This is a genomic window from Streptomyces sp. NPDC055962 (assembly GCF_042270185.1).
GTDB lineage: Bacteria > Actinomycetota > Actinomycetes > Streptomycetales > Streptomycetaceae > Streptomyces.
The window spans coordinates 111,213-167,427 of the sequence record NZ_JBHJYN010000003.1 but is presented as its reverse complement, the minus strand read 5'-3'; the positions used below and the strand labels follow the sequence as shown (position 1 = coordinate 167,427).

Sequence of the window (56,215 nt, the reverse complement as noted above, 5' to 3'; positions counted from 1 at the left end):
TGAGGGGCTCGGACGGCGCGACGGGGCGCCGTCCGAGCCCCCTCGCATGCTCATCCGTCCTTCCAAGGAGTATGGGAACAGATGAAGACGATCGACGAACTTCTCGCCGAAGGGGTCGCGGGCAAGCGGGTATTCGTCCGCGCCGACCTCAATGTGCCGCTGGACGGCACCACGATCACCGACGACGGCCGCATCCGCGCCGTACGGCCGACGGTCGCCCGGCTCGCCGACGCCGGCGCCCGGGTCGTCGTCGCCTCGCACCTCGGCCGCCCCAAGGGGGCCCCTGACCCGGCCTTCTCGCTGGCCCCGGCCGCCGCCCGCCTGGGTGAACTGCTCGGCAGCGAGGTCGCCTTCGCGACCGACACCGTCGGCGAGTCCGCCCGCGCCACGGTCGCCGGCCTCACCGACGGCCAGGTCGCCGTCATCGAGAACCTCCGCTTCAACGCCGGTGAGACGTCGAAGGACGACGCCGAGCGCGGCGCCTTCGCCGACCGGCTCGCCGAGCTCGCCGACGTGTACGTGGGCGACGGCTTCGGTGCCGTCCACCGCAAGCACGCCTCGGTCTTCGACCTCCCGGCCCGGCTGCCGCACGCGGCCGGCGGCCTGATCGCCACCGAGGTCGGCGTCCTGAAGAAGCTCACCGAGGACGTCGCGCGCCCGTACGCCGTGGTCCTCGGCGGTGCCAAGGTCTCCGACAAGCTGGGGGTCATCGACCACCTGCTGGAGAAGGCCGACCGCATCCTGATCGGCGGCGGCATGGCGTACACCTTCCTCAAGGCCAAGGGGTACGAGGTCGGCATCTCCCTGCTCCAGGAGGACCAGGTCCCGGCCGTCCAGGGCTACCTCAAGCGGGCCGAGGAGCTCGGCGTGGAGTTCGTGCTCCCCGTCGACGTCCTCGTCGCGGGCGAGTTCCCGGACCTGAAGACCAAGGCCCCGGCCAACCCCACCACGGTTGCCGCCGACGCCATCCCGGCCGACCAGGAGGGCCTGGACATCGGCCCCGAGACCCGCAAGCTGTACGCAGCGAAGCTCGCCGACGCGGCCACCGTCTTCTGGAACGGTCCGATGGGCGTCTTCGAGCACCCCGACTACGCCGAGGGCACCAAGGCGGTCGCCCAGGCCCTCGTCGACTCCCCGGCCTTCAGCGTCGTCGGAGGCGGGGACTCCGCCGCCGCCGTACGCATCCTGGGCTTCGACGAGAACGCATTCGGCCACATCTCGACCGGTGGCGGCGCCAGCCTCGAATACCTCGAGGGCAAGACGCTTCCCGGCCTCGCCGCACTGGAGGACTGACCTTTCATGACCACCCGCACCCCGCTCATGGCGGGCAACTGGAAGATGAACCTCAACCACCTCGAGGCCATCGCGCACGTCCAGAAGCTCGCCTTCGCCCTGGCCGACAAGGACTACGACGCGGTCGAGGTCGCCGTCCTGCCCCCCTTCACGGACCTGCGGTCCGTGCAGACGCTGGTCGACGGCGACAAGCTGAAGATCAAGTACGGCGCCCAGGACATCTCCGCGCAGGACTCCGGCGCGTACACCGGTGAGATCTCCGGCCCGATGCTCGCCAAGCTGAAGTGCACCTTCGTCGCCGTCGGTCACAGCGAGCGCCGCCAGTACCACGGCGAGAACGACGAGATCTGCAACGCCAAGGTGAAGGCCGCCTACAAGCACGGCCTGACCCCGATCCTCTGCGTCGGCGAGGGACTGGACGTCCGCAAGGCCGGTGACCAGGTCTCCTACACGCTGGCGCAGCTCGACGGCGCGCTCAAGGACATCCCGGCCGAGCAGGCCGAGTCCATCGTGATCGCCTACGAGCCGGTCTGGGCCATCGGCACCGGTGAGGTCGCGACCCCCGAGGACGCCCAGGAGGTCTGCGGCGCGATCCGCCGCCGGCTCGCCGAGCTCTACTCGCAGGAGCTCGCCGACGCCGTCCGCATCCAGTACGGCGGTTCGGTCAAGTCCGGCAACGTCGCGGCCATCATGGCGCAGCCCGACGTGGACGGCGCCCTGATCGGCGGCGCCGCGCTGGACGCCGACGAGTTCGTCAAGATCGTCCGCTTCCGCGACCAGTAGGATCGTCCGCTTCCGCGACCGGTGAGTATGCGGTGGCGCCGATCCGTCGTACCCTTGCGGGGGCCAGGGGGGTGTATCCCCCGGGCCCCCGCTGTTCGTACATGCAGTCCTAGGAATTCCGGAAAGTAGGGACCAGCCGTGGTTTTGGCGTTCGAGATCGCCCTGATCGTCTTCAGCCTGCTGCTGATGCTGCTGGTGCTGATGCACAAGGGAAAGGGCGGCGGTCTGTCCGACATGTTCGGTGGCGGGATGCAGTCGTCCGTCGGCGGCTCGTCGGTCGCCGAGCGGAACCTCGACCGCATCACCGTCGTGGTCGGTCTGGCCTGGTTCGCGTGCATCGTCGTCCTGGCTCTGCTCATCAAGCTGGACAGCTGACCCCGCGTCCGCGTATCCCGGTGAGGGTGTAACTCCTTTCACTGGACGCGCGTTGGGCCTTACGTAGACTGGGGCATCTTCGAGCACCATCACGCAGGGAGTTACGACCGTGGCAAGTGGCAACGCGATCCGGGGAAGCCGGGTCGGAGCGGGGCCGATGGGGGAGGCCGAGCGAGGCGAGTCGGCGCCGCGCCTCCGCATCTCCTTCTGGTGCTCGAACGGGCACGAGACGCAGCCGAGCTTCGCCCATGACGCGCAGGTACCGGAGACCTGGGACTGCCCGCGCTGCGGCTTCCCGGCCGGACAGGACAAGGACAGTCCGCCGGCTCCGCCCCGCACCGAGCCGTACAAGACCCACCTCGCGTACGTGCGAGAGCGGCGCAGCGACGCGGACGGCGAGGCGATCCTCGCCGAGGCCCTCGCGAAACTCCGCGGCGAGATCTAGACGTTGTTCACCGGCCGGTCACCCTCTGGGTGCCCGGCCGGAATCCGTATGCCCCCTCGCAGCCCGCCGTTGCCCCGCAGCACCCTCCAGATCAATTAGGTTGGAGGGGCAGCGGGGAAGGTTGCAGGTACGAGAAGAAGTGGGCGATTTCCGGGATGAACGCACAAAGCCGAACCAAGCTGAACCAGACGCCCGAGTGGGCGGCTCTCGGCAAGCACCGTGAGGAGTTCGGCGACACCCATCTGCGCCGGCTGTTCGCCGACGCGCCGGACCGCGGGACGGCGTACACCCTCCGGGTCGGCGACCTCCACATCGACTACTCCAAGCACCTGGTCACCGACGAGACCCTTCGTCTGCTGCGTGACCTCGCGGACGCCACCGGAGTGGCCGGGCTGCGGGACGCGATGTTCCGCGGCGAGAAGATCAACACCACCGAGGACCGCGCCGTCCTGCACACCGCGCTGCGGGCCCCCCGCGACGCGGTGATCGAGGTCGACGGCGAGAACGTCGTGCCGGCCGTGCACGCCGTCCTGGACCGGATGGCGTCCTTCGCCGACCGGGTCAGGGCCGGGGAGTGGACCGGGCACACCGGCAAGCCGGTCAAGAACATCGTGAACATCGGCATCGGCGGCTCCGACCTCGGACCGGCCATGGCCTACGAGGTGCTGCGCTCCTTCACGGACCGCTCGCTCACCGTCCGCTTCGTGTCCAACGTCGACGGCGCCGACCTCCACGAGGCCGTGCACGACCTGGACCCGGCCGAGACGCTCTTCATCGTCGCGTCCAAGACCTTCACGACGATCGAGACCATCACCAACGCCACCTCCGCCCGTGACTGGCTCCTCACCGGCCTGAGGGCGGGTCAGGAGGCCGTCGCCAAGCACTTCGTGGCGCTCTCGACCAACGCCGGCAAGGTCACGGACTTCGGCATCGACACGGCCAACATGTTCGAGTTCTGGGACTGGGTCGGCGGCCGCTACTCCTACGACTCGGCGATCGGCCTCTCGCTGATGATCGCCATCGGACCCGAGCGCTTCCGCGAGATGCTCGACGGCTTCCACCTCGTCGACGAGCACTTCCGCACCGCCCCCGCCGAGGAGAACGCCCCGCTGCTGCTGGGCCTCCTGGGCGTCTGGTACGGCCAGTTCTTCGGCGCCCAGTCCCACGCGGTCCTGCCCTACAGCCACTATCTGTCCAAGTTCACCGCCTACTTGCAGCAGCTGGACATGGAGTCCAACGGCAAGTCCGTGGACCGCGACGGCAATCCGGTCGAGTGGGAGACGGGCCCGGTCGTCTGGGGCACCCCCGGAACCAACGGGCAGCACGCCTACTACCAGCTGATCCACCAGGGCACGAAGGTCATCCCGGCCGACTTCATCGGCTTCGCCTCGCCGGTCCAGGACCTGCTGCCCGGACTGATCGCGCAGCACGACCTGCTGATGGCCAACTTCTTCGCCCAGACCCAGGCCCTCGCCTTCGGCAAGACGCCGGACGAGGTCCGCTCGGAAGGCGTCGCGGAGGAGCTCGTGCCGCACAAGACGTTCCTCGGCAACCACCCGACGACGACGATCCTCGCCGACCGCCTCACCCCGTCGGTGCTCGGTCAGCTCATCGCGCTCTACGAGCACAAGGTCTTCGTCCAGGGCGCCGTCTGGAACATCGATTCCTTCGACCAGTGGGGCGTCGAGCTGGGCAAGGTCCTCGCCAAGAAGATCGAGCCCGTCCTGACCGAGGGCACCGGAGGGGAGCAGCTGGACAGCTCCACCGCCGCGCTCGTCTCGACGTACCGGTCGCTGCGCGGCCGCTGAGCGATGACCGCGGGGGAGGGGACGATACGGCTGCGGCCGCCGCGCGACGCGCCGGCCCGCAGGGCCGTCGGCTGGTGGCGGGCCCGGTGTCTGCTGCTGACGGCGGCACCGGGTGCGGTCCTGGGCCTGCTGGGGGCGCTCATCGCCCCCGCCAGGTTCTGGCTGCTGTCCGCGGCGGCCGTGGTGGCGGCCGCCGGGCTCCTGTGCGCCGTCGTCCTCCCCCCGTGGTGGTTCCGCACCCACCGCTGGGAGGTCACCGAGGAGGCTGTCTACGTCAGCACCGGCCTCCTCCTGCGGGAGTGGCGGATCGCGCCGATGTCCCGCATCCAGACCGTCGACACCGTGCGCGGCCCCCTGGAACAGCTCTTCGGACTGGCCACGGTCACCGTCACCACCGCCTCCGCCAAGGGCGCCCTGCGGATCGAAGGGCTGGCCCACAGGACGGCGGCCGAGCTCGCGGAGCGGCTGACCCGCATCACCCAGGACACCCCCGGGGACGCCACGTGAGCACCGCCGCCGACAGCGGCCCCGGCTGGCGGCGGCTCCACCCCCGCACGGTCCTGGTCACCGCGCTGGTCGTGGCGGGGGTCGCGGCCGGCGCAGCCGTGCCGGTCACCGTGGCCCTCGCCGCCCCGGTCGGGTACGCGCGGGCGGTCGGCTGGGTACTGGCCGGAGCGGCCCTCCTGATCGGCTGCGCGGCCGGCGGCGACTACGTGCGGTGGAAGCGCACCCGCTACCGGATCGGCGCCGAGCGCGTCGATCTGCACAGCGGACTCCTCCTGGTGAAGCGCCGTTCGCTCGCCCGCGAGCGGATCCGCAGCGTCGACCTCACCGCGCACCCCCTGCTGCGGGTCCTGGGGCTGGTCACCGTCCGCATCGGCACCGGCGAGCACACCGGCGGCGACTCCGCCCTGGAGCTCGACCCCGTCTCCCGGGCGGAGGGCGAGAGGCTGCGAAGGGACCTCCTCGACCGCGGTGCCACGACGGCCAGGGGCGCGCACCGTGAGGGCGAGCTGGCCACCCTCGACCCCCGCTGGATCCGCTACGCACCGGTCTCCTTCGTGGCACCCGCGCTCGCCGGCGCGGCGGTCGGCGGGGTGCTGCAGGTCAGCGACTGGGTCGGCGCGCAGGGCGAGGTCGTCGACTGGGTCGCCGACCGCTTCCGGGACACCCCGCTGGTCTGGGCGATCACCGTCCTCGTCCTGGCCGCGCTGGTCGCCGGTGTCGTCGGAGCACTGGGGCTCTGGATCGAGATGTGGTGGAACTACCGCCTGGAACGCGAGCCGGGCGGCACCCTGCGGGTCAGGCGCGGCCTCCTGACCGCGCGCTCCCTCTCCGTCGAGGAGCGGCGCCTGAGAGGCGTGGACCTGGTCGAGCCGCTGGGCGTCCGGCTGCTGGGCGCCGCCCGGGTGGACGCGATCACCACCGGGCTCGCCAAGGACGAGGAGTCGCGGGGTGCCGAGCACGACACCCTGCTGCCGGTCGCCCCCCGGGCACTGGCCGACACGATCGCCGCCGAGGTGCTGCGGGAGACGGCCGCCCCGACCGGCGCACCCCTGAGGGCCCATCCCCGCGCGGCCCGGGGCCGGCGGCTGCGCCGTGCCCTCCTCGTGACGCTGCTGCCCGTGCTGGTCCAGGCCGTCCTGGGCGTCCTGCTCACCCCGGTGCTGTGGTGGACGGCGCTGGCCTGCGGCGTGGTGACCGTGCCCGTCGGGGTGCTCCTGGCCCTCGACGCGTACCGGTCGCTGGGGCACACACTCAGCGGCGGCTACCTCGTGACCCGCTCCGGCAGCGTCCGTCGCTCCACGGCGGCCCTCCAGCGGGCCGGCGTCGTCGGCTGGACGGTGAAGCAGTCCTTCTTCCAGCGGCGGGCCGGGCTGCTGAGCGTCACCGCCACGACGGCCGCGGGAGGCGGTGCCTACACGGCCCACGACACCGGCGCCTCCGAGGGGCTCGCCTTCGCCGCGGAGGCGGTCCCGGGGCTGCTGGAGCCCTTCCTCGAACGCGACTGAGCCCGTGACAACGGGCTGCCGACACGGCAGAGGCCCGGCCCGCTCCGAGGAGCGGGCCGGGCCTCTCGCGTTTCCGCTACGCCGAGGCGGGCGGATAGAGCGCGCGCGGCAGCTTCGACGCCGCCGCCGCGTCCAGCAGCCAGAGCGTGCGGCTGCGGCCGTACGCTCCCGCCGCCGGGGCCTGGATCTCCCCGGCACCCGACAGCGCGATCTCCGCCGCCTGAGCCTTGTCCTCGCCCGCGGCCAGCAGCCACACCTCACGAGCCGCCCGGATGGCCGGCAGCGTGAGCGAGACGCGGGTGGGCGGCGGCTTGGGGGCGCCGTGCACACCGACGACGGTGCGCTCGGTCTCCCGCACCGCGGGCAGTTCGGGGAAGAGCGACGCGACGTGGGTGTCCGGGCCTACGCCCAGCATCAGCACGTCGAACGCCGGTACGGACCCGTGGTCCTCGGGTCCTGCGGCGGCGGCGAGCTCCGTCGCGTACCCCGCTGCGGCTGCGTCGGCGTCGCCGCCGTACGGCCCGTCCGACGCGGGCATCGCGTGGACCCGGGAGGGGTCCAGCGCCACCCTGTCCAGCAGGGCCTCGCGGGCCTGCGTGACGTTGCGCTCGGGGTCGCCCTCGGGGAGGAACCGCTCGTCGCCCCACCAGAGGTCGAGCCGCGACCAGTCGATCGCGTCCCGCGCGGGTGACCCGGCGAGCGCGGCCAGCAGGCCGTTGCCGTTGCGCCCGCCGGTGAGGACCACCGAGGCGGAGCCCCGGGCGGCCTGGGCGTCCACGATCTTCGTGATCAGCCTGGCCGCCGCGGCCTGGGCCATCAGCTCCTTGTCGCGGTGCACGACGAGCTGCGGAGTGCTCACTTCGACGCCGCCTTCTTGGCAGCCGCCTTCTTCGCGGCAGGGGCGGCGGAACCCGTGGGCTCCGCCCGCTTCTGCCCCGAACCGACGGACGACGGCTCGGTGGGACCGCCGAGGCGCTCCACACCGAACTTCACCGTGGCCTCGTAGATGTTGTCCGGATCCAGGCGGCGCAGCTCCTCCGCGAGGAGCTCGGCGGTCTCCCGCCGCTTGAGCGCGACCGCACGGTCCGGCTGGCCCGTCATGCAGAGCGTCGCCAGCGAGCCGTCGGGCCTGTCTAGCACGATCGGGCCGCTCTTGGTCTCCAACCGCACGGCGGTCAGGCCGGGACCGCCGGAGAGCGTGCGCTCCACCGGCACGCCGAGCCGGTCGGCGAGCCACATGGCCAGCAGCTCGCAGCTCGGGTTGTCGGACTCGCCCTCGACCGTCGCCGAGACGACCTGCGCGGGCTGCTGGTCGAGCGCCGCCGCCAGCATGGAGCGCCACGGTGTGATGCGCGTCCACGCCAGGTCGGTGTCGCCGGGCCGGTACGTCGCCGCGCGCACCGACAGCTCGTCGAGCGGGTGCTCGGCCGAGTAGGTGTCGGTGATGCGGCGCTGGGCGAGCGCGCCCAGCGGGTCCTTGGCCGGGTCCGCCGGGGCGTCCTCGGGCCACCACGCCACCACCGGGGCGTCCGGCAGCAGCAGCGGCAGGACGACCGACTGGGCGTGGTTGGCCAGCTCGCCGTGCAGACGCAGTACCACGGTCTCGCCCGAGCCCGCGTCGGAACCGACCCGGATCTCGGCGTCGAGCCGTGCGTCGCGGCGGGCCCGCGGCGAACGGCTGATCCTCTTGATCACCACGATGATCCGCGAGGGGTGCTCGCGCGAGGAGTCGTTCGCCGCCTTGAGGGCGTCGTACGCGTTCTCCTCGTCCGTGACGATCACCAGGGTCAGCACCATGCCGACGGCCGGGGAGCCGATGTCACGGCGGGCCGAGACGAGGGCCTGGTTGATCTTGCTGGACGTGGTTTCCGTGAGATCGATCTTCATGGCCGGCGCCAGCTCCGTCCGTCGCGTGCGAGCATCTCGTCGGCCTCGGCCGGGCCCCACGTGCCGGCCGCGTACTGGGCGGGCTTGCCGTGCTTGTCCCAGTACTCCTCGATCGGGTCGAGGATGTTCCAGGAGAGCTCGACCTCCTGGTGGCGCGGGAAGAGGTTGGCGTCGCCGAGCAGCACGTCGAGGATGAGCCGCTCGTACGCCTCCGGACTGGACTCCGTGAAGGACTCGCCGTAGGCGAAGTCCATCGTGACGTCCCGCACCTCCATGGAGGTGCCGGGCACCTTGGAGCCGAACCGGACCGTGACCCCCTCGTCCGGCTGCACACGGATGACCAGGGCGTTGCCGCCGAGCTCCTCCGTCGCACCGGACTCGAAGGGCAGGTAGGGGGCGCGCTTGAAGACGACCGCGATCTCGGTGACCCGGCGGCCGAGGCGCTTGCCGGTGCGGAGGTAGAACGGCACACCCGCCCAGCGGCGGTTGTTGATCGTCAGCTTGATCGCGGCGAAGGTGTCGGTCTTCGACTTGGGGTCGATGCCGTCCTCCTCCAGATAGCCGAGCGCTTCCTCGCCGCCCTGCCAGGCGTGCGCGTACTGGCCGCGCACCGTGTGCTTGCCCAGGTCCTCGGGCAGTTCCACCGCCGTGAGCACCTTCAGCTTCTCGGCGACCAGGGCCTTGGGGTGGAAGGAGCCGGGCTCCTCCATCGCCGTCAGCGCCAGAAGCTGGAGCAGGTGGTTCTGGATGACGTCACGGGCGGCGCCGATGCCGTCGTAGTAGCCGGCGCGGCCGCCGATGCCGATGTCCTCGGCCATCGTGATCTGGACGTGGTCGACGTACGACCTGTTCCAGATCGGCTCCCACATCGTGTTGGCGAAGCGGAGCGCCAGGATGTTCTGGACGGTCTCCTTGCCGAGGTAGTGGTCGATGCGGAAGACCTCGTTCGGCGGGAAGACGTCGTGCACGAGCTGGTTCAGCTCCTGCGCGCTCTCCAGGTCGTGGCCGAACGGCTTCTCGATGACGGCCCGTCGCCAGCTGCCTTCCTTCTGGTCGGCCAGCCCGTGCTTCTTCAGCTGCTGGACGACCTTGGGGAAGAACTTCGGCGGCACGGACAGGTAGAAGGCGAAGTTGCCGCCCGTGCCCTGCGCCTTGTCGAGCTCCTCGATCGTGGCCCTGAGGGTCTCGAACGCGACGTCGTCGTCGAAGTTGCCCTGGACGAACCGCATGCCCTGGCTGAGCTGCTGCCAGACCTCTTCGCGGAACGGGGTGCGGGAATGCTCTTTGACCGCGTCGTGGACGACCTGGGCGAAGTCCTCGTCCTCCCAGTCGCGGCGTGCGAAGCCGATGAGCGAGAAGCCCGGTGGCAGCAGACCGCGGTTGGCCAGGTCGTAGACGGCGGGCATCAGCTTTTTACGGGACAAATCGCCCGTGACGCCAAAGATCACCAGGCCCGACGGCCCCGCGATACGCGGGAGCCGTCGGTCCTGGGCGTCACGGAGCGGGTTGGCTCCGGGAACACCAGACAAGGTGGTCAGCCCTCCGAAGGAGCGAGGCGCTTGAGCTCGGCCTCGGTCGAGTTGAGCAGGTCGATCCAGGCGGCTTCGAACTTCTCGACGCCCTCGTCCTCCAGAACCTGGACGACGTCGTCGTAGCTGACCCCGAGCTTCTTGACGGCATCGAGGTCGGCACGAGCCTGGTCGTAACGTCCGGCGACGGTGTTGCCGGTGATCTCACCATGGTCGGCCACGGCGTCCAGCGTCGCCTCCGGCATGGTGTTGACCGTGTTGGGGGCGACGAGGTCGTCGACGTACAGGGTGTCCTTGAGGGACGGGTCCTTCACGCCGGTCGAGGCCCACAGCGGGCGCTGCTTGTTGGCCTGCGCCTTGTCCAGGGCGGCCCAGCGGTCGCTCGCGAAGACCTCCTCGTACGCCTCGTAGGCCAGACGGGCGTTGGCGAGGGCGGACTTGCCCTTCGCGGCCTTCGCCTCGTCGGTGCCGACGGCGTCCAGGCGCTTGTCGATCTCGGTGTCCACGCGGGACACGAAGAAGGACGCCACAGAGTGGATCTTGGAGAGGTCGAGGCCCGCGGCCTTCGCCTTCTCCAGGCCCGCCAGGTAGGCGTCCATGACCTCGCGGTACCGCTCCAGCGAGAAGATCAGCGTGACGTTGACGCTGATGCCCCGCCCGATGGTCTCCGTGATCGCCGGGAGGCCCGCCTTGGTCGCCGGGATCTTGATGAGGGTGTTCGGCCGGTCCACCAGCCACGCCAGCTGCTTGGCCTCGGCGACCGTGGCCAGGGTGTTGTGGGCCAGGCGCGGGTCGACCTCGATGGAGACCCGGCCGTCCTGGCCGCCGGTGGCGTCGAAGACCGGACGCAGGATGTCGGCGGCGTCACGGACGTCGGCCGTCGTGATCATGCGGATCGCCTCCTCGACCGTCACCTTGCGGGCGGCGAGGTCGGTGAGCTGCTGGTCGTAACCGTCGCCCTGGGAGATCGCCTTCTGGAAGATCGACGGGTTGGTCGTGACACCCACGACGTGGTTCTGGTCGATCAGCTCGGCGAGGTTGCCGGACGTGATCCGCTTGCGCGACAGGTCGTCCAGCCAGATCGCCACGCCCTCGTCGGAGAGGCGCTTGAGTGCGTCTGTCATGAGAATTGCATCTCCTACTAGTCGTATGTCCGCGTCAGCGCGCGGCGGCGGCGAGAGATTCCCGGGCGGCTTCCGCCACGTGCGCGGCGGTGAAGCCGAACTCACGGAAGAGGACCTTGGCGTCGGCCGACGCACCGAAGTGCTCCAGCGAGACGATCCGGCCGGCGTCACCCACGTACCGGTGCCAGGTGAGTCCGATGCCCGCCTCGACGGCGACCCTGGCCTTCACGGACGGCGGCAGCACGCTGTCCTTGTACGCCTGGTCCTGCTCCTCGAACCACTCGACACACGGCATGGAGACCACACGGGTCGGCACACCGGCCGCCTGGAGCTCGTCGCGGGCCTCGACGGCCAGCTGGACCTCGGAGCCCGTGGCGATCAGGACGGCCTGCGCCTCGCCGCCCTCGGCGTCGAGGAGCACGTAACCGCCCTTGGCGGTGTTCTCGTTCGCCGCGTAGGTGGGCAGGCCCTGGCGGGACAGCGCCAGACCGTGCGGGGCGCTCTTCCCGAAGTCCTTCTTGCCGCGCTTGAGGATCTCGCGCCAGGCGATGACCGTCTCGTTGGCGTCGGCCGGGCGGACGACGTTCAGGCCCGGGATGGCGCGCAGGGAGGCGAGGTGCTCGACGGGCTGGTGCGTCGGGCCGTCCTCGCCGAGGCCGACCGAGTCGTGCGTCCACACGTACGTGACCGGGAGGTGCATCAGCGCGGAGAGGCGCACGGCGTTGCGCATGTAGTCGGAGAACACCAGGAAGGTGCCACCGTAGACGCGGGTGTTGCCGTGCAGCGCGATGCCGTTCATGGCCGCGGCCATGGAGTGCTCGCGGATGCCGAAGTGGATCGTCCGGCCGTACGGGTCGGCCTCGGGCAGCGGGTTGCCGGCCGGGAGGAACGACGACGTCTTGTCGATCGTGGTGTTGTTCGAGCCGGCGAGGTCGGCGGAGCCGCCCCACAGCTCGGGGATGACACCGCCGAGCGCCTGGAGGACCTTGCCGGAGGCGGCACGCGTGGCGACGCCGTGGCCCGCCTCGAAGACGGGGAGCTCGTCCTCCCAGCCCGCCGGCAGCTCGCCCGCGGCGATCCGGTCGAAGTCGGCGGCGCGCTCCGGGTCGGCGGTGCGCCACGCGGCGAAGGCCTTCTCCCACTCGGCCTTGGCCTCACGGCCGCGGTCCAGCGCCTCACGGGTGTGCGCGATGACCTCGTCGGAGACCTCGAAGGTCTTCTCCGGGTCGAAGCCGAGGACCCGCTTGGTGGCCGCGATCTCGTCGTCGCCGAGCGCCGAGCCGTGCGCGGCCTCGGTGTTCTGGGCGTTCGGGGCGGGCCAGGCGATGATCGAGCGGGCCGCGATGAACGAGGGGCGCTCCGTCTCTGCCTTGGCGGCCAGCAGCGCGAGGTGCAGACCCTCGGGGTCCAGGTCGCCGTTGGGCAGCTGGTCCACGCGCTGGACGTGCCAGCCGTAGGACTCGTAGCGCTTCAGGGTGTCCTCGGAGACCGCGGTCTCCGTGTCGCCCTCGATCGAGATGTGGTTGTCGTCCCACAGCAGCACCAGGTTGCCGAGCTTCTGGTGGCCGGCCAGCGAGGACGCCTCGGCCGAGATGCCCTCCTGGAGGCAGCCGTCACCGGCGATGACCCAGACGGTGTGGTCGAACGGGGAGGTCCCGGGGGCCGCCTGCGGGTCGAAGAGACCGCGCTCGTAGCGCGAGGCCATCGCCATGCCCACGGCGTTGGCGACACCCTGGCCCAGCGGGCCGGTCGTCGTCTCGACACCCGTGGTGTGGCCGTACTCCGGGTGGCCCGGCGTCCTGGAGCCCCAGGTGCGGAACGCCTTGAGGTCGTCCAGCTCGAGGCCGTATCCGGCGAGGTAGAGCTGGATGTACAGCGTCAGGCTGGAGTGGCCCGCGGAGAGTACGAACCGGTCGCGTCCGGTCCACTCCGCGTCCGCCGGGTCGTGGCGCATCACCTTCTGGAAGAGGGTGTACGCGGCAGGAGCGAGGCTCATCGCCGTACCCGGGTGGCCGTTTCCGACCTTCTGTACGGCGTCCGCGGCGAGGACGCGGACGGTGTCCACGGCCCGCTGGTCCAATTCGGTCCACTGGAGGTCTGTGGTGGTCGGCTTGGTGCTCACCCTGAGTCAGGGCTCCTCTCCACTGTTCGTAAACCGGTGGCTGGTTACCGCACCGGGCATTGTCGAGCCTACCCCCGTCCCAAGGCCGCACTTCTGCCCTTTCCACAGTGCGGGCGACCTGCGGAGTTCGCCTCCCGTATGAGCGCTCCCGTTCACTTCTGCGCCACCCCAACACGACCCCACCCCCGCGAAGAGCGGCGTATGCCCAACGTCTACAGTGGTCTGGTTCGCGCAAGTCTTTACCGGGCCTTCATGCCCGGAGCTTGCTGGGATTTCTCTGTCAGGGGTGTGCGTGACGGCCGTCGAGTCCCGACCCGCAGGGGTCGCCTTGACTCCGAGCCCAGTGGGCCATCGCCCGTTCGGGGCCCGCATCAAGGCATTCGTGGCTCTTACCAAGCCGCGCATCATCGAGCTGCTGCTGATCACCACCGTTCCGGTGATGTTCCTCGCCGCTCAGGGCGTGCCCGATCTTTGGCTCGTAGTGACCACCACCATCGGCGGATATCTCTCCGCGGGTGGTGCCAATGCGCTCAACATGTATATCGACCGCGACATCGACGCGCTGATGGACCGTACGTCCCAGCGTCCGCTGGTCACCGGCATGGTGAGCCCCAGGGAGTGCCTCGCCTTCGGAATCGCCCTCGCGGTGATTTCCACGGTCTTCTTCGGACTGCTCGTCAACTGGCTCTCCGCCGCGCTGTCACTCGGCGCACTTCTGTTCTACGTCGTCGTCTACACGATGCTGCTGAAGCGCCGCACCTCGCAGAACATCGTCTGGGGCGGAATCGCCGGCTGCATGCCGGTGCTCATCGGCTGGTCCGCCGTGACCAATTCGATGAGCTGGGCCGCGGTCATTCTTTTCGCCGTGATCTTCTTCTGGACACCGCCGCACTACTGGCCGCTGTCGATGAAGGTCAAGGACGACTACGCCCGCGTCGGCGTCCCGATGCTCCCGGTGGTCGCCTCCAACCGGGTGGTGGCCCGCCAGATCGTCGTCTACAGCTGGGTGATGGTCGGGGTCTCGCTGCTGCTCACCCCACTGGGCTACACCGGCTGGTTCTACACGGCCGTGGCCCTGCTGACCGGCGGCTTCTGGCTCTGGGAGGCGCACGGCCTCCAGAACCGGGCGAAGGCGGGCGTGACCGGCGCCAAGCTCAAGGAGATGCGGCTGTTCCACTGGTCCATCACCTATGTCTCGCTCCTCTTCGTCGCCGTGGCCGTGGACCCCTTCCTCAGGTAGTCCCGCACGACCGGAGCTCCGCCGACGGGCGGGGTGCGTGGCCCACGCCACGCACCCCGCCCGTCGCCACGTCTTCTACCCGTCGGTAGCATCCTGTCCATGGCAGAGACGGCTGAGACCCAGCAGGTGGACGGCAAGCAGGCGGCGCGCGCGGAGCGCAGGGCGGCCCGGCTGGCCAAGCAGATCGGCGCCTTCGCGAAGGCGCACGGCGGCGCCGAGGGGCAGCTGGCCCACATCGGCCAGGCCGGCACCCGCATCGTCCTCGTCGGCGAGGACGGAGGCTGGGGCGACCTGGTCGCCCCGTCGTACGCGGTCGCCGAGAGCGCCGCGGAGAAGGCCGGGATCACCGTGCACGAGGACTTCGACGGCGAGTTCGCCGCGAAGGTCCGCACCGGCCCGTACGAGTGGTCCCGGATGGCCGGGATCCAGGTCGGCGGTCCGTCCGGCAAGCGCTGAGCCTCCCCACCCGTCCGCCCCGCAGCTCCGAGCCGCGGGGCGGTTCCGTGTGTCCGGCCACGGCCGTGCGCGCCCTGCGGGTACCCCCCATCGGCCCGCGGAACGGCGGGGACCACCATGGAGGCAGCAACAGACGCACACCAGAAGAAGGAGGGAACCCGGACGTGGAACTGCTGACCGCGCTGCGTACCCACCGGATCGTCGCCATCGTGCGCGGCGCCGACGCGGACGCCGCACTCAGGACCGTCCTCACCCTGGCCGAGGAGGGCATCGCGCTCATCGAGGTCTCCCTGAGCGGCGAGGACGCCCCCGGCGTCATCCGCCGGGCCCGCGCCGAACTCGGCCCGGCCGCCCCGCTCGGCGCGGGCACCGTCCTGACCGCACACGACGCGCGGACGGTCGCGGACGCCGGCGCCGACTTCGTCGTCACCCCCGCCGTCTGCGAAGGCGTCACGGAGTCGAAGCGCCTGGGACTTCCGGTGCTCGCCGGAGTGATGACCCCCACCGACATCGTCGCCGCACAGCGGCTCGGCGCCGACGGCTACAAGATCTTCCCGGCCGCCCAGGCCGGCGGTCCCGGCTTCCTGAAGGCGCTGCGCGGGCCCTTCCCCGACCTGCCGTTCGTGCCCGTCGGGGGAGTGGACGCCGAACTGGCGCGCACCTACCTGGCGCACGGGGCCACCGCCGTGGGCGTCGGGTCGCCGCTGATCGGCGACGCCGCGGACGGGGGCGGCCTCGACGCCCTGCGCGAGCGCGCCCGCGCCTTCCTCGACGCCGTCCGCCCCGCCCCGGACGCCGGGCGATGAGCGCCGCCACCCGCCGGCGGGGAGGTCCCGCATGACCGCGGCGTCCCGCGTGCGGCCTCCGGTGGTCTGCGTCGGAGAGACCATGGCCGCGCTGGTGCCGGATCCCGCCGCCCCGCTGGAGGAGGCCGCCGGGCTCGGCGTGCGGATCGCGGGCGCCGAGTCCAACGTGGCGGTGTACCTCGCGGACCACGGGGTTCCGGCGCGCTGGGTCTCCGCCCTCGGAGACGACCCGTTCGGCCGGCGGATCCTCGGCGAGGTGGCCGCGGCCGGAGTCGACGTCAGCGGGGTCCGCACCGACCCGCACCGGCCCACCGGGCTCCTCGTCAAGGACCCCGCCCCCGACGCGACGCGGGTCCACTACTACCGCCGCGGCTCCGCGGCGTCGGCCCTGACGGCGGACGTGCTGGAGGAGGACGCCGTGCGCACCGCCGGGCTCGTCCACCTCAGCGGCATCACCCCGGCCCTTTCGCCGGGGTGCCGTGCGCTGGTCGCCGCGCTGCTGGACCCCTCGCCCTCCCAGCGGCCCCGCCCGGTGAGCTTCGACGTCAACCACCGCCCTGCCCTCTGGACGGACGGCACCGCGCCGGAGGTGCTGCTGGGCTTCGCCCGCCGGGCCGACATCGTCTTCGTCGGCCTGGACGAGGCCCAGGCCCTGTGGGGCGGGGAGCTGAAGGACGCCGAGGCCGTGCGGGAGCTGCTGCCCGAGCCGGGCGTCCTGGTCGTCAAGGACGGCGGGACGGACGCCACCGCCTTCGACGGGACCGGGGTGCACCGGGTCCCCGCGCGGAGGGTCGACGTGGTCGAGCCGGTGGGCGCCGGCGACGCGTTCGCCGCCGGGTTCCTCGCCGGGCTGATCCGCGGGGAGTCCACCGTCCGGGCGCTGCGGCTCGGGCACCTCACCGCCGGAGCCGCGCTGGGCGTCACCGGCGACCACGGTCCGCTGCCGGACCCCGCCCGGATCGCCGGGCTGTTGGACGCGACGGTGCGGGAGTGGGCCGCGGAGAGCTGAAGCCGGGCGGGGTCACCGCCCGGCAGGGGGGAACGGCTCAGCCGGCCGCGTTCGCGGTCGCGGGCTCGGGCAGTCCGGCCGCCTGGCCGGGCACCGGGCCCGCGCCCGCCGGACGCTCGCGCATCGACAGCAGCAGGCGCAGCACCGCGATCCACATCAGGGACGAACCCAGCATGTGGAGGCCGACCAGGATCTCCGGCACGTCGTTGACGTACTGGACGTAGCCGATGAGGCCCTGGGCCAGCAGCACGACCAGGAGGTCGCGGGCACGGCTCCGGGTGTCGGCCGGGGCGTCGACGACGCGCAGGGCGAACCACATCGCGACGGCCAGGGCGCAGACGACCCAGGCGGCGATGGCGTGCACATGGGCGGCGGAGCTCCAGTCCCAGGGCATGCGCGGGACGTCGCTGCTGTCCCCGGCGTGCTTGCCGGAGCCGGTCACGGTCGTGCCCAGTGCGATCAGGACCACGGTGACGGCGGCGATCGCCCAGGCGAGCCGCCGCACCGGCTTCGGGGCACGCGGGCGCGGAGCGCCGTCACCCTCACCGATCCGCACCCAGGTGACGACGGTCACCGTGAGCAGGCAGTTGGCCAGCAGGAAGTGCCCGGCCACCGACCACGGGTTCAGGCCCGCCCAGACCGTGATCCCGCCGATGACGGCGTTCCCCATCACGAGCCAGAACTGCGACCAGGCCAGGCGGGTGAGACCGCGCCGCCGGGGCTTCAGGGACCGCGCCGCGATGATCGCCCAGCCGACCGCCGCACACAGGACGTACGTCAGCATGCGGTTGCCGAACTCGATGGCGCCGTGCAGGCCCTGCTCCGGCGTGGCGAAGAGGCTGTCGTCGGTGCACTTGGGCCAGGTGTCGCAGCCCAGCCCGGAACCGGTCAGCCGGACCGCACCACCGGTGATGATGATGAAGACGCTCATCACGACCGCGATGAGGGCGGCTCGCTTGGCCGTCTCCGCCGACGGTGTCCAGCGCTTGGCGATGTAGGAGAGGGGGGTTTCCACGCGAACCATCGTAGGCAACGGCTTGTGCAACTTTTCACGAGGGGTGGGGGCATTCCCGGATGACCCGGGACATCGGCGGTGGGTCACCGGCCGCTCACTCCCAGCGGAAGCATTTCGCCGCGGCGCCCAGCCCCAGGACCGCCCAGACGGCGAGGACCGCCGCGTCGCCCCAGGGCATCGCGGCGCCGTGCTGCAGGACCTCCCTCAGCCCGTCCGAGAGCGCGGAGATCGGGAGCAGGCCGAGGACCGTCTGCGCAGCGTCCGGGAACCTGTCCAGCGGCACGACGACCCCGCCGCCGACCAGCAGCAGCAGGAAGACCAGGTTGGCGGCGGCGAGCGTCGCCTCGGCCTTCAGCGTGCCGGCCATCAGCAGCCCGAGCCCGGAGAAGGCCGCGGTGCCCAGCACCAGGAGCAGGAGCACGGAGAACGGACCGCCCTGCGGCGACCAGCCCAGGGCGAAGGCGATCACGGTCAGCAGGACGATCTGGAGCACCTCGGTGACCAGCACCGAGAGCGTCTTCGCCGCCATCAGGCCCCAGCGGGGCAGGGGGGAGGCGCCGAGGCGCTTGAGCACCCCGTAGCGCCGCTCGAAGCCGGTCGCGATGGCCTGGCCGGTGAAGGCCGTGGACATCACCGCGAGCGCCAGGACACCGGGGGCCAGGAAGTCGACCGGATCGCCCGCGCCCGTGTCGACGACGTCGACCGCGCTGAACAGGACGAGCAGCAGCGCCGGGATGACCACCGTCAGCAGCAGCTGCTCGCCGTTGCGCAGCAGCATCCGCGTCTCCAGTGCGGCCTGCGCGGCGATCATGCGGGACAGCGGGGCGGCGCCGGGGCGCGGGGTGTACGTACCGGCGCTCATGCGCGCAGCTCCTTGCCGGTCAGTTCCAGGAAGACGTCCTCGAGGGTGTGCCGCTCCACCGCGATGCCGTCCGGCATCACGCCGTGCTGGGCGCACCAGGAGGTGACGGTCGCCAGCAGCTCCGGGTCGATCCGCCCGGTGATGCGGTAGGCGCCGGTGGTCAGCTCCGCCGCCTCGCTGCCGTCGGGCAGCGCCTTCAGCAGCGAGGCGAGGTCGAGGCCGGGGCGGCCGGTGAAGCGCAGGGTGTTCTCGGCGCCTCCGCGGCACAGCCGCTCCGGGCTGCCCTGGGCGATGACCCGGCCGGCGTCGATGACGGCGACGTCGTCGGCGAGCTCCTCGGCCTCGTCCATGAAGTGCGTGGTCAGGATGATCGACACCCCGTCGGCGCGCAGCTCCCGGATCAGCTCCCAGGTCGAGCGCCGTGCCTGCGGGTCGAGGCCCGCCGTCGGCTCGTCCAGGAAGACCAGCTCGGGGCGGCCCACGACGGCCATGGCCAGGGCGAGGCGCTGCTGCTGCCCGCCGGAGAGCCGGCGGTAGGCGGTGCGGCCGCAGCCGCCGAGCCCCAGGCGTTCGACGAGGGCACCGACGTCCAGCGGGTGGGCGTGCAGCTTCGCCATGTGGCGCAGCATCTCGTCGGCGCGGGCACCCGGGTAGACGCCTCCGGACTGGAGCATCACGCCGATGCGGGGCCGGAGCGCGGCGGCGTCCGCGACGGGGTCGAGACCGAGGACCCGTACGGTCCCGCCGTCCGGGCGGCGGTATCCCTCGCAGATCTCGATCGTGGTGGTCTTGCCGGCGCCGTTGGGCCCCAGGACCGCGGTCACCGCGCCCGCCGCGACCTCCAGATCGAGGCCGTCGACCGCGGTCTTCGTGCCGTACCGCTTGACAAGGCCCCTGGCCTGTACGACGGGCTCGCTGCTCATGGCGGGCAAGTCTAGGCTGGTGGGTGAGGGGTCCGGCGCGCCGGGTTCACCCGTCGTTCCGGAGTCTCTCCGGCGGCCGGGCGGCGGTCCCGCCCGTACGGCGCCCACCTGCGGCGGCCTGGGTGATCGTCTGTTTCCGCAGGTCAACTTAGGTCTGCCTAAGTGATGAAGGGCACCGCGCCCGGTCCCGGGGTGGGTTGTCACACCCCAAGGAATTACGCAACAATGGCGTTGTGAAATACGTGGGCGAGGCTCCCCAGGAGGAACTCGCGACCGGTGAGCGCTCGACGCGCAACCGGGTCGCGCGCTCCATCCTGGACCACGGCCCCTCCACCGCCGCCGACCTGGCACTGCGCGTCGGCCTCACCCAGGCCGCCGTGCGCCGTCACCTCGACGCCCTCGTCTCCGACGACGTGGTCGAGGCCCGCGAGCAGCGGGTCTACGGGACGCGGACCCGTGGCCGTCCGGCCAAGGTCTTCGCGCTCACCGACTGCGGCCGGGACGCCTTCGACCAGTCCTACGACAAGCTGGCCGCCGACGCCCTGCGCTGGATCGCCGAGACGGCGGGGGACGAGGCGCTCGTCGCCTTCGCCCGCGCCAGGATGGCCGCACAGTCCGAGACGTACCGCGCCGTGATCGAGGCCGCGGACCCCGAGGCGCGCACCGAAGCCTTGGCCAAGGCCTTGTCCGCCGACGGGTACGCTGCTACGGCGCGCAGCGCGCCGGGCCCTCAGCAGGGCGAGCAGCTGTGCCAGCACCACTGCCCGGTCGCGCACGTCGCCGAGCAGTTCCCGCAGCTGTGCGAGGCGGAGACGGAATTCTTCTCCAGCCTGCTCGGGACCCATGTGCAGCGTCTCGCCACCCTCGCCCACGGCGACGGTGTGTGCACGACGTTCGTTCCGCGCAGCAGCCCCGCAGCACCACAGCCTTCACAGACCACTCATTCAGCATCTGCAAGTACGGCCGGGAGGAACCCCGCATGACGCTCCCTACGGAGACTGCCCACCCTGAGCTCGAAGGCCTGGGCACGTACGAATTCGGCTGGGCCGACTCCGACGCGGCAGGCGCGGCGGCGAAGCGCGGCCTGTCCGAAGCTGTCGTCCGCGACATCTCGGAGAAGAAGAACGAGCCGGAGTGGATGCTGAAGCTCCGCCTCAAGGGCCTGAAGCTCTTCGGCAAGAAGCCCATGCCGAACTGGGGCTCCGACCTGTCGGGCATCGACTTCGACAACATCAAGTACTTCGTGCGGTCCACGGAGAAGCAGGCGGAGTCCTGGGAGGACCTGCCCGAGGACATCAAGAACACGTACGACAAGCTCGGCATCCCCGAGGCGGAGAAGCAGCGCCTCGTCGCCGGTGTCGCCGCGCAGTACGAGTCCGAGGTGGTCTACCACCAGATCAACGAGGAACTCGAGTCGCAGGGTGTCATCTTCATGGACACCGACACCGCGCTCAAGGAGCACCCGGAGCTCTTCAAGGAGTACTTCGGCACCGTCATCCCCGTCGGTGACAACAAGTTCGCCTCGCTGAACTCCGCCGTGTGGTCCGGCGGCTCCTTCATCTACGTGCCGAAGGGCGTGCACGTCGAGATCCCGCTCCAGGCCTACTTCCGTATCAACACGGAGAACATGGGCCAGTTCGAGCGGACGCTGATCATCGTCGACGAGGACGCCTACGTCCACTACGTCGAGGGCTGCACCGCGCCGATCTACTCCTCCGACTCGCTGCACTCCGCGGTCGTCGAGATCATCGTGAAGAAGGGCGGCCGCTGCCGCTACACGACCATCCAGAACTGGTCGAACAACGTCTACAACCTGGTCACCAAGCGCGCCGTGGCGTACGAGGGCGCGACCATGGAGTGGGTCGACGGCAACATCGGCTCCAAGGTCACCATGAAGTACCCGGCCGTCTACCTGATGGGCGAGCACGCCAAGGGCGAGACCCTGTCCATCGCCTTCGCGGGCGAGGGCCAGCACCAGGACGCCGGCGCCAAGATGGTCCACATGGCACCGAACACCTCCTCCAACATCGTCTCCAAGTCGGTGGCGCGAGGCGGTGGCCGCACCTCCTACCGCGGTCTCATCGAGATCGGCGAGGGTGCTCCGGGCGCCAAGTCCAACGTGCTGTGCGACGCGCTGCTCGTGGACACCATCTCCCGCTCCGACACCTACCCGTACGTCGACGTCCGTGAGGACGACGTGTCGATGGGTCACGAGGCGACCGTCTCCAAGGTCTCCGAGGACCAGCTCTTCTACCTGATGAGCCGCGGCATGACCGAGTTCGAGGCCATGGCGATGATCGTGCGCGGCTTCGTCGAGCCGATCGCCAAGGAGCTGCCGATGGAGTACGCCCTTGAGCTCAACCGGCTGATCGAGCTGCAGATGGAGGGTTCGGTCGGCTAGTACGGCCCCGCCGTCCGCCGATCGTCCCCGAGAGTTCTTGACTGAGAAAGCGAGCACTACGACAGCCATGGCTGAGGCTCAGAACATCCCTGCGGGCTCCACCACCGCCGGGTCCATCGCGGTGGCGGCCGAGTCCACCGTCGCCACGCGCATGAGCGCGCCCCCGTCCTTCGACGTCGCGGACTTCCCCGTCCCGCACGGCCGCGAGGAGGAGTGGCGGTTCACCCCGCTGGAGCGCCTGCGCGGCCTGCACGACGGCACGGCCGTCGCCACCGGCGAGGGTGTCAAGGTCGTCGTCGAGGCGCCCTCGGGCGTCACGGTCGAGACCGTCGGCCGCGACGACGCGCGGCTCGGCCGGGCGGGCACCCCGGTGGACCGGGTCGCCGCCCAGGCGTACTCGTCCTTCCAGCAGGCCTCGGTCGTCACGGTCGCCAAGGAGGCCGTGCTCAGCGAGCCGGTCCGGATCACCGTGCACGGCGAGGGCGGTGTGGCCTACGGCCACCAGGTCATCGAGCTGGAAGCCTTCGCCGAGGCCGTCGTCGTCATCGACCACACCGGCGACGCCGTGCTCGCGGCCAACGTCGACTACGTCCTGGGCGACGGTGCGAAGCTGACCGTCGTCTCCGTCCAGGACTGGGACGACACGGCCGTCCACGTCGGCCAGCACAACGCGCTGGTCGGCCGCGACGCCTCCTTCAAGTCGATCATCGTCACCTTCGGCGGGGACCTCGTCCGTCTCCACCCGCGGGTCGCCTACGCCGCCCCCGGCGGCGAGGCGGAGCTCTTCGGCCTGTACTTCACCGACAAGGGCCAGCACCAGGAGCACCGCCTCCTGGTCGACCACAACACCCCGCACTGCAAGTCCAACGCGGTGTACAAGGGCGCGCTCCAGGGCGACGACGCCCACGCCGTGTGGATCGGTGACGTGCTCATCCAGGCCGCCGCCGAGGGCACCGACACCTACGAGATGAACCGCAACCTGGTTCTCACCGACGGCGCCCGGGTCGACTCCGTGCCGAACCTGGAGATCGAGACCGGCGAGATCGTCGGCGCCGGCCACGCCTCGGCGACCGGCCGCTTCGACGACGAGCAGCTGTTCTACCTCCAGTCCCGCGGCATCCCGGCCGAGGAGGCCCGCCGGCTCGTCGTGCGCGGCTTCTTCGCCGAGCTGGTCCAGCAGATCGGCCTGCCGGACGTCGAGGACAGGCTCCTCGACAAGATCGAGGCCGAGCTGAAGGCGTCGGTCTGAGATGGCCTTCGTCAAAGCCTGTGCGCTGAGCGAGCTGGAGGACGACACCCCCAAGAGGGTGGAGCTCGACGGCACGCCGGTATCCGTCGTCCGCACCGAGGGCGAGGTGTTCGCGATCAACGACATCTGTTCGCACGCGAACGTCTCGCTGTCGGAGGGCGAGGTGGAGGACTGCGCGATCGAGTGCTGGCTGCACGGATCGAGCTTCGACCTCCGCACCGGCAAGCCGTCCGGTCTTCCCGCGACGCGCCCCGTCCCCGTATACCCCGTAAAGATCGAAGGGGACGATGTGCTCGTCTCCGTCACCCAGGAGTCCTGAGTCACCCATGGCAACGCTTGAAATCCGCGACCTGCACGTCTCCGTCGAGGCCGACAACGCCACGAAGGAGATCCTCAAGGGCGTCGACCTGACCGTGAAGCAGGGCGAGACGCACGCCATCATGGGCCCGAACGGGTCCGGCAAGTCCACCCTCGCCTACTCGCTGGCGGGTCACCCCAAGTACACGATCACGAGTGGCACGGTGACCCTGGACGGCGAGGACGTCCTGGAGATGTCCGTCGACGAGCGGGCCCGCGCCGGCCTGTTCCTCGCCATGCAGTACCCGGTCGAGATCCCCGGTGTCTCGGTCTCCAACTTCCTGCGCACCTCCGCCACCGCCGTGCGCGGCGAGGCCCCCAAGCTGCGTACGTGGGTGAAGGAGGTCAAGGAGACGATGGCCGAGCTCCAGATGGACCCGTCCTTCGCTGAGCGCAACGTCAACGAGGGCTTCTCCGGCGGTGAGAAGAAGCGCCACGAGATCCTCCAGCTGGAGCTCCTCAAGCCGAAGGTCGCCATCCTCGACGAGACCGACTCCGGTCTGGACGTCGACGCCCTGCGCGTCGTCTCCGAGGGTGTCAACCGGGTCCGTGAGGGCGGCGAGGTCGGCACCCTGCTGATCACGCACTACACGCGGATCCTCCGCTACATCAAGCCCGACTTCGTGCACGTCTTCGCCAACGGCCGCATCGCCGAGTCCGGCGGCGCCGAGCTGGCCGACAAGCTGGAGAACGAGGGCTACGAGGCATATGTGAAGGGTGGCGCTTCCGCGTGACTGACGCCCGACAGGGGCTCTCCGGCCTCCTCGACACCGAGGCGATCCGCAAGGACTTCCCGATCCTGGACCGCACGGTCCACGACGGGAAGAAGATCGTGTACCTGGACAGCGCGGCCACCTCGCAGAAGCCGCGCCAGGTGCTCGACGCTCTCAGTGCGTACTACGAGCGGCACAACGCCAACGTCCACCGCGGTGTGTACACCATCGCGGAGGAGGCCACCGCGCTGTACGAAGGCGCTCGCGACAAGGTCGCGGCCTTCATCAACGCTCCCAGCCGCAACGAGGTGATCTTCACCAAGAACGCCTCGGAGTCGCTCAACCTCGTCGCGAACATGCTCGGCTGGGCGGACGAGCCCTATCGGGTGGACAGCGACACCGAGATCGTCACCACGGAGATGGAGCACCACTCCAACATCGTGCCGTGGCAGCTGCTCTCGCAGCGCACCGGCGCGAAGCTGAAGTGGTTCGGCATCACGGACGACGGCCGGCTCGACCTGTCGAACATCGACGAGATCATCACGGAGAAGACGAAGATCGTCTCCTTCACGCTGGTCTCCAACATCATGGGCACGGTCAACCCGGTCGAGAAGATCATCCGCCGCGCCCAGCAGGTCGGCGCGCTGGTCTGCATCGACGCCTCGCAGGCCGCCCCGCACATGGTGCTCGACGTGCAGGCGCTGCAGGCGGACTTCGTGGCCTTCACCGGCCACAAGATGGTCGGCCCGACCGGCATCGGCGTGCTCTGGGGACGGCAGGAGCTCCTGGAGGACCTGCCGCCGTTCCTCGGCGGCGGCGAGATGATCGAGACCGTGTCGATGCACTCGTCGACGTACGCTCCGGCGCCGCACAAGTTCGAGGCGGGCACGCCCCCGATCGCGCAGGCCGTCGGCCTCGGCGCGGCCGTGGACTACCTCTCCTCGATCGGCATGGAGAACATCCACCGGCACGAGCAGGCGATCACCGGGTACGCGGTCCGCCGGCTCCTCGAGGTCCCCGACCTCCGGATCATCGGCCCGGCGACGGCCGAGGACCGCGGTGCGACGATCTCCTTCACGCTCGGCGACATCCACCCCCACGACGTGGGCCAGGTGCTCGACGAGCAGGGCATCGCCGTACGGGTCGGACACCACTGCGCCCGGCCCGTCTGCCTGCGGTACGGAATTCCTGCGACGACGCGGGCGTCGTTCTACCTGTACTCCACGCCGGCCGAGGTCGACGCCCTGGTGGACGGGCTGGAGCACGTGCGGAACTTTTTCGGTTAGACGGCAGAGGGTTGACTGGTGAAGCTTGATTCCATGTACCAGGAAGTGATCCTGGACCACTACAAGCACCCCCACGGGCGTGGCCTGCGGGACGGCGACGCCGAGGTGCACCACGTCAACCCGACGTGCGGCGACGAGATCACGCTCCGCGTGAAGTACGAAGGCGAGACGATCGCCGACGTCAGTTACGAGGGCCAGGGCTGCTCCATCAGCCAGGCCAGCGCCTCCGTGCTCAACGAACTGCTCGTCGGCAAGCAGCTCGGCGAGGCGCGGAAGATCCAGGAGACCTTCCTGGAACTGATGCAGTCCAAGGGGCAGCTGGAGCCGGACGACGCGATGGAGGAGGTGCTGGAGGACGCCGTCGCGTTCGCCGGTGTCTCCAAGTACCCGGCCCGGGTCAAGTGCGCGCTGCTGAGCTGGATGGCGTGGAAGGACGCGACGGCGCAGGCGCTGTCCGAAGGGAAGACGGCATGAGCGAGAACGAGACTCTTACCACCAAGCCGGCCTCCGAGGAGGAGGTCCGCGAGGCGCTGTACGACGTGGTCGACCCCGAGCTGGGGATCGACGTCGTCAACCTGGGCCTGATCTACGGCATCCACATCGACGACGCCAACATCGCGACGCTCGACATGACGCTGACGTCGGCGGCCTGTCCGCTGACCGACGTCATCGAGGACCAGGCGAAGTCGGCCACCGACGGCATCGTCAGCGAGCTGCGGATCAACTGGGTCTGGATGCCGCCGTGGGGCCCCGACAAGATCACCGACGACGGCCGTGAGCAGCTTCGCGCGCTCGGCTTCAACGTCTGATCCCGCACGTCCCCGTACGGCCCCCGGCGATGCGCCGGGGGCCGTACGGCGTTGTTCGCCCGCCGTACCCGCGCCGTGTGCCCGCCGTTGGGGCGGGGGCCGGAGCCTGCTTCTCGACACCACGCCGACGAGAGGCACGCAGTGCTGCATCAGCTTTCAGTCCAGAACCGCCGGGCGGCCGCTGCCGCTGCCGGGATCCTCGCCCTGGCCGCCCTGGGGGGCAACGCCCCGGCGCACGCGGCGAGTTACGGGACGCCGACGATCAGCCTGTCGGCCTCCTACCTCTCCGGCGCGGTCGGCGCGACGGGTGACCCCGTGGTGAGCGTGACCGTCGCACAGAGCGGCGCCGACGTCTCCGCGCTCACGGTGGCGGCCTCCGCCAGCTCGAAGTCCTCCGTCGCCGGCACCTCCGACGTCACGGTCACGGGAACCGGGGCCACCCGTACGCTCTCCGTCGCCGCGCACGCCCGCGGGTACACCGATCTCACGATCAAGGTCACCGGGCTCGGCGGGAAGACCGCCACCAAGAAGCTCTCCTACGCCGCCTCCGCGGCCGTGCAGAACTCCGCCGACACCCGCTACGTGACGGGTTCCTCGGACGCCTCGGCGGCCGTCGACGTCGGCGGCGGCTACGCGGTGGTCGCGGACGACGAGTCCAACACCCTGCGGCTCTACGACCTCGCGGTCTCCGGCGCGCCCGTGCGGACCTGGGACGTCGCCTCGAAGCTCGGGGTGAGCAAGGAGATCGACATCGAGGGGGCGGCCCGGGTCGGCAACACCGTCTACTGGACCGGCTCGCTCGGCAACAACAAGGACGGCGAGTACAAGGCCGACCGCAACACCGTCTTCACCACGACCGTGACCGGTTCGGGCGCCTCCACCCAGCTCACCGTCGGCGGGAAGTACGGCAAGCTGCGGGACGACCTCGTCGCGTGGGACGAGGACAACGACGACCGCTACGGTTTCGCCGCAGGCACCGAGGACGGTGAGGCGCCGAAGCAGATCGACGGCTTCAACGTGGAGGGGCTGGAGTTCGCGCCCGGTTCGACGAGCACCGCCTACGTCGGCTTCCGCGCGCCCCTCGTGCCGCCGGCGTCCGGCGGCAAGGCGCTCATCGTGCCCGTGACCAACTTCGACAAGGTGGTCGGCAGCGGGTCGAAGGCCGTCTTCGGTACGCCGATCGAGCTGAACCTCGGCGGGCTGGCCATCCGGGACATCCGGAAGAACGCCGCGAACCAGTACCTGATCGTCGCCGGTTCCTGGGAGGCGGACGACAACTCCGACCCGTACGCCCTGTACGGCTGGGACGGTGTCGCCGGGCACGCCCCGGTGAAGCGGGCCACGCTGCCCACCACCGACCCCGGCGGCTGGGAGGCCGTCGTCTCGGTGCCGGACCTGACGGCGGCGGGGACCCGGGCACAGGTGATCACGGACGCCGGCGCCGCCGACCTGTACGGCGACGGCACGGAGGCGAAGGACCTGGACCACGCCGAGTGGAAGAAGTCCCGCGCCACCTGGTTCACCGTGGGCGGCTGACCCGCCCGTGGCCTCCCCCTGCTCTTGCGGGCAGGGGGAGCCGCCAGCAGACTGCGGCCATGGCTTCCCGTTTCTACCAACTCACCGTCGACGCCCACGATCCGCAGTCCCTCGCCCGCTTCTGGTGCGGGGTACTGGACTGGAAGGTCCTCTACGAGGACGACGACGAGACCGTGATCGGTGCGGACGCGTCCGCGCTGCCGGGCATGTGCTTCCTCTCCGTACCGGAGGGGAAGACGGTCAAGAACCGGCTCCACATGGACCTGTCCCCGGACGACCGCGACGCGGAGGTCGAGCGGATCGTGGCGCTCGGCGCCCGGCGTGCGGACGTCGGCCAGGGCGGCGACGCGACATGGGTGGTGCTGGCCGACCCGGAGGGCAACGAGTTCTGCGTGCTGAGGCCGAAGGACTCGCTGCTGGACTGAGGATCCGCCGCCCGTCGCTCGTTCCCGGCCCCCGGCGGGGGCACGCCGGGAGGCCGGGGAACGGGCGTCAGCGGTGCATGCCGCCGTACGGAGGCGCGCCGTACGGGGGGACGCCGTGCGCGGGGACACCGGCGGCCTCGGCCAGTGCCGGGCCCAGGTCCTCCGTCCGGATGCGCCGGTCGACGTAGAGCAGGCCGGTGACCAGCTGCGGGAACGTCGCCGAGATGATCTGGCTCACCAGCTGGCCCAGCAGGGTCGCGACCAGGTAGCCGCTCATCGCGACGACCACGGCGGCGGGGCTGGGGTCCTCGTCCAGCGACGCGCCCCCGATCATGCCGGGGAAGATGCCGAGGATCGAGAACGGCATCTGGACGACGTAGCCGGCGACACCTGCCATCAGCCCGGCCAGCAGGGTGATGCCGAAGATCCGCCACCAGTCGCCGCGCACCAGCTGGGACGAGCGGCGCAGCGCGGCGACGGGCCGGCGGCCCTCGAAGACCACGGCGGCCGGGGCCAGGCAGACCTTGATCCAGAGCCAGACCGCCAGCGGCCCGGTCACCAGCACGCCCACGACGCCCAGGGTGACGGCGGCGGGCGTACCCCCGCCGCTGTCCATGGTGACGAGGCCGATGACCGCCCCGGTGAAGACGGTCATGAGGAGCAGCACGGGCACGATCGCGACGAGGGCCGTGAGGATCAGGGTGCCGATCACGGGGAAGAGGTGCGCCCAGGCCCTGTGCCAGACCGCCGGGAAGGAAACGGGCCTGCCCAGGACCGCGTCCTGGAGCACGGCGGGGACCGCCGCGTACATCAGGCCGGAGACGACCGCCAGGGTGACCACGCCGAGCAGGACGAGGACGCAGCCCGCGATCACCAGGGGAACGACGTCCGCGGACGAGGCGCTCTCGCCGTGGTCGAGGGAGACCACCCGCTCCAGGTGGGCGGAGACGGCGGAGTAGGCGACGACCACCGCCGCGGTCATCAGGAGCGCGGCGCCGCCGTAGAGGGCGGCGGCCAGTCCGAACAGCTGCTTCCAGTACCGGCCGATCGTCGAGAACGCCCCGCCCAGCACGTCCCCCAGTCTCAGCGGGGCGAGCGGTATCACCCCCGGCTTCGGCGGCGGGACCCAGCCACCCCAGCCCGGAGGTCCTCCGTACGGGCTCCCGCCGTACGGTGCGCCCCCGTAGGCGCCCCCGCCCCACCCTGCGTCCTGCGCCACCACAACTCCGTTGTTCGTATCGTCCGGTGGTCATCCTGTCCTACCGGTGCCGACACCGTAGCGCCCCGGGCCGGCCGTGAATCCCGCCCCGGCCGGTCACGACATGGCCGCACAGGCGATGTGTACGTCCGTACGCAACGTTGTGTACGCTTGTACGCATGGGATACGGATTGCTGGCCGCCGCCATCGCGGCGGAGGTGGCCGGGACGACGGCCATGAAGTACAGCGAGGGGTTCACCCGGCTGTGGCCTTCGCTCGTCACCGTCGTGGGCTACGTCGTGGCCTTCGCGCTGCTCGCCCAGACCCTCAAGACCCTCTCGATCGGCACGGCCTACGCGATCTGGGCCGGGGCGGGCACCGCGGCCGTCGCCGCCATCGGCATCCTCTGGATGGGGGAGTCCGCCGGCCTCGCCAAGCTGGCCGGCATCGCGCTGGTCATCGCGGGGGTCGTGGTCCTCAATCTCGGAGGGGCCCACTGATGGTCCGGCGGTACGACCCCGAGCGGCGCGAGCGCATCATCGACGCGGCCATCCGCGTCGTCGCGGACCGGGGCATCGGCGGGCTCAGCCACCGCACCGTGGCCGCCGAGGCCGACGTCCCGCTCGGCTCGACCACCTACCACTTCGCCTCGCTGGACGAACTGCTCGTCGCCGCGCTGCGCCGCTGCAACGAGAGCTTCGCCCGGACGGTGCGGGAGAGCCCGTACTTCGCGGACCCCTCCGTCCCGCTCGCCGACGAGCTCACCCGGCTGCTGGGGCAGTGGTTCGCGCAGGGGCGCGGGCCGCTGGCGCTGGAGTACGAGCTGTACCTCGCCGCCCTGCGGCGGCCCGCGCTCCAGCCGGTCGCCGCCGAGTGGGCCGACGCCCTGGCCGTGCTGATCGCCCACCGCACCGACCGGGCCACCGCCCGGGCGCTCACGGCGCTGCTGGACGGCATCAGCCTCCAGGTGCTGCTCACCGGCGCCGAGTTCGACCCGGAGTACACCAGGGAGATGCTGGCCAGGGTCGCCGGCGGGGCGGACCGCTGACCCCCGGTCAGGCCGTGCCCCGGCGTACGGCCGCCAGTGCGGCCTGCACGCTCGCCTCGATGTCCGTGACCGGGTACAGCGCCTCGACGACCGTCCGGTCCCGGTCCACCACCAGCGTCAGCCGCTTCAGCCGGGTGACGCCCGCCGCGCGGAACGTCGGGAGCCGCAGGGCCGCCGTCATGGCCAGCCCGGCGTCGGAGAGCAGCAGGAAGCGCAGCCCCTCCTTCTCGGCGAACGCCGCCTGCTCGTCCGGGCGTTGGGTGGACACGCCGTGCACGGTCGCGCCCGCCGCGGTGAACGCGGCCAGCTGGTCGCGGTAGGTGCACGACTCCAGCGTGCAGCCGCGGGCCCCCGGGATCCCCGCCCACCCCGGCGGATAGGCGTCCTTGCGCGCGTACGCGCCGGGGAAGCAGTACAGGACGGTGTACGGGGTGGCAGCGACGGGATCGCGCGATCCGCCGTCGTGGCCGAGCAGTTCCAGTGCGGGCAGCCGGGTGCCCACCAGGGCGTGCACCCGCTCCGCCTCCCTGGAGCCCTCCGCCGTCGTGGCCATCGTCTCCCCTTCTCCCAGGACCCAGGTGTCGCCCCAGTCCTGGAGTGCGATCAGCGCCGGCAGCAGGGCGCGGCCGCGCGGGGTGAGCCGGTACTCGTGGCGGACCGGGCGGTCCTGGTAGGGCTGCCGGGCCAGCACTCCCGCGTCGGTCAGCAGGCGCAGCCGCTCCGCGAGCACCTTCCGGGACACGCCCAGCTCCTGCTGGAGCGCGTCGAAGCGGTGCACGCCGCGCGCGGTGTCCCGCACGATCAGCAGCGTCCACCAGTCGCCCACCACGTCGAGGGCCTGGGCGATCGCGCAGTCCGCGTCGGCCAGGCTGGTGCGCTGCGGCACGATGTCCGTCTCCTTGCTCGGTTGACCTGCGGATGCCAGGCTGCCATAGTCCGTTCCCAAAAGGAACTCACTGTCCGGGGGGACGGGATGGACATGCTCCGCGGGGTACCGAGGACGGTGCGGCTCCTGGCGTTCGGCGCCTTCCTCAACGCCGTCGTCAGCTTCACCTTCGTCTACCTCTTCGTCTACCTCACCGGACCGCGCGGACTCTCCGTCGCCCAGGCGGGCGTGATCAGCGGGGTCGGCGGGATCGGCCTCGTCGCGGGCAACTTCACCGGCGGCTGGTTCGGGGACCGGTACGGCCACCGGCGGATGCTCCTGACCGGCGCCTGTGTGAGCGGCGCCGCGCTCGTCACGCTCCCCGTGCTGCCCCTCCCCGCCCTGTACGCGGTGCTGCCGCTCGCCCAGTACGCCTCGGGGGTCGTACGCGCGGCGAACGCCGCACTCGTCGCGGTCTCCGTCCCGCAGGGCGGGCGCCGCCAGGGCTTCGCCCTCACCCGCCTCGCGTCCAACGGCGGCTTCACGCTGGGGCCGCCGCTCGGCGCGCTGATCGCCTCGGCCTGGTCCTACGACTGGCTCTTCCTCGCCGACGGGGCGGGCACCCTGCTCTTCGCCGGCTACGCGGCCGCGATCCTGCCGGCCCGTGCCGCCGGCGCCCGAGCTCCGTCCGCACACGGTGCCCGGGCGCAGGGGCTGTGGTCCGAACTCCGGGCCAGACCCGCCGTGCTGGTCCTGCTCGCGGCGATCGTCTGCGTCGACCTCGTCTACCGCCAGCAGTACTCCACCCTGCCCGTCTTCCTCGCCGACCACGGCTACGGCACCCAGTTCTACGGCTGGCTGATCGCGGTCAACGGAGGGGTCATCCTCTGCCTCGAACTGCCCGCCGCCCACGCCCTGCGACGGCGGGCACCGCTGCCGGTCGTCGGCACCGGGCTCCTCCTCGTCGGCCTCGGGTACGCGGCGCTGATCCCGGGCGCGGGGGTGCTCTTCGCCGTCACGATGATGGTCTCGCTGACCCTGGGCGAGATCCTCTACAAGACCACGGCCACCGCGTACGTCGCCGACGAGGCGCCGGCCCACGCGCAGGGGCGCTTCCAGAGCCTGTACGCGGGCGCCTCGATCAGCGGCCAGGTCCTTGCCCCGCCCCTGGGCGGTGCGCTGTACGCCGCCGCCCCCGCCCTGCTCTGGCCGTTGTGCGCGGTCCTCGCCGGAGGGGCGGGAGCGGCCGTGCTGGCGGCGCGACGGCTGCGCGGGCCCTCGTCGCACCGGTACGGCGGCGGACCGGCCCCGGCTTCCCCGGGGGCTGCCGGGGGAGAACACGCTCCGGCACCTGAGACCGGTTCGCCCGTGCGGGCCTCGGGCGGTTAGGTTCTGTCCATGACCGACACGACTTCCCAGGGCTCCGCCCGCACCACCGGCGCCGTCGCCGCCGGCCTCGCCACCATCGCGGGTGACGGCACCGTCCTCGACACCTGGTTCCCCGCCCCCGAGCTCACAGCCGAGCCCGGTCCCGCCGGCACGCAGCGCCTGAGCCCCGACGAGGCGGTGAACCGGCTCGGTGAGGGCGCGGCCAGGGCCGTCGGCGTGGACGCCCGCCGCGGTGTGGAGGTCGTCGCCGTGTCCACGGTCATCTCCTCGCTGGACGACAAGCCGCTCGACGCGCACGACGCCTACCTGCGGCTGCACCTGCTCTCGCACCGCCTGGTCCAGCCCCACGGGCAGAACCTCGACGGTGTCTTCGGCCTCCTCGCCAACGTCGCCTGGACCTCGCTGGGCCCCGTGGCCGTCGACGACCTGGAGAAGGTCCGGCTCAACGCCCGCGCCGAGGGCCTGCACCTCCAGGTCACCTCCGTGGACAAGTTCCCCCGTATGACGGACTACGTCGCGCCCAAGGGTGTGCGGATCGCGGACGCCGACCGGGTCCGGCTCGGCGCCCACCTGGCCTCGGGCACGACCGTGATGCACGAGGGCTTCGTCAACTTCAACGCGGGCACCCTCGGTACGTCCATGGTCGAGGGCCGCATCTCCGCGGGTGTCGTCGTGGGCGACGGCTCCGACATCGGCGGCGGCGCGTCCACCATGGGCACGCTCTCCGGCGGCGGCAAGGAGCGCATCGTCATCGGGCAGCGCTGCCTGATCGGCGCCGAGGCCGGCGTCGGTATCGCGCTCGGCGACGAGTGCGTCGTCGAAGCCGGGCTCTACGTCACGGCCGGCACCCGGGTCACGATGCCCGACGGACAGGTCGTCAAGGCGCGCGAGCTCTCCGGCGCCTCGAACATCCTCTTCCGCCGCAACTCGGTGACCGGCGCCGTCGAGGCCCGCCCGAACAACGCCGTCTGGGACGGGCTCAACGACGTCCTTCACAGCAACGACTAACACGTGGCGGCGAGGAGTTCCTCGTACAGCCCGCGCAGCCCGTCGGTCGCCTCGCGGCCGGCGGGCTGCAGCGGTTCGCGGACCGGGCCGGCGTCCAGCAGTGCCTTCGCCGTGACGGTGCCGGGCAGTCCTGAGGCCATCATCGCCTCCACCAGCCCGATGGTGAGCCCGTTGAGACGGGCGGCCCCCGCGGTGTCACCGGCGTCGAACGCCTCCAGCACGGCCCGCATCTGACGCGGTGCCGCGTTGGCGACCGTGCTGACGTAGCCCGCCCCGCCGAGCGCGTACAGCGGAAGGTTCAGCTCCTCGCAGCCCGAGTAGTAGGCCAGCGAGGTCCGCGCCATCACCTTGGCGGCCGCGAGCAGGTCGTACGAGCAGTCCTTGACCGCCAGGACGCGGGGGTGCTCCGCCAGGCGGAGCAGGGTCGCCGGTTCGATCCTCGTCCCGGTGCGGCCCGGGATGTCGTACAGCATCAGCCCGAGGCCGGTCGCCTCCGCGACCCGGAGGAAGTGCGCCTCCACCGCGGCCTGCGGGGGCCGGCTGTAGTAGGGGGTCACCAGCAGCAGCCCGTCGGCGCCTGCGGCCTCGGCCTCCCGCGCCAGCCGGACCGTGTGCCGGGTGTCGGCACTGCCGACCCCCGCGACGATCGGGACCGCGTCGCCGACCGCCTCCCGGACCGCCCGCAGCAGCGCCGTCTTCTCCTCGTCCGTCGTGGTCGGTGACTCGCCGGTGGTCCCGCTGAGCACGAGACCGTCGCAGCCGTCCGCGACGAGACCGCGGGCATGGCGGCGGGCGGCGTCCAGGTCCAGGTCACCTGTGGCGGTGAACGGTGTGATCATGGCGCAGAGGGTGCGGCCGAAGGGTCCGCCCGTGTGGGATCTCATTCCCGCAGTCTCGGCGCCCGGCGCGTGCCGGTCCACTTAGATCTGCTGGGGGTGAGGGGCAAGAGACGCTGAACGGTGGGCCCGGTCTGGCATGATCGAACAGAGTGGCGACAAACCGTTCCAGGGGTGGGGTACACGGCATGCGCGTACGGAAGACGATCACGGCCGCGGTCCTCACGGCGGCCGTGCTGTCCCTCTCCGGCTGTGCCGGGTTCCTCGTCCCGGCGGGGGAGGGCGAGCCCGGCCCCGTACGCACGACACGGCCGGCGGACGCCGCGCCCGCGCCGGCCCCCGCGTCGACGACGGACGCGCCCGCCCAGGGCGCCCCCGCCCCCGAGGCCTCGGGCGACGGCTGTCCGGCCTCGGGTGCGGCCGTGGAGATGGGCCCCGTCCAGACGGCGATGTTCCACCGCGCCGTCACGCTCACGCTCACCAACTGCGGTGCGAAGCCCTACCGCGTCCACGGCTATCCCTCCGTCCGCGCGCTGGGCGACGACGGTGCGCGCATACCCGTCCCCGTGAACCCGGGCGGGTCGATGTTCGGCAACGACGAGGGGCCGCAGGAGATCCTGCTGAAGCCCGGCGCCGGCGTCACGTCCACACTGGCCTGGGTCTCCACCAAGGAGGGCGGGGACCTCATCGAGGGGGACGCCCTGGAGATCGCCGCGGCCCCGGACGCCGGCGCGCGGGTCTTCCCGCTGGAGGGGCACGACATCCGTCTGATGGACGAGCTGAACACGACGGCCTGGCGGGTGCCCGAGGCGGGGTGAGGGGGACGGCCCGGGTGCCGGCGGCGGGATGAACGCCCTTGACCTCAAGTGAGCTTGACGTACGAGGGGGGTCGTCGGAGGCCCACCACGGGGTGGGCCCGGAGAGGACCGAGCCATGTCGTCCGCAGAGCGCCACCCCCTTCCCGACCTCACCCGTGCCGACGTGGGGATCGTCAAGGCCGGCACGTGGGACACCGGTACCCCGGATCGTCAGCGGCGTACGGTCGACGCGCTCCGCGCGGCGTGGGGCAGCCGCCCGTGGCCGCACGCCGGGCTCCTGTCGTACACCGTCTGCACCGGGGAGGACGGAAGGACGCTGCTCCACTACTCGCAGTGGTCCTCCGAGGACGCCTACCAGGACTTCGTGCGGAACGGCCGCGACGCGCGCAACGCGGACATCGACGCCGCCGTCCCCGGCGTCGAGCGGCTGGGCCCGGACACCTTCGAGCCGTACCGCTCCGCGAACCGGAAGGACGGCGCCCCCGGCCGGGCTGCGTCGTGACCGTCGACATCCGGCTCGACGGACCGGACCCCGCGCGCCAACGGGACTGGGTGGAAACGGTGTTCGAGGCGCTGGACAGCGACCCGGTGCCGGCGCCCGGAAGGATCTCCGCCCACTTCCATGCCGGTACGGACGGCACCCGGGTCCTCAACTACGCCGAGTGGGAGACCGCGAGGGCGCACGTCGACGCGCTCGCCGCGGCCGGCGACGGCGTCGGATCGCCGACACCGCAGTGGCGGCGCGTCCGGAACCACACCGGCCCCACGAGCAGCACCGTGCGCCGCTGGACGCCCGCCCTCGGCTTCGCGCCGGGCGAGCGGTGGAACCGGGCGGCAGGGGACTGAATACGTCTACGCTGGGACGGTGGCCGCGAACCCGTGCGTACCGGGACGGCGCCACCGTGACACAGCCCGCGCAACGCCCCGAGGAGACCCCCTGATGTCCGCAGAGCGCCCCTCCCTGCCGCCGGTGCGGCTGCACACCGAGGCCGAGCTGGCACGGGACGCGCTGGCCGCTCCGCTGCTCGCCCGCGCCGCCCGCCTCGCCCGCTGGGCGGGACCCGGTACCAGGGTGGGTGCCGGCGGCGAACTCGTCGACGCGCAGCTGCCCGCCGCCGCGCGGCATCTGGGGCTGGAGGACGACGAGGAGGGCGCCGCCTCCGCCAGCGAGGCGTGGCGCCTCGCCGTCGACACGGGCCTCGTCGACATCGAGGACCCGCAGGACGTGGAGGAGGCCGAGGGCGACGACGCGGAGGGCACCGCCACGGCCGGCGAGAACCTGGCCCTGCTGACCTCCGGTTCCCCCGCCGACGTCCTCGCGATCTGGCTGGACGGCCTGGAGGCCGTGCACGCGGACGCCACCGCCCCGGCGTTCGACGACTTCGCCGACCTCATCGGGGAGGACGGCAGTGTCGACTTCGACGCCCTGGACTGGGATCCGGAGGAGGAGGCCGAATTCCTCGACGGGGTGCTCGGCAACCTCTACCTGCTGACCCTCTCGGAGGCCGGTCCCGCCGACGCCACCGTGCCGCTTCCCGCGCTCGCCGCGTCCGTCGTGGTGCCCGAGGACATGGGCGAGCCCACCGACGACATCCTGGAACAGGTGTCGGAGGCGATGATGCGACTGGACGACCAGTTCCGGGTCCTCGAACCCATCGGGATCGTCGAGTACCGGCCGGTGGACGAGACGCTGCTGACCGAGGAGGGCGAGGAGGCGGCACCCCCCGCCGACGACGAGGACGTCACCCGCTACGGCATGGTGAAGCTGACCCCCCTCGGCCTCTACGGCATCCGGGAACGGATGCTGGAAGCCGGTGTGGATGCGCCCGCCGTCGGTGACCTCGGGGACAAGGGGGCCGACGCCCTGCTCGACGGCATCGCCTACTACCCCGAGGAGGCCGCGCGCACCGAGGTCGGGCTCTGGCTCGGCCGGCACGGCGCGCACGGGGCGGAGGCCGCCGCGGCGGAGCTCCTCGGCGCGGCACGCGGGGCCGACCGGCGCGCCCCGCTGCGCAGGCTCCACTGCCAGCAGGCCCTCGCCCTGGTCGGCCCCGAGGCGGAGTCCGCGGTCCGCGCGGTGCTCGGTGACCCCGAGCTCGGCGGGCTGGCGCGGGTCTGGCTCGCGGAGCGCGGCGCGGCGGACGTTCCGGCACCGCCGGAGTCGATGATCTTCTGGCTCGCCGTGGACACGATCGCCGCACAGCTGGACGCCGACGGCGACCTCGACGAACTCCAGGAACTGGTCGAGGGGCTCTCCGGTCAGCACAGCGGCTTCTTCGACGAGGCGTGGCGGGTGGAGCACCCCGCGACGGAAGAGGTGCTGGAGGCGGTGGGCCGGCTGCACCGGGACCGGAAGATCGCGAAGGACGCACGCAAGGCCGCCTTCAAGGCCCGCTCCCGCGCGAAGGGCTGAGCTGCGGGAGCCGCGCGCCGCCCGCACGACGGGCGGCATTTCCGGCCAGGCGCGCCCGGCCGTGCCGCGTCCGGTGACCCGTTTTGTCACCGAACGCGGCACGGCTTGACGTGAGGGCCCGCTCGACGTCGTACCTCGTTCAACTCCCGTTGGTGTGGGGGAGGGAGCGTGATCGCGCCAGCCCACCCGGCCACACCAGGAGTCCGCGATGTCGATCACGCGCAGGGAATTCAGCAGACAGTCCGCCCTCACCGGCGCCGGCATCGCCCTCACCGGTGCCGTCGGCGCACTGGCCACCGCGCCCGGGGCCCTGGCGGCCGACGACGCGCGGCACGGCCACGGTGACGACGGCCACGGCCACGGGAACGGCCACGGCCACGGCAAGGAGCTCGGCTACGGCCCGCTGCTCCCCGACCCGAAGGGCATCCTCGCGCTGCCCGCCGGATTCTCCTACCGCGTGATCACCCACAGCGGCGTCACCAAGCTGGAGACCGGCGAGTCGACCCCCTCCAACCACGACGGCACCGCCGCGTTCGAGGGACCCCGCGGTGTCACCCTCCTCGTCAACAACCACGAGCTGAGCGGTACCCGGGCCGGCTGGGAGCACCCCGTACCGCTCACCGAGGGCCTCGTCTACGACCCGGTCGCGGCCGGTGGGTGCACGGTCGTGGAGACCCGGCGGGACGGACGAACCGCCGAGTGGGTCGGCATCGCGGGCACCTCGACCAACTGCGCGGGCGGCAGCACCGCGTGGGGAACCTGGCTCACATGCGAGGAGACCGAGGACAGGGCCGGCAAGAACGGTCTCCTCAAGGACCACGGCTACGTCTTCGAGGTCGACCCGTACGACAAGCGCGCCAACCGCGACCCGCGACCGGTCAAGGCGTTCGGGCGGTACGCCCACGAGGCCGTCGTCATCGACCCGAAGCAGGGTCACGCCTACCTGACCGAGGACGCGTCCGGCCCCAACGGCCTGCTCTACCGCTGGGTCCCGCCGCACGGCTTCAGGCACGGCCGCGGCAAGCTGCGCACCCTCGCCGACGACGCCGGTGTCCTCCAGGCCACGAAGTGCTTCGACCGGAACGGCGCGTTCGTCGACGACCTGTCCCGCGCCACGAAGGTCGGCACGGTCTACGGCGTGGACTGGGTGGACGTGCCCGACCGGGACGCGAAGAGCGTCTCCGTCCGCAAGCAGTTCACCGACGGCCAGGTCACCCGCGCCCGCAAGCTCGAAGGCATGTGGTGGAGCGACGGCGGCGCCTACATCGTCTCCTCGTTCGCCCGCGACGAGAGCCCCGTCGCCCACGACGGCCAGGTCTGGTTCTACGACCCCAAGCGCCGCACGCTGACCCTGAAGGTGCTTCTCGGCGTCAACGCCGACCCGTCCGTGGACGGCGCCTTCGACGGCCCGGACAACATCACCGTCTCGCCCTACGGCGGTCTCGTCATCGCCGAGGACGGCGAAGGCATCCAGCACCTCTTCGGCGCCACGGACAGCGGTCGCACCTATCCGATCGCGCGCAACGAACTGAACGGCGGCACGGAGGAGGACCCCTCCTACAGCGAATTCACCGGCGTCACCTTCTCACCGGACGGAAAGACGCTCTTCGCCAACATCCAGACCCCGGGCATCATGCTCGCCATCACGGGGCCGTGGAAGCGCCAGCCCGACAAGCACTGACGTCCCCGGACGCGGCACGGTGCGGTGTGCGGGGGAAAGCTCCCTCGCACACCGCACAGGTGTCCTCCTGGAGTCATGGCCGTGCACCTCCCGGTGCGAAGGCAGCGGCTCCTTCTCTTTCCCGAAACCGCCGCAGCCGTTCTGACCTCGGGAGGCACGAGTGACGGGGTGCCCGTCCAGCCGGCAGGTCGTGGACTCCGTTCTGCTGCGTCCGGACGAGCCCGGAGAACTGCTCGGTACCGGACCCCGCCGTACGGACGCGCCGTGCCCAAGCCGGTCGAGCGGGGGATCGCCGACGCCGTGCGCCGCCTCTGCAACGGCAGGGCGCTGCGGGGCGCCGCTCTCGGACCGGTCCCTGCTGAACCGGGCCGACGCGGCGGCCGTCTTCGGCGCGGCGCCGGCGCTGCGGGCCGCCGACGCCGATCTGGTGGAGTTCGGCACGGGCAGCGCGGTGGTGCCGTACCGCCGGGGCGAGTCCGTGCTGAGGGTCAACGAGCGCTTCGGCAGCCTGGGCGGCACCAACACGGTGCAGGCGGTGCGCAAGCACTTCCGCGCCCACGACCGGGTGCTGATCGTCACGGACGAGCAGGCGTCGTCCACCCACTACGGGGACGTCACCGGGGGCATCCCGGCGAGGGTGCCCGTACACACCTGGAACCTCGCCGGTCACCGGGTCGGGCACGCGTCGTCGGGAAGCGAGAACCGCCACACCTTCGGGGGTCTTTCCGACGCGGCGTTCCGCATGATGCCCCTGCTGGAAGCGGGCGGGAACGCGGACCGGCCCTGGAACCGCTGATTACGAATCCGGCACTACTGCCCGCTCCGGAGCGGTCGGGCATGGCGTCGGGCGCTTACAGGGCGCATACTCGACCGTAATGAAACAGTCAGCCGGTTCCCGGCGTCACCTGCCTTCCAGTCCCTTCAACCGCCCGGCCCAGGCGGCCCCACCGGTCGAATGCTTCGATGTGGGCGACAGGGTGTCGCACGACCAGTTCGGACTCGGACGAGTCCTCGCTGTAGAGGGCGACAACGACGCAGTGCTCATCGACTTCTCGGGGCGACAGGGGAGGATCCTGAGCCCGTATTCCAAGCTGACCAAGCTCTGAGAGAGCGGACGAGTACGCAACGCGTCCCACCGGAGACTCTCCGGATCCGGGGCACCTGAGGGGAGACCCGTCGGGTGCCCCGGAAGCCGTTCCGGGGTGCTGCCACGCGCCGGAGCGCGCCGGGAGGGACCGGGACCGCTAGAGGGCCTTCGCGGCGGGCTTGACCATGCCGCGAACGGTCCGCGACTTCACGAACTCACCCACGGCGGTCATCTCCCACTCGCCGGAGAACTGCTTGATCAGCTTGGCCATCATCACGCCGGTCTGCGGCTCCGCGCCGGTCAGGTCGAAGCGGACCAGTTCCTCGCCGGTGGCCGCGTCGATCAGCCGGCAGTAGGCCTTGGCGACCTCGGTGAACTTCTGCCCGGTGAAGGAGTTCACCGTGAAGACCAGACCCGTCGCGTCGGCGGGGATCCGGCCGAGGTCCACGACGATCACCTCGTCGTCGCCCGCGCCCTCACCCGTGAGGTTGTCGCCGGAGTGCTTGATCGCTCCGCCGAGGATGGAGAGCTTGCCGAAGTAGCAGCTGTCCAGGTGATTGCGGTCGGGGCCGAAGGCGATCACCGAGGCGTCGAGGTCGATGTCCTTGCCGCGGAACGCGGGCTCCCAGCCGAGGCCCATCTTGACCTGCGAGAGCAGCGGCCTGCCGCCCTTGACCAGGGAGACCGTCTGGTTCTTCTGGAGGCTGACCTTGCCCTTGTCGAGGTTGATCTTGCCGGAGCCGGCGGACGGTGCGGGCGGCGCGGGCGGAGCCGCGGGCGCAGGCGGAGCGATGCGGGGGTCCACGGGCGCCGCGGCCGGGGGAGCGGCGGGCGGTGCCGCGGGTGCCGCCACCGGGGCGGGCGGGGCCGCCGCGGCGGGCTCCTCCACCGAGACGCCGAAGTCCGTGGCGATGCCGGCCAGCCCGTCCGCGTAGCCCTGGCCGACCGCGCGGGCCTTCCAGGCGCCGTTGCGCAGGTAGATCTCGATGACCACCAGCGCCGTCTCGCCGCCCAGCTGCGGCGGGGTGAAGGTGGCGAGCGCGCTGCCGTCGTCCGCGTTGCGCACGGTGGCCGTGGGCTCGATGCCGCGGAAGGTCTGGCCCGCGGCGTCGGGGCTCGCCGTGACCACGATCTTCTCGATGCCCGGGGGGACCGCCGTGGTGTCCACGACGATCGCGTCGGGGGCGGAGCCGCCGCCCGAGCGGTAGGTCACGCCGGGGCCCGAGGGCTGGTTGTAGAAGATGAAGTCGTCGTCGGAGCGCACCTTGCCGTCGGCGGTGAGCAGCAGGCCCGAGACGTCGAGCCGCACCGGGGCGGCGACGTCCACCGCCACGCGGGCGGCGGAGAGAGGGATGTTCGAGCCGGGGGTCATTGCGGTCATGCACGGGGTAACGAACGACCCCTCTTTGCCGTTCCCTTACCTTCGCGTGTGTGATCCGGACGGCTCAGCGGCCGCCGCGCGCCCGGTTGCGGGGGTGGTCCCGGGCGGTGCGCTCGTTGCCGTGCCGGTACGCGCCCGTCCAGCGCGCCATGACGAGCTGGGCGTCGCCGGACTCCACCTCCGCCAGGAACTTCTCCGCCCGGCCGCCGCGCAGCGTTCCCGCGGGGCGGCCGTGGTGGGTGAGGGTGACGCTCGCGTCGCCGTGCTGCTCGTACTGGAATCCGGAAGGTCTCGGCATGGGCGTATGGTGCCCGACCCCCTGCGTCGTGTCGCCCGGTTTTCCGGTCGGGCTCCCGCGCCGGAGTCCGGTCCTCCCCGGAGACGGTCAGCGGACGACGTCGAAGACGTTCTTCTGGAGCCCGTTGGCGTAGGCCTCGTGCTCGACGAGCCTCAGGTGCTGGGTGTCCTTGTCCGTGGTGCTGAAGAGCCGCTTGCCCGCTCCGAGGAGGAGGGGGAAGACCAGCAGGTGGTAGCGGTCGACGAGACCCGCGTCCGAGAGGCTCCGGTTGAGGGCCGCGCTGCCGTGGACGATGATCGGGCCGCCCTCGGTCCGCTTCAGCGCGGCGACGTCGTCGAGCGAGCGCAGGATGGTGGTCTCGCCCCAGCCGGACACCAGGTCGCCGTCGTCGAGCGTGGTGGAGACGACGTACTTCGGCATCAGCTTGTAGTCCGCGAAGTCCTCCATGCCGGGCCAAACCCGGCTGAACGCCTCGTAGCTGCTGCGGCCCAGCAGCATCGCGGCCGCTTCCTCCTGCTCCCTGCCCTTGATCTCGAACGCCTCGGGGAGGAACTCGATGTCCTTGAAGGTCCATCCGGAGTTCCGGTAACCGGGTTCGCCGCCGGGTCCCTCCACGACTCCGTCGAGCGAGATGAAGGCGGTGCTGATCAGAGTGCGCATCGTGTTCCCCGTGTCCGTGTCGTGCTGCCGGTGCATTCGCCCGGTGCATGCTACGACCGCTCTCGCGCCGTTCGCCGCACCGTTCGTCATCCATGACCGCGGGGCGGGGGAGAACTCATCGGCCTGCGCGTGCCGCGTTCCGGGAACCCGGTGATCCGCCGCCCCGCGGACGGATCACCGGCCGGGGACCGGCTCAGTAGGGCCAGATCGGGGGGTCGGTGACGAAGTGGCCGCCGAGGTGGGCGTGGTCGGGGTTCTCCGGGTCCAGCTCCCCGTGCTCGGCGACGAGCTTCTCCGCGTACTGCTCGGAGTCGTCCTGCGGGTCGTAGCCGAGGGCGCGCGCCGTCGTCAGGTCCCACCACAGGCGGGTGTTGGCCGAGGATCCGTACACCACGGTGTGCCGCACGTCCTCGGCGGTCAGGGCCGCGTGGAAGAGCCGGGCGCCGTCGCCGGGGCTCATCCAGACCGAGAGCATCCGTACCGAGGTCGGCTCCATGAAGCAGGAGCCGATGCGCACCGAGACGGTCTCGATGCCGTGCTTGTCCCAGTAGAACTGCGCGAGGTCCTCCCCGAAGGACTTCGACAGGCCGTAGAAGGTGTCGGGCCGGCGGGGGGTGTCGACCGGGATCAGCGGGTCACCGGGGAGCGGGCGCGGGGTGTAGCCGATGGCGTGGTTGGAGGAGGCGAACACGATGCGCTTCACCCCCTCCTCGCGCGCCGCCTCGTAGAGGTTGTAGGTGCCCTCGATGTTGGAGTGCAGAATCTTGTCGAACGACGCCTCGAGGGAGATGCCCGCGAGGTGGATGACGGCGTCGACGCCCCGCACGGCCTCCCGCAGAGCGGCCTTGTCGCCGAGGTCGGCGGTGACGGCGTTCGGTTCGCCCTCGATGGGGGTGAGGTCCAGGAGCCGGAGGTCGTATCCGTACGCGGGGAGCAGCCCGCGCATCAGGGTGCCGAGGCCGCCGGCGGCGCCGGTGAGAAGGACGGTGCGGGGAGCTGGCATATGACGATCTCCTCGGTGCGGGCGCAGGGCGCGGGCGCGGTGGGCGCGGACGGTGCGGTGCTGTGCTGCGTGTGGCCGGACGTGCGAACTGCGGGGTCTGTGGGGCACGCGGATGTCACGCGACCGCCCGGTGCGTCAAATTCATGGACGGCATTCACATGCGTGGACACGCTAAGAACTTGCGACGGACCACGTCAAGTGTCGCTCGGTGTCGGCCGGTTCGTCCCGGGGTCGGGTGTTCGCGTCTTGACCAGCGCCGCGTGGCTGCCTTAGCGTGGCGGCGTTCAGAAATATGGACGTCGATCATAATTGTGCACGCCTGAATCTGCTCAGGGAGCGCCCGTGACCTCAGCCCCCCTTGCCGCCCGACTCACCGATGTCGCCGGGCCGCTCTTCTTCCCCGTCACCGCCTACGGACCGGACGGCGCCGTCGACCCGGACGCCTTCCGCGCGCATGTGCGCGCGGGGGTGGACGCCGGTGCGGCGGCCGTCTTCGCCTGCTGCGGCACCGGTGAGTTCCACGCGCTGGCCCCCGAGGAGTTCCGCCTCCTCGTGGCCGCCGCCGTCGAGGAGACCGCGGGCCGGGTGCCCGTCGTCGCGGGAGCCGGGTACGGCACGGCCCTCGCGGTCCAGTACGCGAAGCTCGCCGAGGAGGCGGGCGCGGACGGGCTCCTGGCCATGCCGCCCTACCTCGTCGTCGCCGGCCAGGAGGGGCTGCTCGCCCACTACGCCGCGCTCGCCGCCGCCACCTCCCTGGAGACGATCGTCTACCAGCGGGACAACGCCGTCTTCACCCCCGAGACCGTCGTCGCCCTGGCGAAGACCCCCGGGATCATCGGCCTCAAGGACGGCCTGGGCGACCTCGACCTGATGCAGCGCATCGTCAGCGCCGTACGCACCGGCCTGCCCGGCGAGGACTTCCTGTACTTCAACGGGCTGCCCACCGCCGAACTCACCGGGCTCGCCTACCGGGGCATCGGTGTCACGCTCTACTCCTCCGCCGTCTTCGCCTTCGCGCCCGACATCGCCCTGGCCTTCTACCGGGCGCTGGACTCCGGCGACGACGGCCTGGCCGACGCGCTGCTCGACCATTTCTACCGGCCGCTCGTCGAACTGCGGGCCAAGGGGCACGGCTACGCGGTGTCGCTGGTGAAGGCGGCGGTCCGGCTGGAGGGCCTGGACGTCGGCCCGGTGCGCACCCCGCTCACCGAGCCGCCGGCCGCGCACGTCGAGGAGCTGGCCTCGATCATCGCGAACGGCCGTGCGCTGCTGGAGAAGTACCGCGAGGAGGAGGCGAAGTGAAGGCCTCCGCCTTCCTCTACCCCTGGGACGTCGTGGGGGACCCGGACGCCGCCGCCCGCCTGGCCGACCTCGGCGTCCAGCAGGTGACGCTCGCCTCCGCCTACCACTCCACCCGGGCCCTGACCCCGCGCCACCCCGGCCGCCGGATCGTCACCGCGGAACACGCGGCCGTGCTCTACCCGCCGGATGCCGCGCGGTGGACGGGCCGGGGGCTGCGCCCCTACCGGCAGTCCTGGGTGCCGGGCGACGACCCCTACGCCGAGGCGGCCGACGCGCTGGCCGACGCGGGGCTCCAGGTGCACTCCTGGGTGGTGCTCGCGCACAACTCCCGCCTGGGCGCCGAGCACCCGGACACCTCCGTGGTCAACGCCTACGGCGACCGCTACCCCTGGGCGCCGTGCATCGCGCGGCCCGCCGTCCACGCCTACCTGGTGGATCTGGCGGCGGAGGCGGCCGTACGCCCCGGGACATCGGGCACCGAGCTGGAGTCCTGCGGCTGGTACGGCTTCGCCCATCTGCACGCCCACGACAAGGTCTCCGGGGTCGCGCTCGGGGACGCGGCGCAGTACCTGATGTCGCTCTGCTTCTGCGCCGACTGCCGCGCGGGCTACGCGTCAATGGGCCTGGACCCCGACGAACTGCGCGCCGCCGTACGCCGCGCCCTGGAACCCGTCTGGGCCGGGCCGGGTTCGGGGGAGCAGGGCTGGGCCGGGGTGGAGAAGCTGCTCGGCGCCGGCCTCGCGGACGCCACCCTGCGCTGGCGCGTCCGGGTCGCCGGAGGCCTCCAGGAGGCGGCTGTCGCCGCCGTGCGGGGCGCCGCGCCGGGGCGGGACTTCCAGGTCCTGCTCCACGCCGACCCGGCCCCCCACCGCACCGGTGCCAACGTGGGGACCGACCCCTCCCACATCCTGTCCGCGGCGGACGGTGTCGTGCTGCCCTGCACCGGCGGCGACGCGGCGCGCGAGGCGGTGCTCGGCCCGTTCGCCGGGCTGTCCGGGATCGTCGCCGCGAACTTCAACGTGGTGAGCGGCATGGGCGGCAGCCCCGGCACGCTGGAGCGCGACGCCGCGCACGCGGCCTCGCTCGGCGCGGACCAGCTCCGGCTTTACCACGCGGGTCTCGCCTCCGGACCCGATCTCGCCGCCGTCGGCGACGCCCTCTCCGCGGTCCGCGGCGGCTGACCGCGGACCGTCTCCCACCCTCGAAGCGCAGGTCCCCGGCGTGCGGCCGGGGGCCTGCGCTGTTCTCCGTCCCCGGCCGGAGGAGCCGCGCCGGCCGGGAGCGGAGCCGGCGCCGTCAGGCTGTCGGTGAACTTCTTTTGCCAGAAGCGTTGACGAAACATTCCCACCGCTCTAGCTTCATCCGCGTCGTACTTCGTACGTCATATATGAGACGCGATACGCGAGATGCGAGAGCTCTTCACCCATGACCTTTGCGCCTGCCCCCATCCCGTCCAGGACCCAGTACGTGCTGGAGGCGATCAAGCACGCCATCCTCACCGCACAGCTGAAGCCGGGACAGGCACTGGTGGAGACCGAACTCGCCGCACAGTTCGGGGTGTCGAAGACCCCCGTACGTGAGGCGCTGAAGACGCTCGCCGGTACCGGGCTCGTGGTCATGAGCCAGTACAAGGGTGCCACCGTGCGGCTCGTCGACGCGACGATGGCCCGGGAGGTGTACGACGTCCGCCTGCTCCTGGAGCCGGAGGCGCTGCGCCGCTCCATCACCCGCAAGGTCTCGCTGGAAGCGGCCCAGGAGGCCCTGGAGCGCTCCGACTCCGCGGTCGACAAGGCGGACAGGTCGCTCGCCAACCGGGACTTCCACCGGGCGCTCTACCTGCCCTGCGGCAACCCGCTGCTCGCCCGGATGCTCGACGAGATCCGCGACCAGGCCGCACTGGTGTCGACCGTCGCCTGGTCGGCGATCCCGTCCTGGGAGCGCGAGGCGGCCGAGCACCGCGAGATCCTGCGGCTCGCCCTGGCCGACGACGCGGACGCCGCGGCGGGGGCCCTGCACGACCACATCGCATCGTTCGTGCGCCGTGCCTTCCCCGACGACGAAGACGGGGGTGACACGACGTGAACCACCAGCTGGACATGGATCACCAGCACCTCGACGAAAGGTCAGTCCGCATGGACTTCTCCCCGCTGAAGGCGGCCCTCGCAGACGTTGTGGCGATCCCGGTGACCCCGTTCACCGAGGAAGGCGGCATCGACATCCCGGCGCACCGCGCCCTGCTGCGACGGCTGCTCGACGGGGGCGTCCGCATCGTCACCCCCAACGGCAACACCGGTGAGTTCTACGCGCTCACCCCCGACGAGCGGCGTACCGTCACCGAGCTCACCGTCGAGGAGACGGTCGGCCGTGCCACCGTCCTGGTCGGGGTCGGCCACGACGTGCCGACCGCCGTGGCCGCCGCCGAGCACGCCAGGGACCGCGGAGCCGAGATGGTGATGGTGCACCAGCCGGTGCACCCCTACGTCTCGCAGGAAGGCTGGATCGACTACCACCGGGCCATCGCCGAGGCCGTCCCCGGGCTGGGCGTCGTCCCGTACGTCCGCAACCCGCTGCTCGCCGGTGAGCGCCTCGCCGAGCTCGCCGACAGCTGCCCCAACGTGATCGGCGTGAAGTACGCCGTCCCGGACGCCGCCCGCTTCGGCGCGTTCGCCCGCGACGCCGGCCTGGAGCGCTTCGTGTGGATCGCCGGGCTCGCCGAGCTGTACGCCCCCTCCTACTTCGCCACCGGCGCCACGGGATTCACCTCCGGACTGGTCAACGTGGCCCCAGGCGTCTCGATCGCCATGCTCGAGGCGCTCCGTGCGGGCGACTACCTCGCCGCGATGAAGGTCTGGGAGCAGATCCGCCGCTTCGAGGACCTGCGCGCCGACCGGCAGTCCGCGAACAACGTGACGGTCGTCAAGGAGGCCCTGGCCTCCCTCGGGCTCTGCCGCCGCGACGTCCGCGCACCCAGCCGGGTGCTGCCGGAGGCGCAGCGCGCCGAGGTCGCCACCCTGGTCGCCGGGTGGTCCATATGACGAGCGCGTCGCCGGAGGGCCGCCGCATCGCTCCCGAGGAGCTGCGCAGCCACCAGTGGTACGGCACGGACGGGCTCCGCTCGTTCAGCCACCGCGCCCGCACCCGGCAGCTGGGCTACCTCCCCGAGGAGCACCTGGGCAAGCCGGTCATCGCCATCCTCAACACGTGGTCCGACATCAACCCCTGCCACGTCCATCTGCGCGAGCGCGCGCAGGCGGTCAAGCGGGGCGTCTGGCAGGCGGGCGGCTTCCCGCTGGAGTTCCCGGTCTCCACGCTCTCCGAGACGTTCCAGAAGCCCACCCCGATGCTCTACCGCAACATGCTGGCGATGGAGACGGAGGAGCTGCTGCGCTCCTACCCCGTCGACGGCGCCGTGCTGCTGGGCGGCTGCGACAAGTCGACGCCCGCACTGCTGATGGGCGCCGCCTCCGTCGACCTGCCGACGGTCTTCGTGCCCGCCGGGCCGATGCTGCCGGGCCACTGGCGCGACGAGGTCCTGGGCTCCGGCACGGACATGTGGAAGTACTGGGACGACAAGCGGGCCGGCCTCATCGGCGACTGCGAGATGGCCGAGCTGGAGAGCGGCCTCGCCCGCTCGCCCGGCCACTGCATGACGATGGGTACCGCCTCGACCCTGACGGCCGCCGCCGAGGCGCTGGGCGTCACGGTGCCGGGCGCCTCGTCCATCCCGGCCGTGGACTCCGGTCACGACCGGATGGCGGCCCACTCCGGCATCCGGATCGTCGAACTGGTGTGGCAGCAGCTGAAGCTGTCGCACATCCTCACGGCGGACGCCTACGAGGACGCGGTCGCCACGGTCCTCGCGCTCGGCGGCTCCACCAACGCCGTCATCCACCTGATCGCGATGGCCGGCCGCTCCGGCGTGAAGCTCACCCTGGACGACTTCGACCGCATCGCCCGCACCGTGCCCGTCCTCGCCAACCTCCGCCCCGGCGGAAAGTACCTGATGGAGGACTTCCACTTCGCCGGAGGGCTCCCCGGATTCCTGGCCCGGCTCACCGACGTGCTCCACCTGGACCGGCCCACCGTCACGCACGCCACGCTGCGCGAACAGCTCGACGGAGCGCTCGTCCACAACTCCGACGTCATCCGCGAACGGGACGAACCGCTGGCCGAGGAGGGCGGGGTGGCCGTACTGCGCGGCAACCTGTGTCCGGACGGCGCGGTCATCAAGCACATCGCCGCCGAGCCCCACCTGCTGCGCCACACCGGACCCGCGGTCGTCTTCGACGACTACAAGGAGATGCAGCGCACCATCAACGACCCGGCCCTGGCCCTCACCCCGGACCATGTGCTGGTGCTCCGCAACGCCGGCCCCAAGGGCGGTCCCGGGATGCCGGAGTACGGCATGCTGCCGATCCCCGACTACCTGCTGAAGCAGGGCGTACGGGACATGGTGCGGCTCTCCGACGCCCGGATGAGCGGCACCAGTTACGGAGCCTGCGTGCTGCACATCGCTCCCGAGTCCTTCGTCGGCGGGCCGCTGGCCCTGGTCCGCACCGGCGACCTGATCACCCTGGACGTCGAGGCGCGGCTGCTCCACCTCGACGTCACCGACGAGGAGCTGGAGCTCCGCAGGTCGCGGTGGACCGAGCCGCCCGCCCGCTACGGGCGCGGCTACGGGGCGCTCTACCAGGACCAGATCACCCAGGCCGACACCGGCTGCGACTTCACGTTCCTGGCCCGGCAGGGAGAAGTGCCCGACCCGTACGCGGGCTGAACCCGGGCGAAGAATTCCGCGCACCGCCTCGTCCGGGATACCGAACGGCATGCGGTAAGCGCTTGCACCATGCACCGACCGCACGGCACATCCAGCACTTCCCAGAGATCGGAGACGCGTCATGGCCCAATCCGCAGCCGTGGCCACACCGCCCCCCAAGGGGCAGGCGCCCAAACGCCGCTCGGCCGGCCCCCGCCGCCTTCCGTACCTGCTGATCGCGCCCGCGGGCCTGCTGATGCTGGGCTTCATCGCCTATCCGGTGATCAGCGTCTTCTACTACAGCCTGCAGGACTACAACGTCACCAAGCCGTGGCGGAACGGCTTCGCCGGCTTCGACAACTTCACCCGGATCTTCACCGAGGACGACCAGTTCTGGTCGACGCTCGGCTTCAGCGCCCAGTGGGTCTTCACCCAGGTGACCCTGCAACTGGCGCTCGGCCTCGCGCTCGCGCTCATCGTCAACCAGAGCTTCATCGGCCGCGGCATCTCCCGCGCCATGGTCTTCTCGCCCTGGGCCGTCTCCGGTGTGCTCACCAGCACCATCTGGATCCTGCTGTACAACTCCTCGACCGGCTTCAGCCGCTACCTCGCGGACGCCGGGATCGGTGAGTACGGCACCTCGGTCCTCTCCGACACCGGGACCGTCTTCTGGGCGGCCACCGTCTCCGAACTCTGGCGCGGGGTCCCCTTCTTCGCCATCCTCATCCTCGCCGACCTCCAGTCCGTCTCCAAGGAGCTGTACGAGGCGGCGTCGGTGGACGGAGCGGGCCGTCTGCGGCAGTTCTTCCACATCACGCTCCCGCACCTGCGCGACGCGATCATCCTGGCCACCCTGCTCCGCGGGGTCTGGGAGTTCAACAACGTCGACCTCCTCTACACCCTCACCGGCGGCGGGCCTGCGGGAGAGACCACCACCCTCCCGCTCTACGTCGCCAACACGGGCATCGAGGGCCATGACTTCGGATACGCGTCCGCGCTGACCACCGTCGCCTTCGTGATCCTCCTGTTCTGCTCGATCGTCTACCTGCGCCTGAGCAAGTTCGGAGGCGACCACAAGTGACTGCCGCACTCGTAGAGAAGAACGACGCCCGCACGCCCGGGCTCTCCCGGGGGGACGACACCCCGCCGCCCTCCTCGCACCGCAGGACCAAGCGCGAGCGCGCCTTCGACGACGTACCGCGCTGGCAGATCTACGTGCCGCTCGGCATCTACCTGCTCTTCACGCTCATCCCGTTCTACTGGATGTTCCTCTTCGCCGTACGGCCCGCCGGCTCCACCTCCCTGGTGCCGTGGCCCATGACGGGGGACCACTTCTCCAAGGTCTGGAACGAGCGAAGCTTCGCCGTCTTCTTCCAGAACAGCATGATCGTCGGCGTCGCGACGCTGATCGCCACGACCCTGGTCGCGCTGGCCGGCGGCTACGCCCTGGCCCGGTTCGACTTCAAGATCAAGGGCGCCTTCATGCTGGCGCTGCTCTGCTCGCAGTTCATCCCCGGCGCCCTGATGCTCGTGCCGCTCTTCGAGATCTTCAAGAACCTCCAGATGATCAACTCCCTGGGGAGCGTCGTCATCGCGGAGACCGTCTTCCAGCTGCCCCTGTCGATCATCCTGATCAGCGGGTTCATCAAGAACGTCCCGGTCTCCCTCGAGGAGGCCGCCTGGGTGGACGGCTGCTCGCGCTTCAAGGCCTTCTGCGCGGTCGTGCTGCCGCTGCTGCGCCCCGGACTGATCGCCGTCGGCTCCTTCGCCTTCGTCCACAGCTGGAACCACTTCCTCTTCGCCCTGATGTTCCTCAGCGAACAGGACAAGCAGACGATCCCGGTCGGCCTCAACACCCTCATCGGCGCCGACAGCGTCGACCTCGGGGCGCTGGCCGCGGGCGGAGTCATCGCCGCCGTACCGGTGGTCATCGTCTTCGCCTTCATCCAGAAGTGGCTCATCACCGGCTTCAGCGCCGGCGCCGTGAAGGGATGACGGACATGACCTGGAAGCTCCACCCCCGCCCCGCCGCCGAGGCGGCCCGCGGGGCCGGAGAGAGGAGGACGGGCCGATGAGCGACACCGTCCCCGTCCCCGTCGTCCTGGCCGGCGCCCGCGGCCACGGCCGCTGGCACCTCGCCAACATCCGCCGGCTCCAGCACCGGGGGCTGGTCCGGCTGGCCGGGGTCTGCGAGCTGACCCCGCTGACCGACGGCGAACTCGACCTGTTCGCGGACGACATGCCCGAGCAGTCCGCCGACTTCGGGGCCCTCCTGGACCTCACCGGCGCACGCGCCGCCGTCGTCTGCACCCCGATCCCGACCCACACCACGCTGGCCCTGACGGCGGCGGCCCGGGGCGTCCACCTCCTCCTGGAGAAGCCCCCCGCCGCGACCTGGGACGACTACGCCCGCATGGCGCAAGGGGTGCGGGAGGCGGGCGTCGCCTGCCAGATCGGCTTCCAGTCCCTCGGCTCGCACGCCGTCCCGGCCATCAAGGACCTCGTACGCTCCGGGGCGATCGGCGCCGTACGCGGCGTCGGCGCCGCCGGTGCCTGGGTCCGCGACGACGCCTACTTCCGGCGGGCGCCCTGGGCCGGGCGCCGCAGGATGGACGGGGCCGACGTGGTCGACGGGGTGCTCACCAACCCCCTGGCGCACGCCGTCGCCACGGCACTCGAACTCGCCGGCCGGGGAACGGCCGACGACGTCGCGTCCATCGAGACCGAGCTCTTCCGCGCCCACGACATCGAGTCCGACGACACCAGCTGCGTCCGGGTCACCACCGCCGACGGGACCCCGGTCATCGTCGCGGTCACCCTCTGCGCGGAGGAGGCCGGCGAGCCGTACGTGATCGTCCACGGCGACCGCGGACGCATCACCTTCTGGTACAAGCAGGACCGCGTCCTGGTCCAGCGCGCCGGACACGGCCCGGAGGAGACCGTGCACGGACGGACCGACCTGCTGGAGAACCTCGTCGGACACCTGGAGCACGGCACCCCGCTCCTCGTACCCCCGGAGCGCGCCGGTGCGTTCATGCGGGTCCTGGAGGCCGTGCGCACCGCCCCCGAGCCTGCCGCGCTGCCCGCCACCGCCTGGCACACCCGGCCCGCCGACCAGGGCGACGGCGTACGGCGCATCGTGCGCGGCATCGACGGCACCGTCGCCGCCGCGGCCGACACCCTCACCCTCTTCTCCGAACTGGGCGCCTCCTGGGCGCGCCCGAGCGAGGTGAGCACACCATGACCACCGCACTCCTCAGCTGCGCCGGACGCCCCGTCGGCCGCTACAGCTACCGGCCGGAGACGGACGGCCGGCCCTACCTGCACCCCGTCACCACGCTCGCCGGCACCCCCGTCACCGAGGAGCGGCCCGCCGACCACCTCCACCACCTGGGCGCCTCCGTCGCGGTGCCCGACGTGGCCGGCCACAACTTCTGGGGCGGGCGCACCTTCGTCCGCGACCAGGGGCCCACCGTGCTCGACAACCACGGGACGCAGCGCCACCTCGGCTGGAAGCTCCGCGACCCGGACGGCTTCGTGGAGGAGCTCAGCTGGGAGGCCGACGGCACCGAACTGCTGCGCGAGCACCGCACCGTCGCCGCCGTCGGACTCTCCGACAGCGCGTGGGCGCTGGACTTCTCCTTCTCCTTGACCAACCGCGGCTCCACGGACCTCTCCATCGGCAGCCCCGCCACCAACGGCCGCCCCGGCGCCGGATACGGCGGATTCTTCTGGCGCGCCCCCAAGGAGGCCGCGCCGCCCGCCGTGTTCAGCGGGACGCTCGACGGCGAGGAGGCCGTGCACGGGAGGGCCGCCGACTGGCTGGCACTCGCCGGGGACGGCTGGACCCTCGTCTTCGCCGGCGCGACCGACGAGACGCGGCGCGACCCGTGGTTCGTACGGACCACCGAGTACCCGGGGGTCGGCTCCTCCCTCGCCGCCGACCGGCGGCTTCCCGTCGCCGCCGGAGCCACCGTCGTACGCAGGGTCGTCACGGTCGTCGCCGACGGACGCCTCGGCCGGGACGCCGCCGGCGCCCTCGTCCGCAAGGCGGTCGCCGCATGACCATGCCCTGGAGAGCCGACCTCGGGGACGGTACCTACCGCAACCCGGTCCTCAACGCCGACTGGTCCGACCCCGACGTCGTCCGCGTCGGCGACGACCACTACCTCACGGCGTCCAGCTTCGGCAGGGTCCCCGGGCTGCCCCTGCTGCACTCCCGCGACCTGGTGAACTGGACCCTGATCGGCCACGCCCTCGACCGGCTCCTGCCGGAGGCCGACTTCGCCGTGCCGCGCCACGACTGCGGGGTGTGGGCGCCGTCGCTGCGCCACCACGCCGGACGCTTCTGGATCTTCTGGGGTGACCCCGACCACGGCATCCAGCAGATCAACGCCGAGGACATCCGCGGCCCCTGGAGCGCCCCGCACCTCGTCAAGGCGGGCAAGGGCCTGATCGACGCCTGCCCCCTGTGGGACGAGGAGACCGGCGAGGCCTATCTCGTCCACGCGTGGGCGAAGTCGCGCTCCGGCGTCAAGAACCGGCTCACCGGCCACCGGATGAGCCCCGACGGCCGCGAGCTCCTCGACGAGGGCACCACCCTGGTCGACGCCGACACGATCCCCGGCTGGTTCACCCTCGAAGGCCCCAAGCTCTACCGGCACGGCGGCTGGTTCTGGATCTTCGCACCCGCCGGGGGAGTGGAGACCGGCTGGCAGGGCGCCTTCCGCTCGCGGACGTTCGCCGGCCCCTACGAGGAGCGGGTCGTCCTCGCCCAGGGCCGCACCGAGGTCAACGGCCCGCACCAGGGCGGCTGGGTCAGGACCGCCGCGGGAGAGGACTGGTTCCTGCACTTCCAGGCCCGCGGGGCGTACGGCCGGGTCGTGCACCTCCAGCCGATGCGCTGGGACGAGGAAGGCTGGCCGGTCATCGGCGACGAGGGCGAACCCGTTCTCACGCACCGCAGCCCGAAGGCCCCGGAACAGGTCGCCGAGGCCCCGGTCTCCAGCGACGACTTCCCCGGCGGCCGGTACGGCCGCCAGTGGCAGTGGACGGCCGCCCCGCGGCCCGGCTGGACGGTCCGCCACGGGGGCGACGGGCTGCGCCTCAGCTGCGTACGGACCGCGTACGCGCACGATCTGCGGGCCCTGCCCAACGTCCTGGTGCAGCGGCTGCCGGCCGAGGAGTTCACCGTCGAGACGGGCATCACGCTCGACACCGGCGAACCGGGCGCGAAGGCCGGGCTCGCCGTGCTCGGCGACGCCTTCTCGTGGATCGGCCTGGAGGCCGCGGCCGACGGGACGGCACAGCTCGTGCACCGGTACGCCGAGACCGTCGCCGAGCACGAGCGGGACGCCGAGCACCCCCGCCCCGCACCCGGCGCATCCGTACGCGTACGGATCGAGGTCACCCGGGGCGCCCGCTGCCGCTTCCTCGCCGACACCGGCGACGGGTCCGGATTCCGGGCGTCCGGCCAGGTCTTCGCCGCCACCCCCTGGCGGTGGGTCGGCGCGCTCCTGGGTCTCTTCGCCACCGCACCGGCCGGCTCGGAGCCTTCCGGAACAGCCGGCTTCACCGCATTCCGCACCACCGGAAGACCCCGGACCGTCTGAACCCCGCACCGCTGTATGGGAGCCGCAATGACGCACCTCCGTACCGAGCGCACCAGAGCGAGAGCACCGTTCACCGTCTTCACTCCCGCCGCCCTCCCGTGTGAGCGGAGCCATGGCGGCGGCCGTCGGAAACAGCCGCCACGGGGGCGTCCGGCAGACCCGCCGGGTCGGCACGTCGACCGGGCCGGGCCGGTGCCGCACCGCGCACACCACTGACCTCCCCCCACTCACGCGTACAGATTCCGAGAGAGAAGAGCCGACATGAACATCTCGAAGACGCTCCGGGGGCGTGCCGCGACCGCGGTGTCCCTCACGGCGGTCCTGGCCCTCGGGGCCACCGCCTGCGGAGACGACGGCAGCGACTCCGGCACGGAGGGCAGCGGGAAGGGCGAGAT

At 71.6% G+C, this 56,215-nt stretch carries 55 protein-coding genes and 2 pseudogenes (1 of these 57 running past the window's edge); 42 read left to right on the top strand and 15 right to left on the bottom strand.

Annotated elements, in window-relative coordinates; genetic code table 11:
• Positions 1-81 precede the first annotated feature (81 nt).
• The 7 genes from ACFC51_RS11355 (at position 82) to ACFC51_RS11325 (ending at position 6,716) form a co-directional block, all read left to right on the top strand.
• Positions 82-1,293: a phosphoglycerate kinase gene (locus tag ACFC51_RS11355; RefSeq protein ID WP_376528222.1), complete on the top strand. Its 1,212-nt coding sequence runs from the start codon at positions 82-84 to the stop codon at positions 1,291-1,293.
• A gap of 6 nt (positions 1,294-1,299) precedes the next feature.
• Positions 1,300-2,076, top strand: coding sequence for a triose-phosphate isomerase (gene tpiA / locus ACFC51_RS11350; RefSeq protein ID WP_376381163.1), 777 nt, complete (start codon positions 1,300-1,302; stop codon positions 2,074-2,076).
• A gap of 138 nt (positions 2,077-2,214) precedes the next feature.
• Positions 2,215-2,451: a preprotein translocase subunit SecG gene (gene secG / locus ACFC51_RS11345; RefSeq protein WP_014156893.1), complete on the top strand. Its 237-nt coding sequence runs from the start codon at positions 2,215-2,217 to the stop codon at positions 2,449-2,451.
• A 109-nt stretch (positions 2,452-2,560) separates the two neighbouring features.
• Entirely contained in the window at positions 2,561-2,896 is a 336-nt protein-coding gene (locus ACFC51_RS11340; RefSeq protein WP_275494775.1) for an RNA polymerase-binding protein RbpA, read from the top strand.
• Between the two features lie 155 nt (positions 2,897-3,051).
• Positions 3,052-4,704, top strand: coding sequence for a glucose-6-phosphate isomerase (pgi, locus tag ACFC51_RS11335; protein ID WP_376528220.1), 1,653 nt, complete (start codon positions 3,052-3,054; stop codon positions 4,702-4,704).
• A gap of 3 nt (positions 4,705-4,707) precedes the next feature.
• A complete protein-coding gene (locus tag ACFC51_RS11330) occupies positions 4,708-5,211 on the top strand; it encodes a PH domain-containing protein (protein ID WP_376528217.1) in 504 nt (167 codons plus the stop codon).
• Complete coding sequence (locus ACFC51_RS11325; protein WP_376528215.1) at positions 5,208-6,716, top strand: PH domain-containing protein; 1,509 nt, start codon at positions 5,208-5,210, stop codon at positions 6,714-6,716. Before ACFC51_RS11330 ends, ACFC51_RS11325 begins: the two co-directional genes overlap by 4 nt.
• Before the next feature lie 76 nt (positions 6,717-6,792).
• Here ACFC51_RS11325 and pgl read toward each other — a convergent pair whose 3' ends face one another.
• Genes pgl through tkt form a run of 5 tightly spaced genes read right to left on the bottom strand, consistent with a single transcriptional unit; the run spans position 6,793 to position 13,378 of the window.
• The gene (gene pgl / locus ACFC51_RS11320; RefSeq protein WP_376528213.1) at positions 6,793-7,575 is read right to left on the bottom strand and encodes a 6-phosphogluconolactonase; all 783 of its coding nucleotides are present in this window, start codon (positions 7,573-7,575) and stop codon (positions 6,793-6,795) included.
• Entirely contained in the window at positions 7,572-8,603 is a 1,032-nt protein-coding gene (opcA, locus tag ACFC51_RS11315; RefSeq protein WP_376381047.1) for a glucose-6-phosphate dehydrogenase assembly protein OpcA, read from the bottom strand. Before opcA ends, pgl begins: the two co-directional genes overlap by 4 nt.
• Positions 8,600-10,132, bottom strand: a complete 1,533-nt coding sequence (gene zwf / locus ACFC51_RS11310; protein WP_099176111.1) for a glucose-6-phosphate dehydrogenase — start codon at positions 10,130-10,132, stop codon at positions 8,600-8,602. The genes opcA and zwf overlap by 4 nt, the downstream gene beginning before the upstream one ends.
• A gap of 5 nt (positions 10,133-10,137) precedes the next feature.
• Positions 10,138-11,256, bottom strand: coding sequence for a transaldolase (tal, locus tag ACFC51_RS11305; RefSeq protein WP_376381051.1), 1,119 nt, complete (start codon positions 11,254-11,256; stop codon positions 10,138-10,140).
• Positions 11,257-11,290: 34 nt separating this feature from the next.
• A complete protein-coding gene (gene tkt, locus ACFC51_RS11300; protein WP_376381054.1) occupies positions 11,291-13,378 on the bottom strand; it encodes a transketolase in 2,088 nt (695 codons plus the stop codon).
• A gap of 286 nt (positions 13,379-13,664) precedes the next feature.
• Here tkt and ACFC51_RS11295 point away from each other — a divergent pair, with 286 nt between their 5' ends.
• The 4 genes from ACFC51_RS11295 to ACFC51_RS11280 all read left to right on the top strand — a co-directional run bounded on the left by ACFC51_RS11295 (position 13,665) and on the right by ACFC51_RS11280 (position 16,889).
• Positions 13,665-14,618, top strand: coding sequence for a heme o synthase (locus ACFC51_RS11295; RefSeq protein ID WP_073747829.1), 954 nt, complete (start codon positions 13,665-13,667; stop codon positions 14,616-14,618).
• Between the two features lie 99 nt (positions 14,619-14,717).
• Entirely contained in the window at positions 14,718-15,074 is a 357-nt protein-coding gene (locus ACFC51_RS11290; protein ID WP_376370695.1) for a hypothetical protein, read from the top strand.
• A 164-nt stretch (positions 15,075-15,238) separates the two neighbouring features.
• Entirely contained in the window at positions 15,239-15,880 is a 642-nt protein-coding gene (locus ACFC51_RS11285; protein WP_376370697.1) for a bifunctional 4-hydroxy-2-oxoglutarate aldolase/2-dehydro-3-deoxy-phosphogluconate aldolase, read from the top strand.
• A 31-nt stretch (positions 15,881-15,911) separates the two neighbouring features.
• A complete protein-coding gene (locus ACFC51_RS11280) occupies positions 15,912-16,889 on the top strand; it encodes a sugar kinase (RefSeq protein WP_376528211.1) in 978 nt (325 codons plus the stop codon).
• Between the two features lie 37 nt (positions 16,890-16,926).
• Here ACFC51_RS11280 and ACFC51_RS11275 read toward each other — a convergent pair whose 3' ends face one another.
• From ACFC51_RS11275 to ACFC51_RS11265, 3 genes are all read right to left on the bottom strand, one after another.
• On the bottom strand, positions 16,927-17,913 hold the full coding sequence (locus ACFC51_RS11275; RefSeq protein ID WP_376528208.1) for a heme A synthase: 987 nt from the start codon (positions 17,911-17,913) through the stop codon (positions 16,927-16,929).
• Positions 17,914-17,998: 85 nt separating this feature from the next.
• Positions 17,999-18,766 (bottom strand): ABC transporter permease, encoded by a 768-nt coding sequence (locus ACFC51_RS11270; RefSeq protein WP_376370701.1) that lies wholly within the window; start codon positions 18,764-18,766, stop codon positions 17,999-18,001.
• Entirely contained in the window at positions 18,763-19,689 is a 927-nt protein-coding gene (locus tag ACFC51_RS11265; RefSeq protein WP_376370703.1) for an ABC transporter ATP-binding protein, read from the bottom strand. Before ACFC51_RS11265 ends, ACFC51_RS11270 begins: the two co-directional genes overlap by 4 nt.
• A gap of 233 nt (positions 19,690-19,922) precedes the next feature.
• Here ACFC51_RS11265 and ACFC51_RS11260 point away from each other — a divergent pair, with 233 nt between their 5' ends.
• The 10 genes from ACFC51_RS11260 to ACFC51_RS11215 all read left to right on the top strand — a co-directional run bounded on the left by ACFC51_RS11260 (position 19,923) and on the right by ACFC51_RS11215 (position 28,465).
• A complete protein-coding gene (locus ACFC51_RS11260) occupies positions 19,923-20,672 on the top strand; it encodes a helix-turn-helix transcriptional regulator (RefSeq protein WP_376370705.1) in 750 nt (249 codons plus the stop codon).
• Entirely contained in the window at positions 20,669-22,090 is a 1,422-nt protein-coding gene (sufB, locus tag ACFC51_RS11255; protein WP_124277049.1) for a Fe-S cluster assembly protein SufB, read from the top strand. Before ACFC51_RS11260 ends, sufB begins: the two co-directional genes overlap by 4 nt.
• Positions 22,091-22,157: 67 nt before the next feature.
• Positions 22,158-23,339 (top strand): Fe-S cluster assembly protein SufD, encoded by a 1,182-nt coding sequence (gene sufD / locus ACFC51_RS11250; RefSeq protein ID WP_376370706.1) that lies wholly within the window; start codon positions 22,158-22,160, stop codon positions 23,337-23,339.
• A 1-nt stretch (position 23,340) separates the two neighbouring features.
• Positions 23,341-23,658, top strand: a complete 318-nt coding sequence (locus ACFC51_RS11245) for a bifunctional 3-phenylpropionate/cinnamic acid dioxygenase ferredoxin subunit (RefSeq protein ID WP_014156911.1) — start codon at positions 23,341-23,343, stop codon at positions 23,656-23,658.
• A gap of 7 nt (positions 23,659-23,665) precedes the next feature.
• Positions 23,666-24,430: a Fe-S cluster assembly ATPase SufC gene (gene sufC, locus ACFC51_RS11240; protein ID WP_014156912.1), complete on the top strand. Its 765-nt coding sequence runs from the start codon at positions 23,666-23,668 to the stop codon at positions 24,428-24,430.
• A complete protein-coding gene (locus ACFC51_RS11235) occupies positions 24,427-25,695 on the top strand; it encodes a cysteine desulfurase (RefSeq protein WP_376528205.1) in 1,269 nt (422 codons plus the stop codon). The genes sufC and ACFC51_RS11235 overlap by 4 nt, the downstream gene beginning before the upstream one ends.
• An 18-nt stretch (positions 25,696-25,713) precedes the next feature.
• The gene (gene sufU / locus ACFC51_RS11230) at positions 25,714-26,169 is read left to right on the top strand and encodes a Fe-S cluster assembly sulfur transfer protein SufU (RefSeq protein ID WP_376370709.1); all 456 of its coding nucleotides are present in this window, start codon (positions 25,714-25,716) and stop codon (positions 26,167-26,169) included.
• Positions 26,166-26,504, top strand: coding sequence for a metal-sulfur cluster assembly factor (locus tag ACFC51_RS11225; RefSeq protein ID WP_145802444.1), 339 nt, complete (start codon positions 26,166-26,168; stop codon positions 26,502-26,504). The genes sufU and ACFC51_RS11225 overlap by 4 nt, the downstream gene beginning before the upstream one ends.
• A 141-nt stretch (positions 26,505-26,645) precedes the next feature.
• Positions 26,646-28,040: a hypothetical protein gene (locus ACFC51_RS11220; RefSeq protein ID WP_376528203.1), complete on the top strand. Its 1,395-nt coding sequence runs from the start codon at positions 26,646-26,648 to the stop codon at positions 28,038-28,040.
• Positions 28,041-28,099: 59 nt separating this feature from the next.
• Positions 28,100-28,465, top strand: a complete 366-nt coding sequence (locus tag ACFC51_RS11215) for a VOC family protein (protein ID WP_376370712.1) — start codon at positions 28,100-28,102, stop codon at positions 28,463-28,465.
• 67 nt (positions 28,466-28,532) lie between these two features.
• Here ACFC51_RS11215 and ACFC51_RS11210 read toward each other — a convergent pair whose 3' ends face one another.
• Positions 28,533-29,684, bottom strand: coding sequence for a hypothetical protein (locus ACFC51_RS11210; RefSeq protein ID WP_376370714.1), 1,152 nt, complete (start codon positions 29,682-29,684; stop codon positions 28,533-28,535).
• Between the two features lie 158 nt (positions 29,685-29,842).
• Here ACFC51_RS11210 and ACFC51_RS11205 point away from each other — a divergent pair, with 158 nt between their 5' ends.
• Complete coding sequence (locus ACFC51_RS11205) at positions 29,843-30,163, top strand: DMT family transporter (protein ID WP_376370715.1); 321 nt, start codon at positions 29,843-29,845, stop codon at positions 30,161-30,163.
• On the top strand, positions 30,163-30,711 hold the full coding sequence (locus ACFC51_RS11200) for a TetR/AcrR family transcriptional regulator (protein ID WP_376370717.1): 549 nt from the start codon (positions 30,163-30,165) through the stop codon (positions 30,709-30,711). The genes ACFC51_RS11205 and ACFC51_RS11200 overlap by 1 nt, the downstream gene beginning before the upstream one ends.
• A 7-nt stretch (positions 30,712-30,718) precedes the next feature.
• Here ACFC51_RS11200 and ACFC51_RS11195 read toward each other — a convergent pair whose 3' ends face one another.
• Positions 30,719-31,597: a winged helix-turn-helix transcriptional regulator gene (locus ACFC51_RS11195; protein ID WP_376528200.1), complete on the bottom strand. Its 879-nt coding sequence runs from the start codon at positions 31,595-31,597 to the stop codon at positions 30,719-30,721.
• An 87-nt stretch (positions 31,598-31,684) separates the two neighbouring features.
• Between ACFC51_RS11195 and ACFC51_RS11190 the strand changes: the two genes are divergently transcribed.
• Together ACFC51_RS11190 and dapD are read left to right on the top strand one after the other, a co-directional pair.
• On the top strand, positions 31,685-32,965 hold the full coding sequence (locus ACFC51_RS11190) for an MFS transporter (protein WP_376370721.1): 1,281 nt from the start codon (positions 31,685-31,687) through the stop codon (positions 32,963-32,965).
• Between the two features lie 9 nt (positions 32,966-32,974).
• Complete coding sequence (gene dapD, locus ACFC51_RS11185; RefSeq protein ID WP_376370722.1) at positions 32,975-33,973, top strand: 2,3,4,5-tetrahydropyridine-2,6-dicarboxylate N-succinyltransferase; 999 nt, start codon at positions 32,975-32,977, stop codon at positions 33,971-33,973.
• Here the strand turns inward: dapD and dapA are convergent.
• Positions 33,970-34,857 (bottom strand): 4-hydroxy-tetrahydrodipicolinate synthase, encoded by an 888-nt coding sequence (dapA, locus tag ACFC51_RS11180; RefSeq protein ID WP_376528198.1) that lies wholly within the window; start codon positions 34,855-34,857, stop codon positions 33,970-33,972. The genes dapD and dapA overlap by 4 nt on opposite strands.
• A 140-nt stretch (positions 34,858-34,997) precedes the next feature.
• On the opposite strand from dapA, the gene ACFC51_RS11175 reads away from it, so the two are divergent.
• The 6 genes and pseudogenes from ACFC51_RS11175 to ACFC51_RS11150 all read left to right on the top strand — a co-directional run bounded on the left by ACFC51_RS11175 (position 34,998) and on the right by ACFC51_RS11150 (position 40,827).
• On the top strand, positions 34,998-35,627 hold the full coding sequence (locus tag ACFC51_RS11175; protein ID WP_376370726.1) for a DUF4232 domain-containing protein: 630 nt from the start codon (positions 34,998-35,000) through the stop codon (positions 35,625-35,627).
• Between the two features lie 115 nt (positions 35,628-35,742).
• Positions 35,743-36,473: pseudogene (locus ACFC51_RS11170) on the top strand (antibiotic biosynthesis monooxygenase).
• A 94-nt stretch (positions 36,474-36,567) separates the two neighbouring features.
• Positions 36,568-38,040 carry a hypothetical protein gene (locus tag ACFC51_RS11165; protein ID WP_376370727.1) on the top strand — a complete coding sequence of 491 codons (1,473 nt, stop codon included), beginning with the start codon at positions 36,568-36,570 and terminating at the stop codon, positions 38,038-38,040.
• 208 nt (positions 38,041-38,248) lie between these two features.
• The gene (locus tag ACFC51_RS11160; protein ID WP_376370729.1) at positions 38,249-39,721 is read left to right on the top strand and encodes an alkaline phosphatase PhoX; all 1,473 of its coding nucleotides are present in this window, start codon (positions 38,249-38,251) and stop codon (positions 39,719-39,721) included.
• A gap of 331 nt (positions 39,722-40,052) precedes the next feature.
• Positions 40,053-40,517 (top strand): annotated as a pseudogene (locus tag ACFC51_RS11155) (TROVE domain-containing protein); the annotation flags it as partial.
• A gap of 79 nt (positions 40,518-40,596) precedes the next feature.
• Positions 40,597-40,827 (top strand): hypothetical protein, encoded by a 231-nt coding sequence (locus ACFC51_RS11150; protein WP_014156926.1) that lies wholly within the window; start codon positions 40,597-40,599, stop codon positions 40,825-40,827.
• Between the two features lie 138 nt (positions 40,828-40,965).
• Here ACFC51_RS11150 and ACFC51_RS11145 read toward each other — a convergent pair whose 3' ends face one another.
• From ACFC51_RS11145 to ACFC51_RS11130, 4 genes are all read right to left on the bottom strand, one after another.
• Positions 40,966-42,189, bottom strand: coding sequence for a TerD family protein (locus tag ACFC51_RS11145; protein WP_376528196.1), 1,224 nt, complete (start codon positions 42,187-42,189; stop codon positions 40,966-40,968).
• A gap of 64 nt (positions 42,190-42,253) precedes the next feature.
• The gene (locus ACFC51_RS11140) at positions 42,254-42,487 is read right to left on the bottom strand and encodes a hypothetical protein (RefSeq protein WP_376370731.1); all 234 of its coding nucleotides are present in this window, start codon (positions 42,485-42,487) and stop codon (positions 42,254-42,256) included.
• 87 nt (positions 42,488-42,574) lie between these two features.
• Positions 42,575-43,147 carry a dihydrofolate reductase family protein gene (locus ACFC51_RS11135; RefSeq protein WP_376370733.1) on the bottom strand — a complete coding sequence of 191 codons (573 nt, stop codon included), beginning with the start codon at positions 43,145-43,147 and terminating at the stop codon, positions 42,575-42,577.
• A 193-nt stretch (positions 43,148-43,340) separates the two neighbouring features.
• Positions 43,341-44,150: an NAD-dependent epimerase/dehydratase family protein gene (locus ACFC51_RS11130; RefSeq protein WP_376370734.1), complete on the bottom strand. Its 810-nt coding sequence runs from the start codon at positions 44,148-44,150 to the stop codon at positions 43,341-43,343.
• A 342-nt stretch (positions 44,151-44,492) separates the two neighbouring features.
• On the opposite strand from ACFC51_RS11130, the gene ACFC51_RS11125 reads away from it, so the two are divergent.
• The 11 genes from ACFC51_RS11125 to ACFC51_RS11075 form a co-directional block, all read left to right on the top strand.
• Complete coding sequence (locus tag ACFC51_RS11125) at positions 44,493-45,452, top strand: 5-dehydro-4-deoxyglucarate dehydratase (RefSeq protein WP_376370736.1); 960 nt, start codon at positions 44,493-44,495, stop codon at positions 45,450-45,452.
• On the top strand, positions 45,449-46,633 hold the full coding sequence (locus ACFC51_RS11120) for a hypothetical protein (RefSeq protein ID WP_376370737.1): 1,185 nt from the start codon (positions 45,449-45,451) through the stop codon (positions 46,631-46,633). Before ACFC51_RS11125 ends, ACFC51_RS11120 begins: the two co-directional genes overlap by 4 nt.
• Before the next feature lie 244 nt (positions 46,634-46,877).
• Entirely contained in the window at positions 46,878-47,534 is a 657-nt protein-coding gene (locus tag ACFC51_RS11115) for a GntR family transcriptional regulator (protein WP_376370738.1), read from the top strand.
• A 50-nt stretch (positions 47,535-47,584) separates the two neighbouring features.
• Positions 47,585-48,487: a dihydrodipicolinate synthase family protein gene (locus ACFC51_RS11110; RefSeq protein WP_376528193.1), complete on the top strand. Its 903-nt coding sequence runs from the start codon at positions 47,585-47,587 to the stop codon at positions 48,485-48,487.
• Entirely contained in the window at positions 48,484-50,229 is a 1,746-nt protein-coding gene (gene araD / locus ACFC51_RS11105) for an L-arabinonate dehydratase (RefSeq protein ID WP_376528190.1), read from the top strand. Before ACFC51_RS11110 ends, araD begins: the two co-directional genes overlap by 4 nt.
• Positions 50,230-50,350: 121 nt before the next feature.
• A complete protein-coding gene (locus ACFC51_RS11100) occupies positions 50,351-51,289 on the top strand; it encodes a carbohydrate ABC transporter permease (protein WP_376528187.1) in 939 nt (312 codons plus the stop codon).
• Positions 51,286-52,203, top strand: coding sequence for a carbohydrate ABC transporter permease (locus tag ACFC51_RS11095; protein ID WP_376528185.1), 918 nt, complete (start codon positions 51,286-51,288; stop codon positions 52,201-52,203). Before ACFC51_RS11100 ends, ACFC51_RS11095 begins: the two co-directional genes overlap by 4 nt.
• Before the next feature lie 76 nt (positions 52,204-52,279).
• Complete coding sequence (locus ACFC51_RS11090; RefSeq protein WP_376528182.1) at positions 52,280-53,452, top strand: Gfo/Idh/MocA family protein; 1,173 nt, start codon at positions 52,280-52,282, stop codon at positions 53,450-53,452.
• A complete protein-coding gene (locus ACFC51_RS11085) occupies positions 53,449-54,273 on the top strand; it encodes a PmoA family protein (protein ID WP_376370747.1) in 825 nt (274 codons plus the stop codon). The genes ACFC51_RS11090 and ACFC51_RS11085 overlap by 4 nt, the downstream gene beginning before the upstream one ends.
• Positions 54,270-55,820 carry a family 43 glycosylhydrolase gene (locus ACFC51_RS11080; protein WP_376528180.1) on the top strand — a complete coding sequence of 517 codons (1,551 nt, stop codon included), beginning with the start codon at positions 54,270-54,272 and terminating at the stop codon, positions 55,818-55,820. The genes ACFC51_RS11085 and ACFC51_RS11080 overlap by 4 nt, the downstream gene beginning before the upstream one ends.
• Before the next feature lie 261 nt (positions 55,821-56,081).
• Positions 56,082-56,215, top strand: partial view of an ABC transporter substrate-binding protein gene (locus ACFC51_RS11075; protein WP_376370751.1) — the 5' portion only. 1,201 nt of this gene lie beyond the right edge of the window; the window shows 134 of its 1,335 coding nt (coding positions 1-134); the start codon lies at positions 56,082-56,084; its stop codon lies off the right edge, out of view.

Bases quoted from the DNA above. Each gene is read 5' to 3' on its own strand.
- ACFC51_RS11355 (WP_376528222.1), top strand. From the start codon at position 82: ATGAAGACGATCGACGAACTTCTCGCCGAAGGGGTCGCGGGCAAGCGG.
- tpiA (WP_376381163.1), top strand. From the start codon at position 1,300: ATGACCACCCGCACCCCGCTCATGGCGGGCAACTGGAAGATGAACCTC.
- pgi (WP_376528220.1), top strand. From the start codon at position 3,052: ATGAACGCACAAAGCCGAACCAAGCTGAACCAGACGCCCGAGTGGGCG.
- ACFC51_RS11330 (WP_376528217.1), top strand. From the start codon at position 4,708: ATGACCGCGGGGGAGGGGACGATACGGCTGCGGCCGCCGCGCGACGCG.
- opcA (WP_376381047.1), bottom strand. From the start codon at position 8,603: ATGAAGATCGATCTCACGGAAACCACGTCCAGCAAGATCAACCAGGCC.
- tal (WP_376381051.1), bottom strand. From the start codon at position 11,256: ATGACAGACGCACTCAAGCGCCTCTCCGACGAGGGCGTGGCGATCTGG.
- ACFC51_RS11290 (WP_376370695.1), top strand. From the start codon at position 14,718: ATGGCAGAGACGGCTGAGACCCAGCAGGTGGACGGCAAGCAGGCGGCG.
- ACFC51_RS11280 (WP_376528211.1), top strand. From the start codon at position 15,912: ATGACCGCGGCGTCCCGCGTGCGGCCTCCGGTGGTCTGCGTCGGAGAG.
- ACFC51_RS11275 (WP_376528208.1), bottom strand. From the start codon at position 17,913: ATGGTTCGCGTGGAAACCCCCCTCTCCTACATCGCCAAGCGCTGGACA.
- ACFC51_RS11270 (WP_376370701.1), bottom strand. From the start codon at position 18,766: ATGAGCGCCGGTACGTACACCCCGCGCCCCGGCGCCGCCCCGCTGTCC.
- ACFC51_RS11265 (WP_376370703.1), bottom strand. From the start codon at position 19,689: ATGAGCAGCGAGCCCGTCGTACAGGCCAGGGGCCTTGTCAAGCGGTAC.
- sufB (WP_124277049.1), top strand. From the start codon at position 20,669: ATGACGCTCCCTACGGAGACTGCCCACCCTGAGCTCGAAGGCCTGGGC.
- sufD (WP_376370706.1), top strand. From the start codon at position 22,158: ATGGCTGAGGCTCAGAACATCCCTGCGGGCTCCACCACCGCCGGGTCC.
- ACFC51_RS11245 (WP_014156911.1), top strand. From the start codon at position 23,341: ATGGCCTTCGTCAAAGCCTGTGCGCTGAGCGAGCTGGAGGACGACACC.
- sufC (WP_014156912.1), top strand. From the start codon at position 23,666: ATGGCAACGCTTGAAATCCGCGACCTGCACGTCTCCGTCGAGGCCGAC.
- ACFC51_RS11225 (WP_145802444.1), top strand. From the start codon at position 26,166: ATGAGCGAGAACGAGACTCTTACCACCAAGCCGGCCTCCGAGGAGGAG.
- ACFC51_RS11215 (WP_376370712.1), top strand. From the start codon at position 28,100: ATGGCTTCCCGTTTCTACCAACTCACCGTCGACGCCCACGATCCGCAG.
- ACFC51_RS11205 (WP_376370715.1), top strand. From the start codon at position 29,843: ATGGGATACGGATTGCTGGCCGCCGCCATCGCGGCGGAGGTGGCCGGG.
- ACFC51_RS11200 (WP_376370717.1), top strand. From the start codon at position 30,163: ATGGTCCGGCGGTACGACCCCGAGCGGCGCGAGCGCATCATCGACGCG.
- ACFC51_RS11190 (WP_376370721.1), top strand. From the start codon at position 31,685: ATGGACATGCTCCGCGGGGTACCGAGGACGGTGCGGCTCCTGGCGTTC.
- dapD (WP_376370722.1), top strand. From the start codon at position 32,975: ATGACCGACACGACTTCCCAGGGCTCCGCCCGCACCACCGGCGCCGTC.
- dapA (WP_376528198.1), bottom strand. From the start codon at position 34,857: ATGAGATCCCACACGGGCGGACCCTTCGGCCGCACCCTCTGCGCCATG.
- ACFC51_RS11175 (WP_376370726.1), top strand. From the start codon at position 34,998: ATGCGCGTACGGAAGACGATCACGGCCGCGGTCCTCACGGCGGCCGTG.
- ACFC51_RS11165 (WP_376370727.1), top strand. From the start codon at position 36,568: ATGTCCGCAGAGCGCCCCTCCCTGCCGCCGGTGCGGCTGCACACCGAG.
- ACFC51_RS11160 (WP_376370729.1), top strand. From the start codon at position 38,249: ATGTCGATCACGCGCAGGGAATTCAGCAGACAGTCCGCCCTCACCGGC.
- ACFC51_RS11150 (WP_014156926.1), top strand. From the start codon at position 40,597: ATGAAACAGTCAGCCGGTTCCCGGCGTCACCTGCCTTCCAGTCCCTTC.
- ACFC51_RS11145 (WP_376528196.1), bottom strand. From the start codon at position 42,189: ATGACCGCAATGACCCCCGGCTCGAACATCCCTCTCTCCGCCGCCCGC.
- ACFC51_RS11140 (WP_376370731.1), bottom strand. From the start codon at position 42,487: ATGCCGAGACCTTCCGGATTCCAGTACGAGCAGCACGGCGACGCGAGC.
- ACFC51_RS11135 (WP_376370733.1), bottom strand. From the start codon at position 43,147: ATGCGCACTCTGATCAGCACCGCCTTCATCTCGCTCGACGGAGTCGTG.
- ACFC51_RS11130 (WP_376370734.1), bottom strand. From the start codon at position 44,150: ATGCCAGCTCCCCGCACCGTCCTTCTCACCGGCGCCGCCGGCGGCCTC.
- ACFC51_RS11115 (WP_376370738.1), top strand. From the start codon at position 46,878: ATGACCTTTGCGCCTGCCCCCATCCCGTCCAGGACCCAGTACGTGCTG.
- ACFC51_RS11110 (WP_376528193.1), top strand. From the start codon at position 47,585: ATGGACTTCTCCCCGCTGAAGGCGGCCCTCGCAGACGTTGTGGCGATC.
- araD (WP_376528190.1), top strand. From the start codon at position 48,484: ATGACGAGCGCGTCGCCGGAGGGCCGCCGCATCGCTCCCGAGGAGCTG.
- ACFC51_RS11100 (WP_376528187.1), top strand. From the start codon at position 50,351: ATGGCCCAATCCGCAGCCGTGGCCACACCGCCCCCCAAGGGGCAGGCG.
- ACFC51_RS11090 (WP_376528182.1), top strand. From the start codon at position 52,280: ATGAGCGACACCGTCCCCGTCCCCGTCGTCCTGGCCGGCGCCCGCGGC.
- ACFC51_RS11085 (WP_376370747.1), top strand. From the start codon at position 53,449: ATGACCACCGCACTCCTCAGCTGCGCCGGACGCCCCGTCGGCCGCTAC.
- ACFC51_RS11080 (WP_376528180.1), top strand. From the start codon at position 54,270: ATGACCATGCCCTGGAGAGCCGACCTCGGGGACGGTACCTACCGCAAC.